This is a genomic window from Streptomyces sp. NPDC048277, assembly GCF_040652235.1.
In the GTDB taxonomy this organism is placed as follows: domain Bacteria; phylum Actinomycetota; class Actinomycetes; order Streptomycetales; family Streptomycetaceae; genus Streptomyces.
Genome location: NZ_JBEZLQ010000008.1, coordinates 1 through 57671 on the forward strand (window position 1 = coordinate 1; position 57671 = coordinate 57671).

42 protein-coding genes and 1 pseudogene (1 of these 43 running past the window's edge) are annotated in these 57671 nt (G+C 71.7%); 25 read left to right on the plus strand and 18 right to left on the minus strand.

The features are described 5' to 3' along the window. Positions 1 to 203, minus strand: a pseudogene (locus AB0D85_RS18890) (MarR family transcriptional regulator); the annotation flags it as partial. Positions 204 to 379: 176 nt separating this feature from the next. Between AB0D85_RS18890 and AB0D85_RS18895 the strand changes: the two are divergent. From AB0D85_RS18895 to AB0D85_RS18905, 3 genes are all read left to right on the plus strand, one after another. Further along, entirely contained in the window at positions 380 to 871 is a 492-nt protein-coding gene (locus tag AB0D85_RS18895; RefSeq protein ID WP_362321384.1) for an SsgA family sporulation/cell division regulator, read from the plus strand. A gap of 227 nt (positions 872 to 1098) precedes the next feature. Next, positions 1099 to 2682, plus strand: a complete 1584-nt coding sequence (locus AB0D85_RS18900) for an AAA family ATPase (protein ID WP_362321386.1) — start codon at positions 1099 to 1101, stop codon at positions 2680 to 2682. Then, positions 2640 to 3839, plus strand: coding sequence for a helix-turn-helix transcriptional regulator (locus AB0D85_RS18905; RefSeq protein WP_362321388.1), 1200 nt, complete (start codon positions 2640 to 2642; stop codon positions 3837 to 3839). Before AB0D85_RS18900 ends, AB0D85_RS18905 begins: the two co-directional genes overlap by 43 nt. Before the next feature lie 28 nt (positions 3840 to 3867). On the opposite strand, the gene AB0D85_RS18910 is transcribed toward AB0D85_RS18905, so the two are convergent. The 7 genes from AB0D85_RS18910 to AB0D85_RS18940 all read right to left on the minus strand — a co-directional run bounded on the left by AB0D85_RS18910 (position 3868) and on the right by AB0D85_RS18940 (position 12047). Next, entirely contained in the window at positions 3868 to 5109 is a 1242-nt protein-coding gene (locus AB0D85_RS18910) for a cytochrome P450 (RefSeq protein WP_362321390.1), read from the minus strand. Beyond that, positions 5106 to 6170 carry a fatty acid desaturase gene (locus tag AB0D85_RS18915; protein ID WP_362321392.1) on the minus strand — a complete coding sequence of 355 codons (1065 nt, stop codon included), beginning with the start codon at positions 6168 to 6170 and terminating at the stop codon, positions 5106 to 5108. Before AB0D85_RS18915 ends, AB0D85_RS18910 begins: the two co-directional genes overlap by 4 nt. A gap of 25 nt (positions 6171 to 6195) precedes the next feature. After that, positions 6196 to 6492: an acyl carrier protein gene (locus AB0D85_RS18920; RefSeq protein WP_362321394.1), complete on the minus strand. Its 297-nt coding sequence runs from the start codon at positions 6490 to 6492 to the stop codon at positions 6196 to 6198. Further along, complete coding sequence (locus AB0D85_RS18925; RefSeq protein WP_362321396.1) at positions 6479 to 7423, minus strand: fatty acid desaturase; 945 nt, start codon at positions 7421 to 7423, stop codon at positions 6479 to 6481. The genes AB0D85_RS18920 and AB0D85_RS18925 overlap by 14 nt, the downstream gene beginning before the upstream one ends. Before the next feature lie 18 nt (positions 7424 to 7441). Beyond that, positions 7442 to 8344, minus strand: coding sequence for a fatty acid desaturase (locus AB0D85_RS18930; protein WP_362321399.1), 903 nt, complete (start codon positions 8342 to 8344; stop codon positions 7442 to 7444). After that, positions 8334 to 10085: a fatty acyl-AMP ligase gene (locus AB0D85_RS18935; protein ID WP_362321401.1), complete on the minus strand. Its 1752-nt coding sequence runs from the start codon at positions 10083 to 10085 to the stop codon at positions 8334 to 8336. The genes AB0D85_RS18930 and AB0D85_RS18935 overlap by 11 nt, the downstream gene beginning before the upstream one ends. 420 nt (positions 10086 to 10505) lie before the next feature. Further along, on the minus strand, positions 10506 to 12047 hold the full coding sequence (locus AB0D85_RS18940; protein WP_362321403.1) for a hypothetical protein: 1542 nt from the start codon (positions 12045 to 12047) through the stop codon (positions 10506 to 10508). A 156-nt stretch (positions 12048 to 12203) separates the two neighbouring features. On the opposite strand from AB0D85_RS18940, the gene AB0D85_RS18945 reads away from it, so the two are divergent. The 3 genes from AB0D85_RS18945 to AB0D85_RS18955 all read left to right on the plus strand — a co-directional run bounded on the left by AB0D85_RS18945 (position 12204) and on the right by AB0D85_RS18955 (position 22418). Further along, positions 12204 to 17525 (plus strand): putative T7SS-secreted protein, encoded by a 5322-nt coding sequence (locus tag AB0D85_RS18945; protein ID WP_362321405.1) that lies wholly within the window; start codon positions 12204 to 12206, stop codon positions 17523 to 17525. Between the two features lie 106 nt (positions 17526 to 17631). Next, a complete protein-coding gene (locus tag AB0D85_RS18950) occupies positions 17632 to 17928 on the plus strand; it encodes a WXG100 family type VII secretion target (RefSeq protein ID WP_362321407.1) in 297 nt (98 codons plus the stop codon). A gap of 104 nt (positions 17929 to 18032) precedes the next feature. Next, positions 18033 to 22418, plus strand: a complete 4386-nt coding sequence (locus AB0D85_RS18955; RefSeq protein WP_362321409.1) for an FtsK/SpoIIIE domain-containing protein — start codon at positions 18033 to 18035, stop codon at positions 22416 to 22418. A 166-nt stretch (positions 22419 to 22584) separates the two neighbouring features. Here the strand turns inward: AB0D85_RS18955 and AB0D85_RS18960 are convergent, their stop codons facing one another. From AB0D85_RS18960 to AB0D85_RS18970, 3 genes are all read right to left on the minus strand, one after another. After that, the gene (locus AB0D85_RS18960; RefSeq protein ID WP_362321411.1) at positions 22585 to 23202 is read right to left on the minus strand and encodes a hypothetical protein; all 618 of its coding nucleotides are present in this window, start codon (positions 23200 to 23202) and stop codon (positions 22585 to 22587) included. A gap of 45 nt (positions 23203 to 23247) precedes the next feature. Continuing rightward, positions 23248 to 23532 (minus strand): hypothetical protein, encoded by a 285-nt coding sequence (locus tag AB0D85_RS18965; RefSeq protein ID WP_362321413.1) that lies wholly within the window; start codon positions 23530 to 23532, stop codon positions 23248 to 23250. 188 nt (positions 23533 to 23720) lie between these two features. Next, positions 23721 to 24182, minus strand: coding sequence for a hypothetical protein (locus tag AB0D85_RS18970; protein WP_362321415.1), 462 nt, complete (start codon positions 24180 to 24182; stop codon positions 23721 to 23723). Positions 24183 to 24354: 172 nt separating this feature from the next. Between AB0D85_RS18970 and AB0D85_RS18975 the strand changes: the two genes are divergently transcribed. From AB0D85_RS18975 to AB0D85_RS18990, 4 genes are all read left to right on the plus strand, one after another. Continuing rightward, entirely contained in the window at positions 24355 to 25284 is a 930-nt protein-coding gene (locus tag AB0D85_RS18975; protein ID WP_362321417.1) for a CHRD domain-containing protein, read from the plus strand. 105 nt (positions 25285 to 25389) lie between these two features. Continuing rightward, entirely contained in the window at positions 25390 to 26391 is a 1002-nt protein-coding gene (locus tag AB0D85_RS18980; RefSeq protein ID WP_362321419.1) for a DUF1996 domain-containing protein, read from the plus strand. A 117-nt stretch (positions 26392 to 26508) separates the two neighbouring features. Further along, entirely contained in the window at positions 26509 to 27081 is a 573-nt protein-coding gene (locus AB0D85_RS18985; RefSeq protein ID WP_362321421.1) for a sigma-70 family RNA polymerase sigma factor, read from the plus strand. Next, the gene (locus AB0D85_RS18990) at positions 27078 to 27794 is read left to right on the plus strand and encodes a zf-HC2 domain-containing protein (protein ID WP_362321423.1); all 717 of its coding nucleotides are present in this window, start codon (positions 27078 to 27080) and stop codon (positions 27792 to 27794) included. The genes AB0D85_RS18985 and AB0D85_RS18990 overlap by 4 nt, the downstream gene beginning before the upstream one ends. 141 nt (positions 27795 to 27935) lie before the next feature. On the opposite strand, the gene AB0D85_RS18995 is transcribed toward AB0D85_RS18990, so the two are convergent. Beyond that, complete coding sequence (locus AB0D85_RS18995; protein WP_362321425.1) at positions 27936 to 29279, minus strand: glycosyltransferase; 1344 nt, start codon at positions 29277 to 29279, stop codon at positions 27936 to 27938. Between the two features lie 549 nt (positions 29280 to 29828). Here AB0D85_RS18995 and AB0D85_RS19000 point away from each other — a divergent pair. The 4 genes from AB0D85_RS19000 (at position 29829) to AB0D85_RS19015 (ending at position 36746) form a co-directional block, all read left to right on the plus strand. Beyond that, positions 29829 to 31694: a fatty acyl-AMP ligase gene (locus AB0D85_RS19000; protein ID WP_362321427.1), complete on the plus strand. Its 1866-nt coding sequence runs from the start codon at positions 29829 to 29831 to the stop codon at positions 31692 to 31694. Then, positions 31691 to 35173, plus strand: coding sequence for an alpha/beta fold hydrolase (locus AB0D85_RS19005; protein WP_362321429.1), 3483 nt, complete (start codon positions 31691 to 31693; stop codon positions 35171 to 35173). The genes AB0D85_RS19000 and AB0D85_RS19005 overlap by 4 nt, the downstream gene beginning before the upstream one ends. Then, positions 35170 to 36393, plus strand: coding sequence for a cytochrome P450 (locus tag AB0D85_RS19010; protein ID WP_362321431.1), 1224 nt, complete (start codon positions 35170 to 35172; stop codon positions 36391 to 36393). The genes AB0D85_RS19005 and AB0D85_RS19010 overlap by 4 nt, the downstream gene beginning before the upstream one ends. 128 nt (positions 36394 to 36521) lie before the next feature. Continuing rightward, positions 36522 to 36746, plus strand: coding sequence for a hypothetical protein (locus AB0D85_RS19015; RefSeq protein WP_362321433.1), 225 nt, complete (start codon positions 36522 to 36524; stop codon positions 36744 to 36746). Positions 36747 to 36894: 148 nt separating this feature from the next. Here AB0D85_RS19015 and AB0D85_RS19020 read toward each other — a convergent pair whose 3' ends face one another. Next, positions 36895 to 37503 carry a TetR/AcrR family transcriptional regulator gene (locus AB0D85_RS19020; protein ID WP_362321435.1) on the minus strand — a complete coding sequence of 203 codons (609 nt, stop codon included), beginning with the start codon at positions 37501 to 37503 and terminating at the stop codon, positions 36895 to 36897. 156 nt (positions 37504 to 37659) lie between these two features. Here AB0D85_RS19020 and AB0D85_RS19025 point away from each other — a divergent pair, with 156 nt between their 5' ends. The 4 genes from AB0D85_RS19025 (at position 37660) to AB0D85_RS19040 (ending at position 42800) form a co-directional block, all read left to right on the plus strand. Continuing rightward, positions 37660 to 38163, plus strand: coding sequence for a cupin domain-containing protein (locus AB0D85_RS19025; protein ID WP_362321437.1), 504 nt, complete (start codon positions 37660 to 37662; stop codon positions 38161 to 38163). 80 nt (positions 38164 to 38243) lie between these two features. Further along, on the plus strand, positions 38244 to 39053 hold the full coding sequence (locus tag AB0D85_RS19030) for an alpha/beta hydrolase (RefSeq protein WP_362321439.1): 810 nt from the start codon (positions 38244 to 38246) through the stop codon (positions 39051 to 39053). A 14-nt stretch (positions 39054 to 39067) separates the two neighbouring features. Continuing rightward, positions 39068 to 40522 carry an MFS transporter gene (locus tag AB0D85_RS19035; RefSeq protein ID WP_362321441.1) on the plus strand — a complete coding sequence of 485 codons (1455 nt, stop codon included), beginning with the start codon at positions 39068 to 39070 and terminating at the stop codon, positions 40520 to 40522. Positions 40523 to 40583: 61 nt separating this feature from the next. Then, positions 40584 to 42800: a PQQ-binding-like beta-propeller repeat protein gene (locus AB0D85_RS19040; protein WP_362321443.1), complete on the plus strand. Its 2217-nt coding sequence runs from the start codon at positions 40584 to 40586 to the stop codon at positions 42798 to 42800. Positions 42801 to 42809: 9 nt separating this feature from the next. Here the strand turns inward: AB0D85_RS19040 and AB0D85_RS19045 are convergent, their stop codons facing one another. Together AB0D85_RS19045 and AB0D85_RS19050 are read right to left on the minus strand one after the other, a co-directional pair. Further along, positions 42810 to 43994 carry an acyl-CoA dehydrogenase family protein gene (locus AB0D85_RS19045; RefSeq protein ID WP_362321445.1) on the minus strand — a complete coding sequence of 395 codons (1185 nt, stop codon included), beginning with the start codon at positions 43992 to 43994 and terminating at the stop codon, positions 42810 to 42812. 128 nt (positions 43995 to 44122) lie between these two features. Then, entirely contained in the window at positions 44123 to 44641 is a 519-nt protein-coding gene (locus AB0D85_RS19050) for an adenylate kinase (protein WP_362321447.1), read from the minus strand. A 213-nt stretch (positions 44642 to 44854) separates the two neighbouring features. On the opposite strand from AB0D85_RS19050, the gene AB0D85_RS19055 reads away from it, so the two are divergent. From AB0D85_RS19055 to AB0D85_RS19075, 5 genes are all read left to right on the plus strand, one after another. After that, positions 44855 to 45787 carry a cyclase family protein gene (locus tag AB0D85_RS19055; RefSeq protein ID WP_362321450.1) on the plus strand — a complete coding sequence of 311 codons (933 nt, stop codon included), beginning with the start codon at positions 44855 to 44857 and terminating at the stop codon, positions 45785 to 45787. 134 nt (positions 45788 to 45921) lie between these two features. Beyond that, positions 45922 to 48936, plus strand: coding sequence for a SpoIIE family protein phosphatase (locus AB0D85_RS19060; protein ID WP_362321452.1), 3015 nt, complete (start codon positions 45922 to 45924; stop codon positions 48934 to 48936). Positions 48937 to 49035: 99 nt separating this feature from the next. After that, positions 49036 to 50529: a sugar ABC transporter ATP-binding protein gene (locus AB0D85_RS19065; protein WP_362321454.1), complete on the plus strand. Its 1494-nt coding sequence runs from the start codon at positions 49036 to 49038 to the stop codon at positions 50527 to 50529. Further along, positions 50526 to 51554 (plus strand): ABC transporter permease, encoded by a 1029-nt coding sequence (locus AB0D85_RS19070; protein ID WP_362321456.1) that lies wholly within the window; start codon positions 50526 to 50528, stop codon positions 51552 to 51554. The genes AB0D85_RS19065 and AB0D85_RS19070 overlap by 4 nt, the downstream gene beginning before the upstream one ends. Positions 51555 to 51712: 158 nt before the next feature. Further along, positions 51713 to 52819: a substrate-binding domain-containing protein gene (locus AB0D85_RS19075; protein WP_362321975.1), complete on the plus strand. Its 1107-nt coding sequence runs from the start codon at positions 51713 to 51715 to the stop codon at positions 52817 to 52819. Between the two features lie 9 nt (positions 52820 to 52828). Here the strand turns inward: AB0D85_RS19075 and AB0D85_RS19080 are convergent, their stop codons facing one another. The 3 genes from AB0D85_RS19080 to AB0D85_RS19090 all read right to left on the minus strand — a co-directional run bounded on the left by AB0D85_RS19080 (position 52829) and on the right by AB0D85_RS19090 (position 54769). After that, positions 52829 to 53194 carry a metalloregulator ArsR/SmtB family transcription factor gene (locus AB0D85_RS19080; RefSeq protein ID WP_362321458.1) on the minus strand — a complete coding sequence of 122 codons (366 nt, stop codon included), beginning with the start codon at positions 53192 to 53194 and terminating at the stop codon, positions 52829 to 52831. Between the two features lie 196 nt (positions 53195 to 53390). Then, positions 53391 to 53765 carry a hypothetical protein gene (locus AB0D85_RS19085; protein WP_362321460.1) on the minus strand — a complete coding sequence of 125 codons (375 nt, stop codon included), beginning with the start codon at positions 53763 to 53765 and terminating at the stop codon, positions 53391 to 53393. 218 nt (positions 53766 to 53983) lie between these two features. Next, complete coding sequence (locus AB0D85_RS19090; RefSeq protein ID WP_362321462.1) at positions 53984 to 54769, minus strand: DUF1932 domain-containing protein; 786 nt, start codon at positions 54767 to 54769, stop codon at positions 53984 to 53986. 447 nt (positions 54770 to 55216) lie between these two features. Between AB0D85_RS19090 and AB0D85_RS19095 the strand changes: the two genes are divergently transcribed. Together AB0D85_RS19095 and AB0D85_RS19100 are read left to right on the plus strand one after the other, a co-directional pair. Continuing rightward, positions 55217 to 56368, plus strand: a complete 1152-nt coding sequence (locus tag AB0D85_RS19095) for a DUF3500 domain-containing protein (protein ID WP_362321464.1) — start codon at positions 55217 to 55219, stop codon at positions 56366 to 56368. Next, a protein-coding gene (locus AB0D85_RS19100; RefSeq protein WP_362321466.1) for a HupE/UreJ family protein crosses the window boundary here: on the plus strand, positions 56365 to 57671 show its 5' portion. Its footprint extends 64 nt past the window's final position; 1307 of the gene's 1371 nt are visible here — the first part of the coding sequence; its start codon is at positions 56365 to 56367; the stop codon falls past the right edge of the window. The genes AB0D85_RS19095 and AB0D85_RS19100 overlap by 4 nt, the downstream gene beginning before the upstream one ends.

A 57671-nucleotide genomic window follows, 5' to 3' on the forward strand; every position in this document is an offset into this window, starting at 1 on the left:
CCCCGGTCCACCAGCACCAGCAACACCGCGAAATGCCGCAACTCGATCCCCAACGGACGCAGCGCCTCCGCCATCACCGCAGCCGCACGCCAATGTGCCCGCCGCAGCAGCAGGGCGAGGGCGAAGGGTGAGGCGTCTCCGGGGCGGTCGGTCGCGCGCGAAGCGGGGGAGGGGGGTGTTCCGTGAGGGGTATGGGTGGTCACGGGGTCACATTACAGCCATATGTGCATTCGATACGGTTTCACTTGAAACCGAATGGGTGCGCTCCGGCCCGGCTCGTCCGCTCGTAGTCACTTGACTGATGCATCAGGTCTCGGCCGGTCCCAGGCTCGTAGGAGCCCGTTCCACCGGAGCGGGTGAAGACGAGAGAGGACGAATCATGGGTGGGAAGGTCTTCGGCACCGATGATGAGCCCGAGTGTGCTCACGAAGATCGCAGACGCATACAGGAGCGAGGCGCCCGGCCCGCGCCGGTCACCTGCCGGACGGTCGTGGCTCTTCTCGACGAGGAGTCGCCCGTGCCGGTCGTCACAGATCTCCGATACGACGCCGCGGATCCGTATTCGGTATTCCTCGTATTCAACGTGGGTACTGATGCGGTCATCGAGTGGGAATTCGGGCGCGAACTGCTGGCTTCCGGCCGGTGGCGGCTCAGTGGGCTCGGTGACGTTCAGATCTGGCCTGCCGAAATCCGCGGTCATGGGTTGGTGTACATGTCGTTCCGGTCGGGCTGCGAGATGTTCGTCATAGCCGCATCGGCGGTGGTGATCGAGGAATTCCTGACATCCGCCTTCGAGGCTGTGCCGCTCGGAGAGGAAAGAAGTTTTCTGGGCACCGAGAGCTTCGTCGGCCGGTTGCCGGACGAGACATGACGCTTTGAGAGCGCCCGCCTTCCGGCGGCGCGACCGTCGAGGCCCACCGACAGGAGTCGTCGCACCCGACGCGTAGCATGGCGGGCGGAACGACCCCTCGACGGAGAGAAGCTTCACGTGCCGCGTCCGATGCCTGCCGTGCCGATGAGTGGACCTCCGGCCCTGCCCGAGCATCCTGCGGCCATGGTCGACGGAATCCCGCAGACGGCGGGATCTGCGCGCGTCCGATGATCGGGCGGGACAGGGAGCTGGCCACCCTGCGTGGGCTGCTGGCAGAGACTGGGGCCGGGCACGGCAGCGCGGTGCTGGTCCACGGCGCCGCCGGCGTCGGTAAGTCGGCTCTGCTGCGCAGGGCCGGGACCGACGCGGCCGAAAGCGGCTTCAAGGTGCTGCGTACGTCCGGGGTGGAACCCGAGCAGTGGTTGCCGTTCGCCGCACTGCAACTGCTGCTGCAACCGGTCGCCCACGGCATCGACGACCTGCCCGCTCATCACCGGTCGGCGCTGAATGGCGCGTTCGGCGTCAGGGACACCGAGCCCGAGATGTACCGGGTCGGGCTGGCCGTGCTCGAACTGCTCGCCGACGCCGCCAGTCACCAGCCGCTTCTGCTGCTGGTCGACGACGTGCAGTGGATCGATTCGTGCAGCCGGGACGTGCTCAAGTTCGTTGCCCGGCGCACCCGCGACCTGACCATACAGATCATCGCCGCCGCCCGGATCCAGTACTCCGAATCGCACGTCCTCCTGGACCTCCCCCTGGAACCGCTCGGGCCGCCGGCCGCCGCCGAACTGCTCGACGCCGGCGCACCCGACCTGCCGGCGCCGTTGCGCGCGCTCATCCTGGAGCGTGCCGCGGGCTATCCGCTGGCCCTGGTGGAACTGCCCAAGGCGGTGCAGGGCATGACCGCGCAGATGGACGACCTGCCCCTGACCCAGCGCCTGGAGGACGCGTTCTCCGCGCGTACCGACGCGGTGAGCCGGGAGTGCCGCACCTTGCTGCTGGTCCTGGCCGTGGAGCCGGCCGCGCCCCTGAACCTGCTGCTGGACGTGTCGAGTCGCCTCCTCGGCTCGGCGGTCTCCGTCGACGCGGTGCAGGAGGCGGTCGACGCGGATCTGGTCACCCTGGTCGGCTACACCCCCGAGTTCCGTCATCCGCTGATGCGCACGGCGATCTACACCCACGCCACGCTCGCCGATCGCCTGGCCGCCCACCGTGCCCTCGCAGCCGTGATGGACGACACCCCCGAGCGCCAACTCGCCCACGAGGCGGCGGCCACGATCGGGCCGGACGAGGAACTGGCCGCCCGGCTCGAGCAGTTCGCCGACGCGTCGCAGGCCCGAGGGAAGGTGGCGGCAGCCGTCCCGGCGCTGCGCCAGGCGGCCGACCTCGTCCTCGACGCGCGGCGCCGAACCGGCATCCTGGTTCGGGCGGCCGAGCTGTCCAGCGAGATCAACGACCGCGCAGGTGTCCAGGCGCTACTGGACCGCACCGACATGAGCGCCCTGGGCCGGGTGGAGCGGGCGCGCCTCATGGTGGTGTCCGACAACTGCGCCTTCGAATCGGGCGACCCGCAGCGACGGATCCAGGACATGGTCAGCGCGGCGGCCGGAGCGTTCGACGTGGGAGCCGCAGACGTCGCGGAGAACCTGCTGTGGCGCGCCGCCGCACGATGCTTCTTCCAGGACGGCGACGCGCAGGTGCGTGCTCGGGCCGCCGCGGAACTCGACCGATGGAATCCCGATCCGGATGCCCCCCCCACGTCCTGGCGGTGCGGGCGTACACCGAGCCGTACCGGCACGGGGCCGACGTGATCGCGCGGCTCGACGGAGTCGGGGCACACCGCCAGGACGGCCGGATCCTGCATTTTCTGGGCAGTGGCGCAATGGTCGTCGGCGACATGAGTCGCGCCGCCCGCCACCTCGCGCCGGCGGCTGCGGCATGGCGGTCGCAGGGTCGGCTCGGACTGCTCGCCCGTTCGCTGGCCGCCAGCTGGCCGCAGGTGTACCTCGGCCGGCTTGAGCGAGCTCGCGAGGAGTCCGCCGAGGGGCTCGGCCTGGCCGAGGAGAGCGGGGAATGGATCGTCTGGCTGGGGCTGAAGGCCACGGCCGGCCTGGTGGCCGCGCTGCGCGGAGAAACCGAGCAGGCGGCGCGGACGGTCCGCGAGCTCCGCAGTCACCGCCTGTTCGCGGGGATGCCGTTCGTCACCGTGATGGCGCAGCAGACCGACGGCCTGCTCGCGCTGTTCGACGGCCGCGCGACGGAGGCCTACGACGTTCTCGCCCGCGCGTTCGATCCCGTTGACCCGCACTACCACTCGGTGAGCCGCTGGCTGCTCGCTCCGGACCTGGCGGACGCCGCAGTTGCCGCGGGCACCGTGCGGGAGGCCCGGGAACTGCTGGCAGACCTCCCGGAGCCGGCCGGACGGCTGCCCTCGGAGATGATGGTGGTGGCGCACGCCTACACCGACGCGGTGCTGGCTCCGGACGACACGGCGGAGGAGCGCTGTGCGGCGGCCCTCACCGCGTTGCCGGCCGACTGGACGCTGTCGCGTGCCCGGCTGCGGCTGCACCACGGCCGCTGGTTGCGCCGCCAACGCCGCAACGTGGACGCCCGGCACCCGCTTCGGCTCGCCCGCGACGAGTTCGACCGGGTCGGCGCGCAGCCCTGGGCCGAGATGGCCCGCGAGCAACTGCGTGCCACCGGTGAGTCGAGCGGCCGCCGGCAGGCGAACACCGGCGAGCAACTGTCCGCCCAGGAGACGCAGATAGCCGTACTGGCGTCACAGGGGCTGAGCAACCGGGAGATCGGCCAGCGCCTGTTCATCTCGCACCGGACCGTCGGAGCGCACCTGTACCGCATCTATCCGCGCCTCGGCATCACCGGCCGGGGCAGGCTCGCCGCCGCACTGGCCGCACTTCACGACGAACAGACCACGTCCGACGTCTCCGGCGGCAGCGGCCCGGAGTGACCTCCGGGCGTGTTGGTCTTTCGCTCCCTCAGGTACCGAGCGTCACGTCCATGCGGGCGAAGCCGCGTGTCACCAGCTGATCCCGGTAGGCGGGCGGGCCCGCGAGGGCCATGCGGGGAAAGCGCCACAGCAGGACGGGCACGGCGACCTCGACCTGCATTCTGGCGAAGGCGGCGCCCAGGCAGTAGTGCGGGCCCAGTCCGAAGGAGAGCGGCCGGTTGTCCTTCCGGGTGGTGTCGAAGACCGCCGGGTCGGTGAACCGGCGGGGGTCGCGGTTGGCGGCGGCCAGGACCAGCAGTGCCCTGCTGCCTGCGGCGACGCGGTGACCGTAGAAGTCGATGTCCGTCTCGGCGGCCCGCGTCAGCACGTGATTCGGTGGATCGAACCGCAGGGTCTCGGTGATGAAGGCGGAGACGAGGTCGTCATCGCCGGTCATGCCACGGCCCTCGGCGGGACGGCTCAGCGCGAGCCGCACCGTGGTGCCGATCAGGTCGCTGGGACTCTGCACGCCGGCGATCAGGAACATCACCAGACTGGCGACGAGTTCCTCCTCGCTGAGTGCGCCGCCGGCGTCCCGGTCCCGCACCATCGCGCTGATCAGGTCGTCGCCCGGCCGCCGGCGGCGCTCCCGGACGAGCTCGCCGAGACAGTCGACCAGTACGTCCATCCCCGCGTCGGCGGGCCGTAGTTCGTCGCGGTCGAAGACGGGCTCGAACGCCGTCGTGGTCGCGGTGATGGCGCCGCGCAGCGCCGACTGGTCCGACTCCGGGATGCCGAGCAGCTCTCCGGTGACGGATATCGGCACGCGGACGGCGAAGGTCTCCACCAGGTCGAGCGGGCCCCCGTCGTCGAGGGCGGCGAGACGGTCCGCCCACCGCTCGGCCCACTTCGCCGCCAGCCGCCGCCGTCCGGCGACCTCGCGGGGTGCGTAGGCCCAGCCCGCGAAGCGTCGCATGCGTTCGTGGTCGGGGGAGTTGCTGAACATCATGATCTTGGTGAAGCACTGCCAGGACGAGTGGTCGATCATGCCGGTCGCCCGGTGCACATCGGCGTCGGTGACCAGGAAACGGGGGTCGCGCAGCGCGGTGCAGACCTCGTCGTAACCGAGTACGAGCGTTCCGGAGGGACCCAGCGGGATCACCGGCCCGAGGTCCCACAAGGCGTCGTACAGGGGGTACGGGTTGTGCTTCCCGGCCGGGGTGAACAGCTCCGAGAGGGCCTCGGCCGGACCCATGGCCGGCCCGGTCCGCTGGTGAGGGGTCGCGGTCACGACGTCGCCTCCGTCTGCTTCTTCGCCGCCCGGAAGCCGGTGTAGAAGCCCGCCTCCGTGTCGTACAGGTGCAGGCCGCGCAGGATCCGCCACAGTTGGCCGAGCGTCAGCCGCTCCTCCCGGACCATTCCCGGATGGGCCTCCTTCAGGGCGAGTTGTGCCTTGGGGAGGTGGTAGAACGGGATCGCCGGGGCCACGTGGTGCGCGGTGTGGGTGGAGATGTTGTGGGTCAGGAACGCCAACGCCCTCGGATACGCGTAGTCCGTGGTCAGCAGCAGCCTGCCGGCGTTGCGTGTCCAGTACTGCGAGGTCAGGAAGGGGACGTCGCCCGCGCTGTGGTGCATGAGCGTGGTGGCGCTGAACCACAGGTGGGTCATCAGCCAGGGCAGGACGAAGTAGTACAGCAGGCCCCGTACGCCGGTGAACACCACGAGCGACGACAGGCCGACGACGGCGACGGGTCCGGTGAAGGCGATGGACCGCCACACGTCGTGGCGCATCGACCGCTTGGGGAAGTAGCCCGGCCTGAACCCCGACACGAACCAGTACCGCACGGTGCCTCCCCAGAAGGCCCAGGTGCGGGTGCCCGCGTAGACGGCTCTGCCGAGAGGGGACAGGCGTTGGTAGGCGGCCGGGGGCAACGGCCGCCAGTCGGTGTCGAGTTCGAGGTTGTTGGTGTGCGAGTGATGCAGATTGTGCACATGCCGCCAGGAGTGGTACGGGTACAGCAGCGGGAGCAGGGCGAAGCTTCCGGCGACCGTGTTGAGCCGTCGGGACCGGGAGAACGAGCCGTGCCCGCAGTCGTGCGCGATGCAGTGCATGCCCCAGCCGCCGAGGCCGGCCACGAACCACAGCGGGATGTCGAGCAGCCAGGAGGGGGAGAACGCGACTCCGGCGATCGCCCCCGCGTAGAGGGCGAGGCTCACGGTGAGCCCGAGCACTCCGCGGGCCGTGCGCGGGGTGAAGTACTCGCGCGGGATCGACTGCGTCAGGTGCCGCCCCTCCAGCGCCCGCGACTTGTCCAGGAACTCCTCGAAGCGCCGGTCCGGGCTGGTCGGCATGCCCCTCATCGCCATGTCCGCGCCCTCACTCGCCGCTCTCCTCGGCGAGCCGCTCACCGAGATGGGCGGCCACGGCGTCGATGGACCCGTACTCGTACAACAGGGCGGGCGACAGCCGGAGTTCGACGAACTTCTCCAGCTTTCCGCACATCTGGATCCCGGTGCGGGAGTCGAGTCCGTAGTCCTCGAAGGACCGGCTCGTGTCGACCGTGGAGGCGTCCACGGACAGCTTGTCCACCATGTAGTCGACCATCCACGCGCGGATGGCCTCCTCGGTGACGGGGCCGTCGGACGTGAGCTGGTTCTTGTTACGGCGAAACACAGTTGGGCTCCTGTCGTTTCCGGGCGATGCGTGCGGCTGAGGGTTCGTGCAGGTTCCACACGACGTGCAGCCTGCCGAGGACGGTCAGGACCCAGCCGCTGAGGTCGGGCTCCCACCAGCGGACGGCGTGGCGGTAGGACCCGGGAAAGGCGTGGTGGTTGTTCTGGAGGCCCTCGCCGAAGGTCAGGACGGCGACCCACCAGTTGTTGGTGCTCCTGTCCCCGTTGTCGAACGGCCTGCTGCCGAAGGCGTGGCAGAGGGATCCGACGCACCACGCGGCCTGGTTGGCGACGAAGATCCGGGCGAGACCGCCGAAGACGAGACCGGAGAACGCGGACAGGAGGGTGTGCCCGACGGCGAAACCGATCGCGGCCGGGAGGACCAGCCCGGTCAACACCCATGTCGGGTAGAGGCGGTGATGCAGGATCAGACGGCGCTCACGCAGGATGTCCGGCGCGTAGACGGACCACTTCGAGGACTCCTCGCTGAGCATCCACGGCATGTGCGCGTACCACAGGCCGCGCACACGGGCCGTGAATTCCGTGCCGTGCAGGTTCGGCGAGTGCGGGTCGCCCTCCCGGTCGGCGAACTTGTGATGCCGCCGGTGGGTCGCCACCCAGAACAGCAGTGGGCCCTGCGCGGCCATGGAACCGGCGGCCATCAGGACGTCCTGGAACCACGGCGAGGTCTTGAAGGCCTTGTGGGCGAGGTACCGGTGCAGCCCGATGGTGACTCCGCCCAGGTGCACGCAGTAGAACACGCCGAACAGGACCACGTCCGTGACCGTGAACTGTCCGGTCACCAGCAGGTATACGGCCGCGACGGTGCCGATGAGCGGCAGGATCATGGTGGTCAGCGCGGAGAACCTCTTGATCCGCAGGCTTCTGGGGTCGAGCCGGACGATGCCCGCCGGGGCACTGGGAGCCGACATGGTTCGCTCTTCCTCCTCTCAGGTTTCGCGGGCCGCGGTCGTCCGCGGGGGATAGCGCACCTCGGACACCAGTCCCGCCCGGTCCAGGAGACCGATGACCCCGCCGGTGAGGTCGAGCTGCCAGAAGCGGTGCCGGTTGTGCGCCAGCGACGGCTGGGAGTGGTGGTTGTTGTGCCAGGACCCGCCCACCGAGACCGGCGCGAGCACGGCGATGTTCTGGCTGGAGTCCCGGGTGTCGTACGGGCGTCGGCCCAGCGTGTGTCCCAACGAGTTGACGGTCCACGTCACATGGTCGAGGACGAACATGCGGGCGAACCCGCCCCACAGCAGTCCGCCGAGCGCGTCCACCGGCCGGCCGGTCACCGCCCAGCCCACCGCTGCCGGCAGGGCCAGCCCCAGGGCGATCCACCAGACGTAGTGGCGATCGATGGTGCAGACATGGCGACTGCGCAGGAGGTCGGGGACGAACCTGGCCCAGCCCTCCCGCCGCACGCTGAACAACCAGCCCACATGGCCGTGCCACAGGCCGCGCGGGACCGCCAGCCGTCCCTCGCCCCGCGGGCGCGGCGAGTGCGGATCGCCGTCCCGGTCGGCGAACGCGTGGTGTTTGCGGTGTACCGACACCCAGAACAGGATCGGCCCCTGCGCCGCCATGCTGCCCGCGACGCCCCACAGGAAGGTCAGCACCGGGCCGGCCGAGAACGAGCGGTGGGCGAAGAACCGGTGCAGCCCGCCTTCCACGCCCAGCGAGGTGACGGCGTACATACCGGCGAACAGCGCGAAGTGCAGCCAGGACCAGCCGTGTTGGACGGTGAAGACGATCGCGGCCACGAAACCGGCCGTGGATCCGCCGACCGTGGCGCAGGCGAGCACGAGCGCGGAGCGGTCCCTCGGCGGCGCGGCCGTGGCTTCAGCGTTCATGGCTCGGCTCCATGGTGGGATCGTGAGGCACGAGAGCGCTGCCCAGGGTGCCCTCCAGATACGCCTCCCGCGCGGTCGCCCGACGGATCTTCCCGCTGGTGGTCAGGGGGATGGTGCCGACCCGCACGAGGTGCACACCGGTCGGCCGGACGCCGTGTTCGGCGGCCACCGCCGCGAGCAGAGTGCCGCGCAGGGCGTCGAGTTCGGCCCGGGTGCGGCGGCTGTGCCGCACCTCGGCGACCACCACGACCTGGTCCCCGGACGTGCCCCCGAGCCCGAGGACGACGGACCGGTGCACGGACGGGTGGGCGCGGTCGACCGTGCGCTCGATGTCCTGCGGGTAGAGGTTCCGCCCGGCCACGACGAGCAGACCGCTCATCCGACCGGTGACGAACAGTTCGCCGTCGCGCTGATAGCCGAGGTCGCCGGTCCGCAGATACGTGCGCGGACCGGCCCGGCCGGCGGGCGTCGCACCGAACGTCGAGCCGGTCAGTCCGGGCTTGCGGTGATAGCCGGCGGCGACACCCGGCCCGTGCACCCAGATCTCCCCGACCTCGCCGTCGGCCAGCACCCGGCCGGAGTCCGGATCGACGACCAGCAGCTCATGGCCCTTTGGCGGGCCCCCGCAACCGACGACGGGCACGGTGTCGCCCTCCGTACGCACCGCCCGGCCGTGCGACAGTTTTTCCCGGTCCACCCACTCGACATTGACGGCCGTCCCGGGCGCCTTGGCCGTCACGAGCAGTGTGGCCTCGGCGAGCCCGTAACACGGGATCAGTGTGTTCTCCCGGTAGCCCAGGGGCGCGAACCGCTCCCGGAAGGCGTTCAGGCTGTCGGGGACGATCGGCTCGGAACCGCAGAAGACGTGCCGGAGCGACGACAGGTCCACACCGGCCAGGTCCTCCTCGTCCACCGTGTCCGCGCACAACTGGAAGGCGAAGTTCGGCGCGACGGTGATGGTCACCCGGTGCTCGGTGATCGCCCGGAGCCAGCGGGCGGGCTGCTGGACGAAGTGCTCCGGCGTCATCATCAGCAGCGGCCAGCCGCCGTGCAGCGCCAGCATGACGGTCCCGATGAGACCCATGTCGTGATACGGCGGCAACCAGCTCAACCCGATGCGATCGTCCTCCGCGCCGATGTGCCGGCCGATGGCGAGGCAGTTGCTCATCAGGTTGGCGTGGCTCAGCTCCACGCCCTTCGGATCGCCCGTCGAACCGGACGAGTACTGGATCAGCGCCGTGGCCGCCGGTCGTACCGGATCGTCCGGCGGCGTCGAGGGCTGCCTGCCGTCCGCCTTCGAGAGGGGTTCTTCATCCAGCGGGATCAGCCGCGGCATCATGGCGCCGTCGGTCGCCGCGTCGGCGAATCGCCGCTCATGGCGGGAGTCCGCCAGGATCGCGCCGGGCGCGCAGTCGGCCAGGACCGACCTCAGCCGGGTCACGGCCCGCCGGTTGGTCGGAGGAAAGGCCGGCACAGCCGTCGCACCGGCCTGGAGGATGCCCAACAGCCCCGCCACGAACCGCAGTCCGGGCTGACCGGCCAGCACCACACGGTCGCCCTGGTGCCCCGCGGACCGCAACCGTGCCGCGACAGCGTCGGAGTGACGCTTCAGATCACGGTAGGTCCACGATTCGACGCGGTCGCTCGTCCCGTCGGCCAGAAAGCGGAACGCCGGGCGGTGCGGCGTCGATCGCGCCCGGACGTCGAGGACGCCGGTGAGCGTCGCATCCGGCCGGGACATGTACAGAGCGATGTCTGCGGACGCTCGGTCCCGCTGACGTGTGGCGACCTCGTGCTCCACCGAACACCTTCCCAGAGCCGCCGAGTCGGGCGCTCCCACTCATCGAGTCGATCTCATGGAGTTCGAGGACAGCGGTCGGCGGGGCTGGGACGCACACTGTAACGTCCGCAACTTCCGCTTGACCACAGGGACAAAGCGGATCGGACCGGCCAACTGGACTCAGGACAGCGGCCGTACGCCCGCGAGAGAGAGGGGTCCGCCCCGGCCGCCGGGGAGGAGGCCGGCCGGCTGCCGGGGCGGAGCTGAGGGGCCCGGATTTCGATGTGGCGGGGCGGTGGTGACTCCGCCGCGGCGGTTCGGATCCGGGCCGGTGTGCCTGCCGCGGTCGTCGGATGCGGGCCGGTGTGCCTGCCGGGGTCGTCAGATGCGGCCGGTGCCGGCGCCCGCCAGGGTCTGCGTGGGAACGACCACCTTCAGGCCCAGCACACCCAGGTCGACGCTGCCGTCGGACTCGGCGTACCAGCGCCAGTGCGCCCCGGGGACGTCGCCGACCGTGAGCACGATCCAGCCGCCGCCCTCGGGCGCGGTCAGGTCCGCGAGCGTCCGCGCCTCCTCGGCGGTCGGCGGGTCCAGGAGGACGACGAACCCGGTGACCTCACCCGTGCGGGCCGCGCCCCGTACCAGACCGACACCCAACTCCTCGGCGGTGTTGAGGACTTCGTCGGGAGCGCGGCCCTTCACATCGGTCACCGAGCGGACCCGCACCAGACCGTTGAGACCCGGCAGGGAGCTCGCGCTCGGGTCCACCGACACCACGACCGTGCGCTGCTGGGGGAGTTCCAGCAGGCCCCGGACCAGCGCCGCGACGGTGTCCTGGGCGACCGCCAGGTCACCGCAGACGCTCAGCGCGCCGTTGATCTGCCCGAGGTCGACCATGACCTGCGCGTCCCGCTCGCCCACCCCGACCCGGGCCAGATGCGGCATGGCCAGGCCCGGGTCCGCCGAGAACTCGCCCTCGACGACCGAGGGCAGGCCCGTGCGCTCCCAGCGCGTCGGGGCGAGCGCGGTCCACGGCGCCGGGGCCCGGCCCGCGCCGGAGACCGAGGCGAGCAGTTTGGTGGGCTCCGCCAGGACGCTGTAGACCCGTACCGGGCGGGCCGTCTCCGACGTGGTCACCGGCACGATCTCGCGCAGCGCCTGACGGACCATCACCGGCGTACGGGTGTCCGCCGCCAGCCGCCTGGCGAGCACGCCCCGCCGGCGCCGCCGCAGGGCCAGCGCCATGCCCCGCGGCAGCCGGGGGCGCAGGACCCGGCCCGCCCGGGCCGCACCGGTGCCGGTGGCACGCGCGGCCCGGCCCAGCGGGCGCCGCGCGACGATCACCACGGTCAGCGCGGTGACCCCGGCGATCCCGCCGATCAGCGCCGGCAGCGGGACCCGGCCGCTCACCGCGGCGAACGGTCCGCTCGCCTTCGCGGCCGTCGTGGGGGCCGCCGTGCTCGGGGTGGCCGCCGGCGCGCTCTGTCCGGCGCCCGCGGCCGTCGCCTGCGGCAGGAGGCCGACCTGGACGCCGGAGCCGGCCGCGTCCTCGGGGAGGATCAGTGCGAAGCCGGGCACCAGCTGGTCCGGGCTGACGAACACCGAACCGTCCGGCAGCAGGCGCCCGCTGTTGAGCACCAGGATCTCCTCGAACCGGTTGCCGTCGCCGAGGGTGCGCTGGGCGATGTCGAACAGGGTGTCGGTCTTGCCGCCGTTCTCCTTCGGCGACCTGACGATGTAGAACTTCGTCACATCGTCGGCCAGCAGCACGTGCCCGGGCCGCTGCGGGACCGCCGCGTGGGCGGGCGCGGGCAGTGCCATCCAGGTGACGAGCGCGAGCGAGCAGACCGCCATCGCCTGTGCCGTCCTGCGCCGCATGTCCGTCCGCCGGACCCGGTTCGTCGCCGCGGGTGCGTCTCGCATCTTTCTCGTCCTCCTCCGTCAGGGCCGTCGACGCGGCTGGGAGCGCGTCGGCCGTCACACGGGTGGCGCCGCCGGTCGGTTCAAACTCTCTGAACCGTTCCGTGAGTTCGGCCGTGCACTGGGCGCCGAACGAACGAGAAGCGGGGAGGCGTGGAGATGGCACGACGGCACATCACGGGCTGGGAGGTCCTGGGGTTCACGAGCGACCCCACCCCCGGTGATCCGGAGGCGATCCGGACGCTGGCCAGGACGTACCAGGACCTCGGTGACGGAGCGGGCGAGGCCGTCGACCTGCTGCGCGGCGACGGGGCGATCCGGCAGGGCAAGGGCAAGGCGATGGACGCCCTCCGGGAGAAGATAAACAAGGATCTGCCGGGCATGCTGGAGAAGACCCGGGACTCCTTCCGGCACGCCGCCGAGGCCTACACCACGTACGCCGACACCCTGACGAACGCCCAGGACATGCTGGACCGGGCGATCGACGAGGGCCAGGAGGTGGCCGCGACCGCGAAGACGGACGTACCGGCGCTGGCCGCGGACGCCACCCCGGACCAGGTCGACGCCCACAACACCCAGCAGGGCCAGGTCGACGACGCCAAGAACCGGCTGTCGGCCGCCGAGGGGCTGGGGCGGGACGCGGAACGGCTGCGCGAGGACGGTTCGCGCAGGGCCTCCGTCATCCTGGACGAGGCGGCGAACGACGCGATCCCGGAGCGCGGCTTCTTCAAGAAGATCGGTGACTTCCTCGCGGACAACCCGTTCATCGAGATCATCGCGGGCATCATCGTCGGGATCGTCGCCGTCTTCTTCCCGTTCGTGGGCGTGCTGCTGGGCGCGGCCCTGCTGGGCATCTCACTGATCCGGATGGCCTCGCAGGGCAAGTTCGACGTGGGCGACATCATCATCGGCGTGCTCACGCTGGTGCCCGGCGGTGTGCTGCTGGGCGCGCTCGGCAAGATCGGCGGGGTGGTCACCAAACTGGCCGAGCTCGCCCCGGTGCTGGCCAAGCTGGGCAAGGGCGCCGGCACGATCTCGGGCGCCCTGACGAAGATCATCCAGAACTCGACGTTCTTCCGTAAGATCATCAGCCCGCTGGGCAAGGGGCTGGTGGGGCTCAGCGCCAACCCGGGGCTCGCAACCCTCGGCAAGGTCGCGGTCGACGTGGGCACCGAGTTCACGCTCGGGTTCGCGGCGGCCGGCATCACGGCCGCGGCCGACGGCAAGAAGTTCGACCTCGGGCCCGCCGCGATCGGCGCGCTGATCGGGGCAGCCTCGGGCGGTGCGCTCTCGCTGTTCGGCGGGACCAAGTTCGCCAACCGGTTCAAGGACGCCCTCACCACCAAGGGCAAGTTCAAGAGCAACATCGACAAGGCGTTCTCGGTGGAGAGCCTCGGCATCACCAACGGCAAGTTCAAGGCGACCGACATCTTCCATGTGAACGGCAAGGAACTGCCGCAGAAGTCCGGCTTCCACGGCATCAACGGCTCGACCACCTCGGACCCGTCCACCGGTGTGCTGAAGACCAAAGCGGGCACGCCGGACGGCACCAAGACCGAGGTGAAGATCGACCCCGGTTCGCCCAAGCCCGACCCGGTGCACTCCGAACTCCCCTTCGCCGGCGACCACACACCGCCGCCGCCCGTCACCAAGACCACCACTCCCGACGGCTTCACCTCGGAGACCAAGAACGGCGCGAACACCATCAAGTCACCGGCCGGGGACAAGGTCACCTCGAACGGTACGACGACGAAGATCGACACGCCCGTGCCCGGCAGCGGCGCGAGCCCCGTCCACACCGAGCTGAAGCCGAACGGCGACTTCACGACCTCCGGCTCCTTCGGCAGCGTCGACCACACGAACGGCGTCACCACGATCAGCTCGCCCGGCGCCGACGGCCAGGGCTCGACACCGCAGTTCACCCTGAACGGCCACGAGATCTCCACGCCCGGCGGCGTCGGCGTCACCGACCGCCCCGACTTCGGCGCGGTGCACGCGCCCGGACTCTCGGTGGACAACCAGAACGGCATCCACTCGGTGTTCAACACACCGCACCCGGACGGCGGCGCAGCCCCGGTCGTCACCCACAACCCGGCCGACGGCGGCATCAACGTCAACGTCGGCAACACGACGTTCACCGCGGACGCCGGCCACCTCGACCACGGAGTGTCGTTCCCCGACGGCTCGCACGCCTCGGTCGACGCCGGCGGCACCCTCCACGTCGACAACGGCGGCCCGGGCGGACAGGGCGTCACGGTCCCTCCCGCGCACACCAACCTGCCGGTCACCGTCACCGACGGCCCCACCACGACCCACCTGGCGCCGGGCGGCGGCGCGACCGTCAACGCGCCCGGGCACACCACCACTTTGGACAACACCGGCTTCACCGTGCACACCGGGGGCGCCAACCCCGACACCGTGCAGTTCCACGGCAACACCGGCACCCTCGACGTGACCCCGGGCGGCGGCGGACACCCGCCGGTCACCGTGCACTCGAACGGCGACATCGCCGTCGGCGGGATCAGGACCGACCACACCATCGGCGGCGGCAGCGCGACCAACGGCACGCACACGGTGAACTTCGAACCGGCCGGCGTCACCTTCAAGGGCGCGGACGGCAACGGGTTCGGCGTCGGCCGCAACGGCGGGTTCAACGTCGACGGCATCCACCACACCCCCGGCGAGGGCATCACCGCGGGCGGCACCACGGTGCGCCCCGACGGCTCCGCGGTCGTCCAGCACAACGGCCAGGAGTTCAACGTCGGCGCGAACGGCCGGATCACCACCCACCCGACCGGCGGCCACCCCGGTGTCGAGGGCGCCCCGCAGCCCACCCCCGGCAACCCCGTCACCCTCGGCAACACCACCGTCGGCGTGGACGGCAACGGCGGGCACACCGTCACCGTCACCGGCCACAACGGTGCCACGGTCTCGGTGCACAACGGCACCACGACCCTCAACCACGGCCCCGTACAGGTCAGTCACGGACCGAACGGCATCACCGGCACCACCGGCGGCGCCCACCCGATCCAGATCAGCCACGGCCCCGACGGCATCTCCACCGTCACCCACGGCGGCGCCACGGTCAGCACCGGCGCCGGTGCCCCGACCACCGTCGGCCCGCACGGCACCGGCCACCCGGCCCCCGTCACCGTCACCCCGTCCGGGAACGGCCACCCCACCCAGGTCACCACCGCCGACGGCAGCACCTCCACGCTCACGAAGAACGGCGCCCACACCGACGTGGGCGGCAACAACGCGGCCAACGGCACCGTCGACCCGAACGGCACGATCACCACCTCGGCCCCGGCCGGCGACCACACCACCGTCGACCACGGGCCCAACGGCGCGCTCGCCACCGACAACGGCAGCGGCTTCGCCGTCAACGACGCGGGCACCGTCACCAACGGCAACGTCACCGTCCACCCGGACGCCGACGGCTCCGCCACCATCGCCGACCTCGGCAACAACGGGGACCAGGCGACGCTGACCCCGCACGGGATCGACACCCAGGGCATCACGACCACGGTCAACGGCGACGGCGACGTCGTCTTCACCCACCAGCCGGACGGCGGCGGGCCGGTGCCCAGCACCGCCACCGTCAGCCCCGACGGGGGCCTCACCGTCCAGGGCCCCGACGGCTCCATCGCCAACCTGCCGCCGGGCGCCGTCCCGCACCCGGACGGCGGCGTCATCTCGAACCCGGTCAAGACGACCGTCGTCAACGAGCACGGCAATGTCGTCACCTCGGACGGGACGACCATCACCCACTCCGACGGCGGCTTCACCACCACCGTCGGCAACGGCCCGAACGGCCCCACCACCACCGTCCACGACGGCTCCGGTGTCGGGCACAGCGTCGACGGCAACGGCCGGGCCACCGTCCACAACTCGCCCTCCGGCGCCGAGATCACCGGTACCAACACCCAGGTCACGGTCCACACCCCGCAGCAGGAGGGCCCGGGCCTGTTCGGCCACCACCTGGAAGCGACGGGCGGTGAGAACACCCTGTCCAACGGCCCCGACGGTCCCACCATCACCACCCACGGCGCCGACCCGGTCGCCGAGCCCGGCAGCGTCGTCACGCACAACACCGCCCCGGGCCACGAGGGCGAGTTCACCACCACCTACGGACCGGCCCAGGGCACCTTCGGTCCCGGCGGCGTCCACAGCCTCGGCCCCTCCGGAACCCACCTGGACCCCCACACCAACCTGCCCATCGACACCGCGGGCCGCCCCATCGGCAACGGCCCCGGCCAGACCCCGATCAGCACCATCCACGGCGACGGCGCCAGCGGCGTCACCGTCACCACGCCCGGGGGCGGCCCGACCGTGTCCCACGAGGGCTTCCTCGGCGGCAAGACCACCGTCGACACCGGAAACGTCACGGTCACCAAGACCCCCGGCAACCAGGAGAACGCCGGCACCGCGGCCCAGAAGTCCGGCATCGTCGACGGACCGGCCAACCCCCTGACCGACACACCCCCGCACGGCCCCGAGACCTTCACCGTGGGCGGCAACAACGGCGGCCCCAGCGTGGACGTCCCGGTCGGCAGCGGCGGCAGGTCCACCGTGCACGGCGGCGACTTCGACGTGAAGTCGAAGGGCGACGGCACCTTCGAGGTCTCCGTACCCGGCGGCGGCAACGGCCCGGACGACTCGGTCACCATCGGCAAGGACGGCACGCTGACCGGGGCCGACGTCAACGTACAGGGGCTGAACCCGGGCGAGCAGGGACCGGTGCAGCCCCCGCACGCCACGCTCGGCAACGGCACGACGGTCTACGCCCCGCACGCCCCCGGCGCGGCCCCCACCGTCCACGGACCGGGCGGCACGACCACCACGTTCGGCAACGGCACCGCCACCACCCACCACCCCGACAGCGGTACGACCATCACCCAGCACCCGGGCGGCAACGCCACCTTCTCCAGCACGGCGGGCGGCGACACCACCACGGTCGACGTCAAGAACGGCGGGGTGGACGGCACCGTCACCAAGCCCGACGGCAGCACCTTCGGCGTCGACGTCGGCGACAGCGGCGCCGCCAAGGTCAAGGACGGCAACGGCGACACCGTCACCCACGTCGACGCGGCCGGCTCGGTCAACGAACAGCACTCACCTGTCCACGAGTACTACTCGTACACCAGCAGCCCCGTCCCCGTCACCGACACCCGCGAGTACCTCTACGAGGGCTTCACCAGCGTCCTCAAGGGCGTCTTCAACCAGGGCGTCAGCGCCGCGTACCAGATCGGCGTCAACCACGCCAACCCGCTCACCACGCTGGAGAACGCGGGCATCCGGATCGGCAACGGCATCGGCAACTCGCTCGCCAACAAACAACTGGAGAACACCTACGTCTTCAAGACCAAGGGCCCGGAGACGGCAATCTCCAGCATCCCCACAAAGGTGCTCGGCGGACTCAACAACAACGCCGACGTCGACTTCGCACATTCCAACGACGAAAAGCCCATCACCCTCTGAACCACTCCGGCGCCCGGCACGTGTGTAGGGCGCCGCATCAAGAGGCCCCATCAAGAGGCCGCATCAAGACACCGCGAAATTCCGAAACAGAAACGGGAGAATTCCGATGGCCGACTACATCGTCAACGACGAGAAGACCTCCGCCTCCGCCGCCAGCACCATGAACGAGTACGACACGGCCGTGGCCCAGCTGGAGAAGATCAAGCGGGACCTCGACGCGCTGACCGAGGACGGGTACAACACCCCGGCCGCCAAGACCAAGTTCAAGCCCTTCGTCGAGGACTTCTCCAAGGGCTACCGCTCGGTCGTCGAGGGCCTGACGGGCATCTCGAAGTACGTCGACGGCGTCGGCAAGGGCTTCAACCAGCTCGACTCCGACATGGGCAACAGCCTCTCCAAGTAGGGCCCGCACCAAGCACCGCAACGCCGGCCGGGCCGGACCCGCGCGAGGTCCCGCCCGGCCGCCCGTCGCCATCCCCCCCCCGTGTGCACCGAGGAGCACCGACCATGCGTCTGACCGTCACCGCCGTCGACCCGCAGCAGGGACAGACCGCGGACATCATGATCGAGGCCGACCCGTCGGTTCCGGTCGGCGAGCTCGCCGAGGAGCTCGGCCGGCGGCTGCGCGGCGGTGCCCCCGACGCGCCCCCGGTCCTTTTCCACAGCGGCACCCCGCTGCCGTACGACCAGCCGGTGGGCACCACCGGGATGCGCGCGGGCAGTCTGCTGTCGCTGGACACTCCGGTGGCGGTGCCCGGCCGGGAGCCGGACGGCGTCGCGGAGGTGCGCGCGGTCGGCGGTGCCGACGCCGGTGCCGTCTTCCGGCTGCCGCCCGGTGACTACGAGATCGGCGCCGCCGACGCCTGCCGGATCCGGCTCACCGCGGACGGCCTCGCCAAGACCGCCGCCCATCTCAAGATCTCCGCCGACGGCACCGCGACCGTGCGCTCAGCCGCCGGGGAGCGGGTGCTCCTCGACGACACCGCCGTGGCCGACTGGACCGGCTGGCCGGTGGGCGGGGTCCTCAGGGCCGGGCCGACCCTGCTCGAACTGACTGCCCCCACCTTCCCCGACGCGGCCCTCGTCCCCTCCGAGGACGGGACCGGCCTGGACTACAACCGGCCGCCCCGGCTGCTGCCCCCGCCGGTCCGCAACCGCTTCAAACTGCCGGTGCCGCCGAGCAAGCCCGCCCGGAATAAGCTCCAACTGCCGCTGATCTTCGCCCCGTTGGTGATGTCCGGCGTCTCTGTGCTGCTCCTCGGCAACCTTCGCTTCCTGATCTTCGGCCTGCTGTCCCCGGTGATCGCACTGGTCAGCCAGCTCTCCAACAAGAAGCGCGGCAAGGAGAACCACCAGGAGCAGCTGGCCGAGTACGCGCGGAAGAAGGCCGAGCTGGAGGTCGAGGTCGACGAGGCGGTGCTCGCCGAGCAGCGGGCCCGGCGCAGCGCCAGCCCCGACCCGGCCGCCGCGCTGCTGATCGCCGCCGGGCCCCGCCTCAGACTCTGGGAACGCCGCTGGCGCGACGACGACTTCCTGCTGCTGCGGCTCGGCGTCGCCGACCGCCCCGCCTACGTGGAGCTGGACGACCCCGCCGAGGCGGAGCACCGCCGCCGGATCAGCCGTACCACCCGGGCCGTACCCGTCACCGTGCCGCTGCGCGCGGCCGGGGTGCTGGGCCTCGCCGGCGGCGCCCACGCCGAGCCGCTGGTGCGCTGGCTGACCGCCCAGGCCGCGACCCTGCACAGCCCCACCGACCTGCGGATCTGCGTACTCGCGGGCAGTGGCGGCGAGGAGCGCTGGTCCTGGGTGCACTGGCTGCCGCACACCGCCCCGCTGGGCGAGGACACCCGCAGCATGGTCGGCGCGACCGCCGAGTCCACGGGCCGCCGGATCGCCGAGATCTGTGCGGTGATCGCCGCCCGGCAGGCCGCCGGGGAGCGCGCGGCACGCGGCGGCGCGGCCGGTGAGCCCGACGTCCTGGTCGTCCTGGACGGCGCCCGCAGGCTGCGCGCCCTGCCCGGTGTCATCCAGATCCTGCGCGAGGGCCCGGCCGTCGGCGTGTACGCGGTGTGCGTGGACGACGAGGCCCGGCTGCTGCCCGAGGAGTGCCAGGCCGTCGCCATCGCCGGCCCCGACGGACACCTGCGGGTCGAGCAGACCGGCTCCGACCCGGTCGACGGCGTCCTGATGGACGCGCCGAGCCGCGCCTGGTCCGTGGGCGTCGCCCGCGCCCTCGCCCCGCTGCGGGACGTCGGCGACGAGGCCGAGGAGAACCTGCTGCCCGCCTCCGTACGACTCCTTGACGTCCTCGGTCTCGAACCTCCCGTGCCGGACGCGATCGCCGCCCGCTGGGTGCTCGGCGGCCGCAGCACCCGGGCGGTCCTGGGCGCCGGCGTCGACGGGGCGTTCTCCGTCGACCTAGCCGCCGACGGACCGCACGGACTGATCGCCGGCACCACCGGCTCCGGCAAGTCCGAGCTGCTGCAGACCCTGGTCGCCAGCCTGGCGGTCGCCAACCGGCCCGACGAACTGAACTTCGTGCTCATCGACTACAAGGGCGGCAGCGCCTTCGCCGAGTGCGAGGACCTGCCACACACCGTCGGCATGGTCACCGACCTCGACACCCACCTGGTGGAGCGCGCCCTGGTCTCCCTCGGCGCCGAACTCAGGCGCCGCGAGCACATCCTGGCCCAAGCAGCCGCCAAGGACATCGACGACCACACCGACAAGCGCACCCGCCGACCCGAACTCGCCCCGCTGCCCCGACTGGTGCTGGTCATCGACGAGTTCGCCTCCATGGTCCGCGAACTGCCCGACTTCGTCTCCGGGTTGGTCAACATCGCCCAGCGGGGCCGCTCCCTCGGCATCCACCTGATGCTCGCCACCCAGCGGCCCTCGGGCGCGGTCACCGCCGACATCCGGGCCAACACCAACCTGCGGATCGCCCTGCGCACCACCGACACCTCCGAGAGCCGGGACATCATCGACGCCCCCGACTCCGGCCAGCTCTCGCCCCGCACCCCCGGCCGCGCCTACGCCCGCCTCGGACACGCGGCGCTGCTGCCCTTCCAGACCGGCCGGATCGGCGGCCGCCGCCTCGACCCGACGGCCACCGACGAGGAGTACCGGGCACCGGTCCTGACCGAACTCCACTGGGAGGAACTCGGCGACCCGCTGCCCCGCCCGGCCGAGAGCGAGCGCGCCGTCCAGCCGGTCACCGACCTGTCCGTGCTGGTCGAGGCGGTGCGCGGGGCGGCGGACCAGCTCGCCGTACCGCCCGCCCGCCGCCCCTGGCTGCCCCCGCTGCCCGAAGCGCTGACCCTCGCCGACCTCACCGGTCCCGGGGCCGCTCCCGTCGAACCCGGCCACCTCGCGCCCGTCGCCTACGGTCTGGTCGACATCCCCGCCGAGCAGGCCCAGCGTGAACTCCTCTTCGACCTCGACCGGATGGGCCATCTGCACATCATCGGCTCGCCACGCAGCGGCCGTTCGCAGACCCTGCGTACCCTGGCCGCCGCCCTGGCCGGCGCGCACGGCACCGCCGACGTCCACCTCTACGGCCTGGACTGCGGAAACGGCGCCTTGCAGGCCCTCACCGGGCTGCCTCACTGCGGCGCGGTGGTGGACCGGGGCGAGGCCGAGCGGGTCGTACGACTGGTGAACCGGCTGACCGGCGAGGTCGGCCGGCGGCGCGCGCTGCTCGGCCGCCAGGGCGTCGCGGACCTCACCGAACTGCGCCGCATCCTGCCCGCCCACGAGCGGCCCCCGCATCTCCTGCTGCTGGTCGACCGGTTCGAGGCGTTCGAGCGGGACTACGCGGCCTACGACCAGGGCAGCGTGATGGACGCGATGACCCTGCTGATGCGCGAGGGCGCCAGCGTCGGCGTGCACCTCGTGCTGGCCGGTGACCGGGTGCTGAGCCAGAGCCGGTTCTCCTCCACCACCGAGGACAAGCTGGTGCTGCGGCTCAACGACCGGGGCGACTACTCGATGGTCGGCATCAGCGCCCGTTCGGTCCCCGAGGACCTCCCGGCGGGCCGGGCGATCCAGCCCAGGGACACCACCAACGCGCAGATCGCGCTCGTCGACGGCACCGACCCGAGCGGTGCGGGACAGGCCCGTGCGCTGACCGCGCTGGCCGAGCGGACTCGTGGACGGGACGCCGGAGTACCGGACGAGAAGCGGCCGTTCCGAGTCGACGTACTGCCCGACCGGCTGGGCTTCGCCGAGGCACTGGAGCGCCGGCCGAAGAACGTCTCCCCGCTGTGGGCCATGGTCGGCGTCGGCGGCGACGAGCTCTCCGCCCAGGGCACCGACCTCGCCACGGTCCCGTCCTTCGTCATCGGCGGACCGCCGCGCTCGGGGCGCAGTACCGTGCTCCTCACCATGGCCCGCTCGCTGCTCGACCTGGGCACCAAGCTCGTGGTGATCACGCCCCGCACCTCACCGCTGCGGGGACTCGCCCGCCACCCCGGCGTGGTCGAGGTCTTCACGGACACCGACGTCGAGGTGGCGGCCTTCCGCGCGGCCCTCGGCGGGGTGGACTCGCCGGCCGGCGCGATCCTGGTCGACGACGCCGAGCTGATGATCGACTCGGAGATCGACAACGACCTGGCCGCCCTCGCCCGCGGCAGCGCGGGCGACGGCTGGGGACTGATCGTGGCGGGCAACAACGAGGTGCTGCTCGGCGGCCTGCACGGCTGGCAGGCCATCGTCCGCCGCAACCGCTGCGGAGCGCTGCTCGCCCCGCGCACGGCGAGCGACGGCGAACTGGTCGGCGCCCGCGTCCCGCGCGGCATCCTCGGCGAGGACAGCGAACCGGGCCGAGCCCACCTCCAACTCGGCGACGGCCGCTTCCTGACAGTCCGAGTACCAGAAACAAGCGCCCAGTAAAGCGCCCCGCAAGGGGCGCGGGGAACTGCGCGACCAGCCACGACGAAGCCGCGGAAGACCGACGGCAGGTCGTGGCTGTTCGCTGTTGTTCGCCCATGACCAGCACGAAAATTCGCCCCCCGGCCGAACCGGCCAGGGGGCGAACCAGCTCAACGCCGGCGCCCATTCAACGTGCGGCAACCACCGGCGCCTGATCGCCGAAGGCAAACGTGCCGGTGATGGCGTCGAACAGGTCGTACAGCTGGTCGGCCACCGGGAGGTTCGGGCTGAAGCAGGTGATGATCAGCACCCGCCTGCTGTCCGGCACCGGCACCACCGTGTGCATCACCACCAGCTTGTACGACACCCCGTCGGTGATCTCGCTCTCCTCGATGCCGACGAGCCGGCCGACCGGCCCGGTGCCCGGCAGCGTCTCCGTCGTGAAGGTCCGGGCCGTGCCCTCGCCCTTGCGGTCCCCGGAGGCGGAGAACTGCTTGGCCAGCCCGTGCGCGGAGAAGTCCTCGCCCGGCGGCGGGGTGATGCTGAAGATCATCAGACCGGCCATGAGCAGGCCGTCCTCGTACATCGTCGTGGTGCCCGCGGCATAGACGGCACCGCGCCGGCGGGCGCCCTCCATGATCCGGCGGGCGTTGCGGAACGCCTGGTTGACGGCGTCCCGGGTCGGCTTGTCCGGGGTCTGCCGCAGCATCTCGGCACGGCGCTCGGCCAGCGTGTCACCGCCGAGGTCGTACTCCATCCAGTTCTCCGGGATGGCGATCCCGAAGGTCTGCGATCCGGTGGTCATCGGAGCGTGCTCCTTCGCTCGTACGGCCGTCGCCGTCGGTCGGGGCTAGTTCTTCTTGTCGGGGTCGAGCGCCGCGGCCTGCTGGTCGTCGGCGTCCTTGAACGCCTTGACGATCGCTTCGCAGGCGTCCTTGAGGTCCTTGCTGTTCCGCTTCAGCTGGGTCCGACCGTCGCCCCACTTCCTGTCGAAGTCGGAGCCGGCGTCCACCAGGGGCCGGCCCACGTCGGAGGCGTTGAACCCGGTCGGCTTGGTCTCGATGAGGTCCATCACCCGGCCCAGCAACTGGCCGAGGCGCTCCACCTCGTCTCCGGGCATCTCGATCTCGGCCATGGGCTCCTCCCTGGACGGTTCGGGGGTCGGCGGGCGTGTCCTGCCTCGCCCCAGGAACGCCTCCCGGGCCGGGGCGGTTCAACGGACCGGCAGAGAAAGACGGTTCAACGGTTCGGGGCGGAAAGCACGGACGGCACGCGAGCCGCCCATCGGGGCTCGCGTGCCGTCCACCGCTCGTGCGGGTGCGTTCAGGTGCCGTTCCGCACGAGCTTGCCGTCCGCCCCGACCGCGAACCACTCCCCGTCCAGGCCCTGCCCGTTGACGTCACCGGGCGCCGCGTCGCCGACGTAGTAGTAGAGCGGCCAGCCGCCGTACGTCGTCTGCACCGCGCCGCCCGACTTCCTGGCCTCCTGGATCAGGGCCGGCCGGGCGCCCCTGCCGGCGGAGGCCTTGGCGCTGCCGGTCAACGCGGGCCACACCGCGATGCACTTGGCGTCGCAGTTGCTCGCGCCGTCCTTGTCCTTGGTGAAGGCGTACAGGGTCCGGCCCTCGCCGTCGACCAGGATCGAGCCCAGACCGGATTCCTTGACGGCGACGGCCTCGGCCGTGCCGCCGGCCCCCTTCGCCTTGCCGCCGGTGTCCTTTCCGCCGCCGCAGGCAGCCAGTGCCAGAGCCAGCGGAATCGCGATCAGAGCCGTCCGTGCGCGCATTGTGGTGACCTCTCTCAGCGGTGAATTCGAGGGGGTCGTGTCCCCGCGTCCCACACGTGCCGAGGGCCTTTCGGGTTCAGTTCCCCGATTCGGTCCCCGGAATTGAACCGCCCGTCGCGTCCGGCCGTGATTCGGGCATCACATCGGACCGAATCTCGGACGGAGAAAAGAAATGCGCAAGCTGTCCCTCTCTGCGGCGGCGGCCGTGCTCGTCGCCGGTCTGTGCGCCGCGTCCCCGGCCCTGGCCCACGACGGACACGGCTCCGGCGCCCAGGCCGCGACCGCCGCCGTGTCGCCGACCGAGCCCGCCGTCTCCCTCATCGCCCAGCTCTCCGGCGACCAGGAGGTCCCCGTCAAGGGCGGACCCGCGGTGGGGGATCCCGACGGCAGGGCGGTGGCGCTGGTCAAGGTGAAGGGCGACCGCATCACCTTCGCGCTCTCCTGGAACGGCATCGACCGGCCGACCCTCGGCCACATCCACCAGGGCGCAGCCGGCACCAACGGAGACGTGAAGGTCGGGCTGTTCACCACGGACATGCCGTCCACCGTGCAGTCCGCCGCCGGCCAGACCCAGGTGACCGACGCCACGCTCGCCCGCCAACTGCGCACGGACCCCGGCGACTTCTACGTCAACCTGCACACCAAGGAGTTCCCGGGCGGCGCCGTGCGGGGCCAGCTGCGAACGCTGGCCAAGCCGGTCAACCCGCTCAGCATCATCCGCGGCGGCAAGCTGCGCGCGCTCGCCGACGGCAGCCAGGAGGTGCCCACCGCCGACCCGAAGCGGGTCGGCGACCCGGACGGTCACGCCGTCACGTTCCTGTACCCCGAGAACGGCCGGGTCGGCTACTCCCTGGCCTGGGTCAACATCGGCGCCCCGCTGGCCGGTCACATCCACCAGGGCACGACGGGTCACAACGGCGATGTGAAGATCCCGCTCTTCGTCACCCCGGTCCCGCAGAACATCTTCGCCATCTCCGGCACCGCCGCCGTCCAGGACCCCTCGGTGCTGACGCAGATCAAGAGGAACCCGACCGGCTTCTACTCCAACCTGCACACCACCGAGTTCCCCGACGGAGCGGTCCGCGGCCAGCTCTTCAACTGACTCGTCGTTCAACAGCAGTTGACGGCGGGGCGAACGCGGGTACAGATTCCGTCATGCTTCAAGACTGAACTTGATTGGTCTGGACAACCCTGCGACGCTGCTTGCGTGTGGACTCGACTCTTCCGTTCAAGAGCCCGTCTCGTCCGTATCCTCCTGCCCGCCGCCGTCGGTGTGTCGGCCGTGCTGGGCGCCGGTCTCATCGCCACCGGCAAACCGGCCGTGGCGCAGACCGCGCCCGCCGCCGACCGCTACACCGGCATCGCCTCGGTGCCCCGGAGCGCGCTCCCCGCCATCGAACCGGACGCCTCCACCGGCACCTGGAGCGAGGACTGCGGCCGTAACGAGAACGGCCATCGCAACGCCGACAACCTCGTGGTCTCGCCCGGGGGCAGGGGCTCGGCCCACCACATCCACGACTACGTGGGCAATGTGGCGACCACCTACCTGTCGAGCAACTCGGAACTGGCCGCGGCCCGCACCACCTGCGTCGGCGGCGACCGCTCCACGTACTACTGGCCCGTGCTGCGCCGGCTCGACCGCATGGGCACCGACGTCCACGCCGTGGGCGGCGGCCTGGACGACAACATGGGGCAGATCCTGACGCCGTCCTCGGTGGTGATCGAGTTCCGCGGCAACCCGGTGAGCAAGGTCGTCGCCATGCCCCGGTTCCTGCGTCTGGTCACCGGCGACCCGGTCGCGCTCTACACGGACGGCGCCAACATCCGTGCCCAGTGGGGGTGTTCGGGTTTCCGGGACCGCTTCACCACGGACTACACGCTGTGCCCGCGGGGCAGCGGTCCCACCCGCACCCTGGACTTCCCCAGTTGCTGGGACGGGCTGTCCACCGACAGTCCCGACCACCGCACCCATGTGGTGTTCCCCACGGCCGACGGGGTGTGCCCGCACGCCACCTTCGCCATCCCGCAGCTGCGCGTCACCCTCGCCTACACCGTGCCGCCCGGCGTCCCGTACGCCGTGGACTCCTTCCCGGAGGAGAAACGTGATCCGCGTACCGACCACGGCATGTTCATCGACGTCATGACCGACCGTCAGATGTCCCAGCTGGTCGGCTGCCTCAACGACGGACGGCACTGCCGCGCGTCCTGACCGGCGGCGACGACGTCCACGGGAAATTTTTCGTACCCAGATCGGGTCAGGATCGAACCACCTCCGGCTGCCATCCGTGTTGTGCGCGTCAGCCCAGGAGAGGACGGGAGAAAGTGGATGGCGGCGCTGTGGTCCCGCACGCGGGACAAACAGAGAACGACCGACGAGGTGCTCATCCGCTCCTTGTACGAGGAACACGGCGGAGCCCTGCTCGCCTACGCCAAGCGGCTCACGAATGACCACGCCGCCGCGGAGGACGTGGTCCAGGAGACCCTGATCCGGGCCTGGAAGAACCAGGAGACCCTGGTCAACGGCAAGGGCTCGGTCCGTGGCTGGCTGCTCACCGTGGCCCGCAACATCATCATGGACCGGTACCGGGCCAAGGCCGCGCGGCCGACGGAGGTCGCCGAGTCGGTGGGCACCACCCCGGTGGAGAAGGACCACGCGGAAGGCGTGGTGGACTCGATGCTCGTCATGGAGGCCCTCGACCGGCTCTCCCCGGACCACCGGGACGTGCTCAACGAGATCTACTTCCAGGGTCGTAGTGTCGCCGAGGCCGCCGAGTCTCTCGGAATACCTCCCGGGACCGTCAAATCGCGATCACACTATGCCTTGAAACAACTGCGGGACCTGTACAGAGACGAACCCGGGACAGCGAAGCTCGTCGCGTTGAAGGAGGTGGCGGCATGAGCATCAAGGAACACGACAGCGCACTGCTCGGCGCCTACGTCCTCGGCACGCTCGATGAGCGCGAGGTGCGGGCCGTCGACGAACATGTGGCGTCGTGCGACAGATGCCGCGAGGAACTGGACGGATTGCGGGAGATGGAAGCGGCGCTCGGCGAGGTGCCGCCGGAGGCGTTCCTCGACGGTCCGCCGGAGGGCGGCGATCTGCTGCTCCAGCGCACGCTCCGGCAGGCACGCAACGAACGGGACGGCGAGATCCGCCGGCACCGCACGGTCCTGGCCGCGGTGGCCGCCGTGGCGGCTGCCGCCGTCCTGGGCGGCGGTGTGCTGATCGGCAAGAACATGGGCGGCACCACCGGCGAGGTCGCCGACCCGCCGCAGTCCTCGATCTCGGCGCCCGCCACCCCGCCGCCCGTCGGCACCAAGGTCGCCTCCGGCACCAGCGCCGCGACCGGCAGCCGGATGACGGTCCGGGTCACCCCGGCCGCCTCCTGGGTGCGGGTGAACGCCTCGGTGGCCGGTATCCCGGTCGGCGAGCACTGCCGTCTCATCGTGGAGTCCAAGGACGGCAGCCGCGAGATCGCCGGCAGCTGGGTCGTCGCGGACCAGAACAAGGGCGCCAACCTCGACGGTTCGGCGGCCGTGGCGATCGACGACGTGTCCAGGATCGTGGTGGAGAACGACCAGGGCAAGGAGTACGTCTCCCTCAAGCTCTGACCGCACGTCACAGCACGACGTGACCACGACCGGCTCCGGCCGCGCAGCCCGCCTGCGCGGCCGGCTTTCGTGCTCCGCACCCCTGGGAACCCCGCCGCCGGCCGCGCCCCGCCGCACGGTTGCCGCGCCCACGCGGCGATGTCAGCACGCCTGAACCGTGCGACGAGGCCCACCCGTCGGCGCCAGTACCCGCGGCTCGCGACCGCGGTGGGCGCACGCGAGCGCCAGGTCGGCGGCGCGGGCCACCCCGTCGCCCTCCGCGCGGACCGCCCGGCCGAGGTCCCGTGCGGCCTTCACCGGCGCGGCTTCCTGCAACCGGCGCAGCGCGTCGCGCAGACCGTCCGGGTCCAGGCCGTGCAGCGGCAGATGCAGCCCCACGCCCCGCCGTCGCACCAGTTCGCCCCACATCGGCTGGTCGAGCGTCACGGCGGCCACCAGGGCGGGTATGCCCGCCCGGATCACCGACCCGGTGGTCCCGGAGCCGCCGTGGTGCACGGCGAGCCGGCAACGGGGGAGCAGCGCGCTGTGGTCGGCGCTGTCCACCACCCGGATCCGGGCCGGGTCACCGACGGCGTCGGCGGGCAGTCCGGCCCATCCGGCGGTCACCACCGCACGCAGCCCCAGTTCCCCGGTGGCCCGCTCGATGGTGGCGAGGACGCGGGCCGGATCGCCCACCGGCATGCTGCCGAAGCCGAAGTAGGCGGGTGCCTCCCCCGCGTCCAGCCAGCTCTCCAGGCCGGGGTCCAGGCCGTGTTCCACGGCCAGCGCCCGGTCCTGCCCCGCCATCTCCAGCCATCCCGCGAACGGCCGGTACGAGGGCCACTCGACGCCGGGCACCAGAAGCCTGCTGTAGCCCTGGATCTCCAGGGCGCCGAGCATCCGGGCGCGCAGCGGGGTGGACAGATCCGTCGGGGCCAGCCCGAAGGCCTCGCGCAGCTTGTTGACGCCCTCGCGGCGCACCTGCCAGGACGCACGCTCGTAGTCCACGTGCGTCTGCCAGTTGGCGCCGGGCACGTCGGACACCTCGCTGGTCACGAACGGGTTCGGCACCGCGTGGTTGGGCCGCACCGGGAACAGGTGCAGCAGGGCCAGCGGGATCCGGCGGGCCTCGGCAATCAGTGCCGCCAGGTCCTCGGTCAGGGAACCGGAGACGATCAGGTCGGCGCCCTCGCAGGTCCGGTACAGGGTGCGGGCGATGTCGGCGGTGTGGGCCGCCATCACCGTGCGCAGCCCGGCGAGGAACTCCGCGCTGTCGCCGGAGGTCACCCAGCTCCGGTTCGGGGTCGGGCGGGACAGGAACTCCCGCCAGTCCACCGGCAGTTGCTCCAGCGGCAGACCGGCGGCGCGCACCATGGCGGCGAAGCCGGCCGGAACGGCGAGCACGGGCGCGTGGCCGCGCCGGACGAGTTCCCGGCCGAGCGCGACCAGCGGCTGGACGTCACCGCGGGTTCCGTGGGTCATCAGGACGATACGCAGAGCCTTCATGTCGTGGTCACCTTCCGAGCGTGCTTCCGTACGCCTCTCCGTGGCTGCTTCCGTGTGCCGGAACATGACGGCAACACGGGGCGCGGCCCGCCGCGGTTCGGCCCCGGGGCAGTGGGAGGAACCACACCGGGCCACGGGAACCGGGGTCGCGTGCGGCGCGTCCGGAGCCGGCACAAACCTCCGCCGGGTGAATCGTCACCCGCTGTTTACTCGTGCCGAATCAACGGCGAAAGAAAAGTCCTGAAAATTAACAGTCGTATACGAGAGAAGTCGTCCGGTGTCGCCCGAGGGGGTGTTCGGCTGCACTTCGGAGAACTCGTCTCCTTTCTTGGGGGACTCACAGGAAAGGGCGGACCGAATGTCCATGGAGGGTGCACCCAATGTCCGGATTGCCGATGAAAAACCAGTTCAAAGCGGTGGAGTCGGTCGTTCCGGTCGCCGTTGACAATGGACTGGACCACCCGTAGCTTCTTGAGCGTGCAACAACGTCTGGCTGACCTCTCGCCGGCGTGATCAGTCTTTTGGTGTTCCCCTTTACAGGACGGCCCAATGACGTTTGTCACCGCACAGCGCAATTCACTTCTCTCCGCCCTGCGGGATCTCTATGAAAAGGATCCGGACAGGATTCTGTTCACCTTTGTCGACGACAATGGACAGGATGCCGAGACGCTCCGCGCCGGGGAGCTCGCCGAGGCGGTCGACGGCGTGGCCCGCTCCCTGCCCCGGTGGGGGCTGGCCCCCGGCAACCGCGCGGTGCTGGTCTACCCACCCTCGCTCGACTTCGTGAAGGCCTTCATGGGCTGCCTGGCGGCCGGCGTGCTGCCGGTGCCGGTCTACCCGCCGAACCCGTTCCGGCTCACCCGGGACCTGGCCGGCTTCAACGCGATCGTCGAGAGCTCCGGCGCCAGGGCCGCCCTCACCAACGGCCTCTTCGACCGCACCCGCCGGGCCGCCTCGGCCGGCCGGCTGCTCGGCCGCTCCGAGCACCACTGGCCCCGCATCCCCTGGTACCGGACCGACCGCCGCCCCGGCCGCGGGGGCCGGGCCGGCTGCGATCCCGACGCCTGGTACCGGCCCGCCGAACCGGCCGAGACCGCGTTCCTGCAGTACACCTCCGGCTCCACCGGCACACCCAAGGGCGTCATGGTCACCCACGGCAACCTCATCCACGAGATCGCCGCCAACGTGGTCGACCTGCGCCTGAACGACGACACCAGAGGCGTGTTCTGGCTCCCGCAGTACCACGACATGGGCCTGATCAACGTCATCCTCAGCACCGCCGTCGGCAACTCGACGACCCACATCCTGTCGCCGCTCACCTTCCTGCAACGGCCCTCGATCTGGCTCGACGTCATGTCCCGGGTCCGGGCCACCATCACCTCGGCGCCCAACTTCGCCTACGACCTGGCGGTCCGCAAGACCACCCCCGAGATGCGCGCGGGCTGGGACCTCTCCGCCCTGGAGATGGCCGTCACCGCCGCCGAACCGATCCGCACCCGCACGATCCGCACCTTCCTCGACGCGTTCGCCGTCACCAGGGTCCGCCCCGACGTCTTCTACGGCGCCTACGGCCTCGCGGAGAACACCGCGAGCGTCACCAACCGAGGCCAGGGCGTACTGCGGCTGGACAAGCGGGCGCTGGCGCAGGGAGACGTCGTACCCGTCGAGGAGGGCGCCCCCGGCCTCGGCCGCCACGTCGAGTTCCACGGCTGCGGCTTCTCCAGCAAGCCGGGGGACCGCATCCGCATCGTCGACCCGGAGACCGGCACCCCGTGCCCGCCCGCGCGGGTCGGCGAGATCTGGGTGCGCTCGTCCACCACCGCCGCCGGCTACTGGGACCACCCCGAGGCGACCAGCGAGCTCTTCCACGCCACCGTCACCGGCGACGACGACCCGACCGAGTACCTGCGCACCGGCGACCTCGGCTTCCTGCACGAGGGCCAGCTCTTCATGACCGGCCGCATCAAGGACCTGATCATCATCCGGGGCCGCAACGTCTACCCCTCCGACATCGAGGACAGCGTCCGGGAGTGCCACCGGGACATACGGCCCGGCGGCATCGTGGCCTTCGCCCTCGGACCGGACGACACCTTCCCCGGGGACGTGCAGGGCGACGACGACACCGAACGCCTGGTCGTCCTCGCCGAGACCGGCCGCAAGCGGATGGACGCCGACCTCGCCGCCGAGATCTGCGCAAGCGTCCGCAAGTTCGTCTACGCCGACCACCACCTGTCCTGCCACACCGTCGTCCTCGGCCGGCCCGGCCTGGTCCGCAAGACCACCAGCGGCAAGGTACGGCGCCGGGTGTCCAAGGCGGCCCTGCTCAGCGGCGAGATCGACCGCGAGCCCGGCACCCTCCTGGTGTCGGTGCAGAGCAACGAGACCTCCAGCCAGTTCACCGAGGGACCCTCATGAACCCCGACAACGGCCTGATCCTCGCGACCGGCCCCCGCGACCCGCGGATGTACGACGTCGACGACGACTTCCGGCGCGTCCTGATCGAGATGTCCGCGCTCACCGTGGCCTCCGACACCCGCCGGGACCGCTTCTTCCACGCCACCTCCACCGCGGCCCGCGGCACCCTCACCCTGCTCGACGCCCCCCGACTGCCCGCCCACGGCTTCCTGCGCCCCGGCCGCCGCTTCCCCGTCCTCGCCCGCTACAGCAACTCCGTGGGCACCGACGACGTCAAGCCCACCGTCCGCGGCCTCACCCTCCGTCTGCTGGCCGACGAGACGGGCGACACCGGACTGTTCGACCTCACCTTCAACACCGGCCCCACCTTCTTCGCCTCCACCGCCGAGACCTTCCGCCGCAGCTTCGGCACCCCCGAGGAACGGGCTGGCATCATCGCCGAGAAGCCCGAGGTCCGGACCGTCATCTGGAACAACATCAGGATCGCGGGCTCCTACGCCACCTACGACTTCTACTCCCAGGTACCGCAGGGATTCGTCGCCGCCGACGGCCGCCAGTGGCTCATCCGCTTCCGTGTCCACCCCGCCGGCGAACCGCTGGTGCGGGGCGACTTCGACCACGGCGACCTGTGGTGGCCGCCGGACGCGCCGCACGAGATACCCCGACCGCCCGGCGACACCCGCGAACCCGGCTTCCTGCGCGAGGAGTTGCGCACCCGACTGCGCACCACCGGAGTCCGCAGCGTCCTCCAGGCCCAGCTCCACCCCCTGGACGGCACCCAGGTCACCACCGCGACCGCCCTCGACCCGGCCCGCCCCTGGCCCGAGGACAGCTGCCCCTGGTTCGACCTCGGCGACCTGCGCCTGGACACCCTCGCCGACGACGGGACGGTCAACCGGACCGCCTTCGACCCCGGCCTCGCCCCGCCCGACCTCGGCATCGCCCTCGCCCGCTCGCCGTACACCACCGCCTCCCTCAACCACCTGCGGGCGCTGATCTACCAGGCCGCCTCCCACGCCCGCCTCGGTGAACGCCAACCAGCCGAACTGACACGGCTGTTGACACCGATCCGCCGGAGCGGCAGGCCGCGCACGGACAAGCGCCGGGTCGTCGTCATCGGCGCCGGGCCGAGCGGACTGACCGTCGCCCGCGAACTGGAGCGGGCCGGGCACCGGGTCACCGTCCTGGAGGCCCGGGAGTCGGTGGCCGGCAAGTGCGAGAGCGTGGAGATCGACGGCCGCGCCTACGACCTCGGCGGCCACATCTGCACCAGCCAGTACGAACGGGTCGCCGAACTGGCCACCGAACTGGGCGTGGCGACCGAGCAGACGACGCCGTACCGGATCCTCGACGTCGAGTGGGGCACCACGGCCTCGCAGGACACCTCCTTCTTCCGCACCGACGCCTTCCGCCGCTACCAGGCCCTGCGCGAGCGGGAGTTCCCGCACATCGGCGAACCGGGACTCGCACACTCCGCCAAGGCGCTCGCCGCCCCCGTGCGGGAGTGGCTCGCGGAACACGGCCTGGAGTCCATGGCCGCGTCCTTCGGCACCGGCTGCACGGCCGCCGGCTACGGCTACCCGGACGACGACGTGCCCGCGCTGTACTTCGTCAAGTACGCCGAGATGAGCGGGCTGTTGGGGAACAAGCCCGAACTCCTCGGCCACCCGGGCGCGTTCACCGTCAAGGGCGGCTTCGCCACCCTGTGGCGCCGGGCCGCCGAGGAACTGCGGGACCTGCGGCTCGGGGTGCGGGTCGAGGCGGTCGAGCGGCACGCGGGCGGCGTACGGGTGCGCACGGACACGGAGTCGATCGAGGCCGACGACCTGGTGCTCGCCGTCGCGCTGGACCGGCTGCTGCCCGTCCTGGACGCCACCGAGGAGGAACGCGCCCTCGCCGCCCGCATCAGGAGCAACGCCTATCACACGACCGTCGCCACCGCCGCCGGCCTGCCGGGCTCCGCCTTCCACTTCCTCGAACAGCACAACGACAGCCGTACCGCCACCGGCCACTGCGTCGCCTACCACCACCGCTACCCGGACAGCGACGTCCACACCTTCTACTCCTACGGCGACCCCGAGGACGTTCCCGAGCGGCTGCGGGAGGACATCGCGGCCCTCGGCGGCCGGCTCAAGGAGGTGCACCTGCACCGGGCGTGGGCGTTCATGCCGTACTTCGGCAGCGAGGACCTGCGCGCCGGTGTCCTGGACCGCTTCGAGGCGATGCAGGGCCGCCACCACACCTACTACGCGGGCGGTCTGCCCTCCTTCGAACTGGTCGAGTGCGTGGTCGCCCAGGCCCAGGAGCTGGCCCGCCGGCACTTCGCGGCCCCGGCCCGCACCACGGCCGCCGCCCCGGCGCAGCAGGCGTCCACGTCCGCCGCCGGACCCACCGCCTCCGCCGTACGCGACTGGCTGGTCACCCACATCGCCGCCGAACTGCGGCTGCCGGAAACCGAGTTGGACACCTCCCGGCCGCTGGAGGAGTACGCCCTGGAGTCGCTGTCCGTCGCGGCCCTGCAGGCGCGGCTCTCCGACTGGCTGGGATACCGCATCCCCCACACCCTGTTCCTGGAGGTGCCCACCATCGACGCGGCAGCCCGCTTCCTCGCGGAACCCGAGACCCCCGTCACCGACCGCCCCACCCCGGCACCCAGCCACCTGCTCCCGCTGAACTCGCCCCGCCCGTTCTTCTGCGCCGGAGGCGTCGGCGGATCAGCCCTCTACCTGACCGCGCTCGCCCGCGCGCTCGGCGACGCCCGCGCCTGTCACGCCTTCGAGGTCCCGGGCCTGGACGGCAGGGAGGAGCCCCTCGACGACCTGGAGGACCTCGCGGCCCTCTTCGCCGACGAGATCCAGCGCGTCCAGCCACACGGACCGTACCTCCTCGGCGGCCACTCCTTGGGCGGGATGATCGCCTACGAGGCGGCACGGCAGCTGCGTGAACGCGGCGAGCCGGTCCACCGGGTCGTCCTGTACGACACCTACGTACCGCTGCCCGGCCTGGGCGCGCCCGCCGACGACGATCCCCGGGCCGTGGAGGAACTCCTGGCGCTGCGGCACATGGTCTGCCTGGCGCTGGACGCCTGCAGTTGCGGCATCGACCGGTCCAGGCCCCTCGACGAGCAGGGCGAGCAGATCGCCCGCGCGCTCGGGGCCCGCGACCCGGAGTCGTACGAGACCCACCTCGTCAATCTGGTGGCCACCTACCAGGCGGGCCTGCGGGCCTTCGCCCTCTACGAACCGCTGCCCTCGGACCTGTCCGTGGTCCTGGTCAAGCCCGAGGCCGGGTTCGCGCCGCTGGCCCGCGAGGACCACCGCGTCCCGATGCACTTCGACGCGCCGAACGGCTGGGACACCGTCGACTTGGGCGACCTGTCCGTCATCCCCGTCACCGGCAACCACTTCACCCTCTTCATGCGGCCGCACCTGAAGGCTGTCGCCGAGGCCACCCGGATCAGCCTGGAGCGTGCCGGATGACCGGTACTCAGTCACCCACCGTCCCGCACTACGACCCCACCGACCCCGCCGTCCAGGCCGACCCCTACCCGCTGTACCGCACGCTCCGCGAGACCGACCCTCTCCACTGGAACCCGCCTGGCTTCTTCCTCCTCACGCGGTACGCGGACGTGCACGCACTGCTGCGCGATCCCCGGCTCGGGGCGGACAACGGGGCGGACAACGGGGGCGACACCGCCTCCGACGGCGACGGCGAGACGCACACCGAGCGCATGGCGGGCGGCGACACCCCGTCCATGATCCTCATGGACCCGCCCGGCCACACCCGGCTGCGCGCTCTCGTGAACAAGGTGTTCACCCCGCGCTCCATCGCGTATCTGCACGAGCGGATCGAGCGGATCGTCGACCGGCTGCTGGACAACTGGGGGACAGGGGAGGGGGACTTCGTCGAGGACTTCGCGTACCCGCTGCCCCTGGAGGTCATCTGCGAGATGCTCGGGGTGCCCGAGGCCGACCGTGCCGACGTCCGCGACTGGTCGGAGGACATGGCCCACCTCGTCGATCCCGTCGTCACACCCGAGACGGTGGCCCGGGGGTTGCGCGGCCGACGGCGGATCGTGGCGTACTTCCGGGACCTGGTCGCCGAGCGCCGGCGATTGCCGGGCGAGGACATCCTCAGCGGGCTGATCCGCGCCGGGACCGAGGGCGACCGGCTCACCTCCGACGAACTCCTCTCCACCGCCGCCCTGTTGGTGGTCGCCGGGCACGAGACCACCGCCAACATGATCGCCAACGGCATGCTCGCGCTGCTGCGCCACCCCGACCAACTGGCGCTGCTGCGCTCGTCCGGGCCGTCTCTCGTGCCCTCGGCGGTCGAGGAGATGCTGCGCTACGACGGCCCCGCCCAGGCCGTGGGACGGCGCGCGCTGACCGGCCTCGACCTGCACGGGGTGCGCGTGCCGCGCGGCGCCCGGCTCGTGCTGAGCCTCGGCGCGGCCAACCGGGACCCGGAGCGGTTCCCGGACCCGGACCGGTTCGACATCGCCCGCCGTGACAACCGGCACCTGGCGCTGAGCGGCGGCGCGCACTTCTGCGTCGGCGCACCGCTCGCCCGGATGGAGGCGGCGGTCGCCTTCACGGCGCTGCTACGACGGCACCCGCACCCCGAACTCGCCGCGGAGCCGCGGTGGCGGGAGCGGACGGGCCTGCGCGGCCTGCGTGAACTGCGCGTCCGGGTCTGAGCACTCCCCAGACACCGAGTCAGACCCGGAAGGCATGCCATGTCCCCCGACCACCGTGCTGCCCACGGCACTCGCCGCCGCCGCGCCGGGGACAAGCCCCACCGCCCCATCGGGTGCCGCCCCCCACCATGGTCCCGCCGGACCCGATCCCCGTCGACGCGCCGCCGCGGACAAGCCTCACCACTGTCCCGCCGGGCTCCTCCTCCGATGCCCTGCCCCGATCCGCCCTCGTCTGGCTGCCGGGCACGCTGAGCGACCTCTACGCCCTGCCCCCGGGAATCGGCGCCCGCGAGCGACTGGTCCGGATCGCGGTGCAGGACCACATCGCCCGCCGTGCCAGGATCCACCCCTAGGCCGTCATCCTGAGCCCTGACCTCACCGCCGGCCGGCCCGCGACGACGTACACGGTCGCCGTGCGCGAGACGGGCGACGAGATCGAGATTCGGGACGCCACCCCTCGGGAGTGAGCGCGCCCGGCCGCGCAAGGGTGCTGCCGAGCCGCTACGCGAGGGCGCGAACCGCGGCCTGCGTCAAGGTCGTTGCGGTGCGTACCGCGCTGGCGACGGCGTCTTCCGGGGCGAGCCCGCACAGGTCGGTGAGCGTGAAGAGCGCCTCCGCGCTGACGACCACGGCGAGGTCCCGCTTGAGCTGGGCGAACGCGTCCGGATCGGTCGCCCCCAGCGTGCCCTCCAGGGGAGTGAGCGCGTGGTCGATCAGGCCGAAGCGGATCCCGGGGCGCTCGGACACCGCCGCGGGCCGGGTGATGGTGGCCGAGATCATCGCGCGTACCGATCCCTGGCGGGCGAGTATGCCGCGCAGCAGGAACTCGCAGGCGAAGGCGGTGCGTTCGACGGGATCGGTGGAGTCCGCGACCGGCGCGAGCGCTTCGGCGGGGGACGGCCAGGCACCTGCCAGGGCCTCGCTGATCAGCGAGGGCAGGTCGGGGAAGTACCGGTAGGCGGTGGCCTCGGAGACCAGCGCCGCACGGGCGATCAGGGGCATGGTCACCTCGCCGCCCGTGCCGATGAGGTCGCGCGCGGCCGCCACGATCGCCGTACGCGTGCGCTTCTTCTGGTTGGTGCGGCCGGTGTCGGTCTGCGTCGTCGCCATCGGTAGGTCCTCGCTCCCCTCTGTGTCCGGGGACAGCTTATCACTGTGAGCCCTCTTCGTAAGAGTTCACTTGCATAACGAGAGTGGACTGCCTAGTCTCGTCCCCGAGAGCTCGTGAGAGCGAACTCTCACGAACGCGAAGGAGGCAGTGCAGCGATGAGCGACACGAACGACACGAACGGCATCAGCGGGAAGACGGACGTGAACAACGTTTCCGTCGTCGGCCCCGACGGCGGCGAGACGATCCGCCTCGGCCCGACGCGGATGCGCATCCTCGAGGACGGCAGCACCACCGGCCACCGCATCGGCATCGGCGAGATCACCGTCGCCCCGCACACCCAGGGCCCGCCCCAGCACCGCCACGCCCAGCACGACGAGGGCTTCTACGTCGTCTCCGGCACCGTGCACTTCACCGTCGGCGACACCACCCACGTCGCCCCGGCCGGATCGCTCGCCATGATCCCGCCCGGCGCCCCGCACACCTTCGCCAATCCCGGGGACGAACCGGCGGTGATCCTCAACACCTTCACGCCCGACCTGTATGTGCAGTACTTCCGCGACCTGCGGGACATGATCGCCGGCGGCCAGGAGCTGACACCGGAGTCGACGGTCAAGGTGATGAGCCACTACGCCACGGTCCCCGCCACCGACTTCGCGTGAGGACCGCCGCCATCGCGTCGCCCCCACCGCACAGAGACCCCCGACCCCCGTCCAGCACGGCCCGCTTGAGGAGAACCCCCATGACCGGCACCACCCACACCGTCTCCCTCGACGAGGGCGACCTCGACCTCACCGTCGACCGCCACGGCGACCAGGGGCGCCCCTTCCTGCTCCTGCACGGCGGTGGCGGCCCCCAGACCGTCGCCCCGTTCGCCGCACTCCTCTCCGCGCAGCGGCCGGCGAGGGTCTTCGCCCCCGTCCACCCCGGCTTCGGCGGCACCGCCCGCCCCGACTGGCTGACCGACGTCACCACTCTCGCCCAGGCCTACATACGGCTGCTCGACGTGCTCGGCCTGGAGGACGTCGCGGTCGTCGGCAACTCCATCGGGGGCTGGATCACCGCCGAGATCGCCGCGCTCGGCAGCGACCGGATCAGCAGCGTCACCCTCGTCAACGCGGTCGGAATCGACGTCCCCGGCCACCCCGTCGCCGACACCTTCCCGCTGACGCCCGTCGAGCTGTCCCGGCTCTCCTTCCACGACCCCTCGAAGTTCCGCTTCGACCCGGGCGCGCTCTCCGACGAGCAGCGCGCGGTCATGGCCGGCAACCGCGCCGCCCTGCGGATCTACTCGGGCTCCGACGACATGGCCGACCCCACCCTGCGCGAGCGCCTGGCCAAGGCGACGGTGCCCGCCCTCGTCGCCTGGGGCGAGAGCGACCAGGTCGTCGACGCCGACTACGGACGGGCCTACGCGGCGGCCATCCCCGGCGCCCGCTTCGAGCTGCTGCCCGGCACCGGCCACATGCCCCAGGTCGAGACCCCCGAACAACTCCTCCCCGTGGTCTGGGACTTCGCGGACACCCACACCGTCAACCGGCCCACCGACTGATCGGGGACGTCCTCGTGGCCGAACCCGGCCTTCGGCGAAGGCAGTCGATCGTCCTGAGCGTGTGCTGCCTGAGCGTACTGCTGGTCAGTCTCGACACCACCGTCCTCAACGTCGCGCTGCCCACCATGCAGCGGGACCTCGGCTCCTCGGTCTCCGGCCTGCAGTGGACCCTCGACGCCTACACCCTCGTGCTCGCCTCGCTCCTGACGCCGGCCGGCTCCACCGCCGACCGCGTCGGGCGGCGGCGGGTCTTCCGGCTCGGGCTTGTCCTGTTCACCGCCGGGTCGGCACTGTGCGGCCTGGCGCCGACCCTCGGGTGGCTGGTCGCCTTCCGGACGGTGCAGGCACTGGGCGGCTGCATGCTCACACCGGTCGCCATGGCCATCCTCACCAACACCTTCACCCGGCCCCGCGAGCGAGCGCGCGCGATCGGCGTGTGGGGCGGGGTCGTCGGCATCAGCATGGCGGCCGGGCCGATCCTCGGCGGCACGCTGGTGGAGTCGGCGGGCTGGCGGTCGGTGTTCTGGCTGAACGTCCCGATCGGACTGGCCACGCTGCTCCTCGCCACCCTGTACATCCCGGAGTCCCGGGCGCCCCGCCCCCGGCGCGCCGACCCGGTCGGCCAACTCCTGGTCGTCACCTTCCTCGGCACCCTGACCTACGCCGTCATCGAGGCGCCCGGCCACGGCTGGACCGCACCGCCGATCGTGGCCTGCCTGATCGTCGCGGCGGGCGCGCTGGCCGGCCTCGTACCGTACGAGAACCACCGCACCGAACCGCTCATCGACCCCCGTCTCTTCCGTAACGCGTCCTTCAGCGGGGCCACCGCCACCGCGGTCCTCGCCTTCGCCGCACTCGGCGGTTTCCTGTTCGCCAACACCCTCTATCTGCAACGGGTGCTGGGCCTGAGCGCCGTGGACACCGGCCTGCGGCTGCTCCCGATGGCGGTGCTTTCCCTGGTGTGCCCGCCGGTGTCGGGACGGATCGTCGGCAGCCGCGGGCCGCGCCTCCCGCTGCTGATCGCCGGTGCGGGCATCACCGCCAGCGGACTGCTGGCCGTGCTCGTCACCCGCTCTGCCCACCCTTCCCCCGCGCTTCTCTCCCTGACGTACGCGCTGTTCGGCCTCGGCTTCGGCTTCGTCAACGCGCCGATCACCGACACGGCGGTCGCCGGTCTGCCGCGTGCCCAGGCCGGGCTGGCCGCCGCCATCGCCGCCACCAGCCGGCAGGCCGGCACCTCGCTCGGCATCGCGGTGACCGGCGCCGCGATCGCGGCCGGGGCACGCCCGGCAGCCTGGTGGATCATCGCCGTCTGCGGCCTGGCCATCCTGGCCCTGACCACGGTGACCACGACCCGCCGGACACACGACGGTGGCGGAGGAGCCGACAGGGCGCATACGTCCCGGCGTCCACCTGGCGACGACCGACAGGCGGCACCGCCTCGACCAGGTCCCCGGGCGGGGCACTAGCCTGAGGCTCCTGTCGGCGAACCGGGCGGCAGCGCAGGGCACTTGCGGAGGTTGGCAGCTGATGACGACGAACCCCGAGAAGCCGTACTCTCCCGGGTTCATAGGCGGGTACGCGCTTCTCGGCCGGCTCGGCAGCGGTGGCATGGGCGTCGTCCACCTCGGGCGTTCGGCCTCGGGCCGGCAGGTCGCGGTGAAGGTCGTACACGCCCAGTACGCCCAGGACGAGGAGTTCCGCGTCCGCTTCCGGCAGGAGATCGCGGCAGCCCGTCGAGTGAGCGGGGCGTTCACCGCCCCGGTCGTCGATGCCGATCCCGATGCCGAACAGCCCTGGATGGCGACGCTGTACGTGCCGGGCCGTACGCTGGCCGACCTCGTGGCGAAGGAAGGGCCGCTGGCCGGGCGGGACCTGCGGGCGCTGGCGCTGGGGCTCGTCGAAGCGCTTCGGGACATCCACCAGGCGGGTGTGGTGCACCGGGACCTCAAGCCCGGCAACGTCCTGATGGCCGACGACGGCCCCCGCGTCATCGACTTCGGCATCTCGCGCGCCGCCGACCACCAGGCCCTCACCGTGACCGGACGGTTGATGGGCACCCCGCCCTTCATGTCACCCGAGCAGTTCTCGGCACCCCGCGACGTCACCGCGGCCTCCGACGTGTTCTCGCTGGGGTCCTTGCTGGTCTACGCGGCCACCGGGAACGGCCCGTTCGACCACGACAGCCCCTACATGACGGGCTATCAGATCGTGCACGAGCCTCCCGCACTGGATCGGGTCGCCCCGCCGCTGCGCGACATAGCCGAGCGCTGCCTGGACAAGGACCCCTCCGCGCGGCCCGGCCTCGACGAACTGCAGCGCCTGCTGCAGGCCCTGCCGGACACTCCGTCCGCACTCGCATCCGCATCCGTACCCGCGGCCGGACCGTATCCGGCCGTACCCCAGGCGACAACCGTCCGGCCCGGGCCTGGCGGCGCACGCCGCGGTGACGGCGGGGCGACGAGCGCGGTCGGCCGGGTACGCCGTTCCCGCAGGCCGGCCGCGGCCGTCGGAACAGCCCTGGTCCTCGCCGTCGGCGGGGTGTCGGCGTACCACTTCACGTCCGAGGCGAAGACCACCGGGGGCAGGTCCCCGGCCGGCACCTCCGCCTCGCCCGACCCGGTGCTGCCCGCGGGCTGGCGGCCGTGGCGGACGAACCTCACCCGGAGCGTCAAGAACGATTCCACGGTGGTCAACGTGGACACCGTGGACTCCGGCTGTGTGTCGTCCGGAGCGTCCCTGTACTGCGCGGGAACGGGTTTCACCGTCGCGCGGGTCGCCGCGGCGACCGGACGTGTCATCTGGCGTTTCGGGAGCACCTCCCAGGCCGCCGAACGACCCCTCGGGATCAGGGACGGACTCGTCTACGTCCATGTGCAGCCCAACGAGGACTCCGTGTACAGCACCCAGCAGCTGGTCGCCGTGGACACCGCCACCGGCAGCCGCGTCTGGACCCGAACGATCGACGCGGGACACCCCGCCGCCCTCTTCGACGACGGTCTTCTCACGATGTCCGACGGCGGCAAGGAGTTCGTCGCACTCGACGCCGCCACCGGAAAGGACCTGTGGCGCGCACCCGCGAAGTCCACGCAGGGCACCGCCTGCGGCCCGGCCGCCTACGGCGGCATCCCGTACGGCCTGTGCACCAATGCCGACGACCCCACCAAGGCCGAGGTCGGCTTTGTGCGCCTCGCTCCGTCCGACGGCACGGCACGGGAGTTCAAGTCGCTGCCGCTCACCGGCCAGCCGCTCGGCGCCGCCACCGACGGCCGGCCCGTCTTCGCGGTGCGCCGGAGCCTGGACAGCGAATCGGACAACGGGCGCGACGAGTCCTACACCTCCCTGCTGCGGGCCGACACGACCAGCGGCTCCCTGACGAAGGTCGCCCTGGACGGCGGTGTACGAGGCATGCCCGCCCTGGTCGGCGACACCGTGTACTTCGTCCGCCCCGACGGCACGGTCACCGCGATCAGGGCCGCCGACGGCAAGCGGCTGTGGCAGGTGAGGACACAGATCGAGAACCTGTCGGCACCGGTCCGGTCGGCCACGTACGACTGCCTCTACCTCGTCAACCGCTACGGCCGGCTCCTCTCCCTCGACCGCGAGAGCGGTGCCACCCGGTGGACGTCCGACGGCCTGAACGATCCGGGGTCCTCGGCGGAGCAGCGGCTGCCGAGCGTGCTGCTGGTGAACGACGCGATCGTGGCCGTGGCAGGGGACTACGCCTTCTCCGTACGACCCCGGTGACCCCCTCGGCTAGAGGAACGGTGTTCCGCCGTCCAGCCCCGACAGCACCCTGCCGTACAGCTCCAGGTTGGCGGCGGGGTTGACGAACGAGTGCAGGCTCAGGGCGTTCAGGTCCCGTACGATCCGCTGGACCGGCACCTCCCGGTGCAGGGACGAGGCACCCGAGGCGGACCCGATCAGGTCGGCGGCCTCCTTGCACAACCGCGTCAGATACCCGCACTGCGCCCTGATCCGGGCCCGTTCCTCCGTCGTGTACGGCTCTCCGGCGGCCGCCCTGGACTCGATCAGCCCCACGAAGTCGGCGATGAGCAGTTCCGCGGAGGAGACCTTCATCGCGGCCTCGGCGAACTGGAGATGCGTCACCGGGGCCTCGTGCTGGTGCTCGTAGAAGGTGTACGTGATGCCCCGCCGATGGATGCGCTCCCCGAACTCCGCCAGAGCCGCCCGTGCCAGACCGAGGGCGTTCGCGGCCGTCCAGGCGCAGAACAGCAGCAGCACCGGCATCCGGTAGAAGGGGTCGGCGCTGTTGCGCCGCGACGGAGACTCGCCCGCCAGCAAGGGCCCCACCGGCAGGACGCGATGGGCGGGCACATGGACGTCCTGGGCGACGACGGTGTTGCTGCCGCTCCCGGCCAGACCGGAGACGTTCCAGTCGTCCAGCACCTTGAGATCGGTCATGGGGATCGCCAGCCACAGCAGCTCCGGCGGGCCTTCACCGGTGTCGGCCGGCGCGGTCAGCAGATGCCAGTCGGCGTCCTGACAGCCGGTCGCGAAGGGGGAGTTGCCGCTCACCACATAACCGCCGTCCGCCGGAACGGCTTTCGCGGTCGGGATGAGAGTGCCACCGACCCGTACATCGGGACGGGTGAAGATCTCGTCCTGAGCCCGGTCGGGGAACAGGGCCGCGATGTACGCGCACCCGGCCTGGATCAGCGCCATGAACCCGGCCGACCCGCACGCGGCGGAGACCTCGCTCAGCGCGTCGACCTGGTTCCGTAACGAGGTCTGGTAACCCCCGTAGTGGCGGGGGACGTTCATACGGTGGATCCCGGCGCCCGTGAGAGCCTCGACGACCTCGCCGGTCACCCGCCGTTGCTGCTCCGCCCGCAGGGCGTGCGAGCGGATGAGCGGCTGGAGTTCGCGTACGCGTGCGACGAGGTCGGTGTCCGAACGGGGTACTGACGAACCGGCCAAGGGGCGACCTCCGGTCTCGGGCCACGGCAGAACCCTCACCGTCGCGCCGATCCCGCCGACTGTCAACGCCGCGTCAGATCACCGGGGTTACGCCTTGTGTGTCGTGCCGCGCCCCGCAATGCGCCGGGTCAGACGGATGCCAGCCAGGCCGTTGTGTCGTCGGGGCGGCCGAAGCGGAGGGTGTCGAGAGGGGCGAAGCGGGGATCGCGGACACGGCGTTCGATCTCGCGGCGACGGGGCCCGTGCTGGGACCAGGCCCACCAGGCCGGGTGTTCCCGGCTCAGCCAGCCCGTCCAGGTCTCCCTGTTGCCGCCGAAGAGGACCTCGCGTGTGACGGTGCGCCGGACGGACCGGCGCAGTACGCGGGGCATGATGACGCGTCTGGGATAGTCCAGCCAGATCACGGTGTCGGCCCGGTCCCACAGCAGGTCACGGACCTCCGGATAACCGAGAGAGTCGACGATCCAGCGAGGCCCGGCGGTGAGCCTCGACACGTCCTCGGTCAGTTCGCTGTTGACGGCCCAGCCGGGTCCGTTGAAGTACAGCGCGTCCATCTCAAGGTAGGGGAGGCCGAGTTGGCTGCTCAAGGCCTGGGCGAGCGTGGATTTGCCCGCACCGGTGACACCCACCACCAAGATCCGCTCCACGGCCGCACCTTATCGCTGGAAGGAGAGCGGGTCGGCGTCCTGGGTCAGGTCGCCCAGATGGGCCATGAACGCGATGTCGATGCCGTCACCAGGGGCCACTGTCATGTCCCTGTACAGCGAGTGGGGTCCCGGTGGCCCGTGGACCGGAGTGGCCGGGGTGTCCCCGGGGTGCCAGCCTGGAGTTCCGGCGGGCCGTGGAGGGGAGGGGAGCGGATGACCTCTGGCATCTCCGGCCCGGTCGTCTCCCGGCAGGAGTTCGACGAGCTGTTCGTGTCGCTGCGCACCTGGGGGCGCTGGCAGGCGGCGGATCGCGGGGCCTTCAACCGGGTGACCGCCGAGCACGCGCGGCGGGCCGCCGCCCTGGTGCGGTCCGGGACGGTCGTGCCGACGGCCCTGCCCTGGAACACCCGCTCCGGCCCGGACAACCTAAGGCCCGCCCTGCACCACATGACCGACCTCGGCGACGTGGAGAGCCCGGAACCGGCCACGCACAAGGACTTCATCGCCGCCGACTTCCACGGCAAGGGCATCTCCCACCTCGACGCGCTCAGTCACGTGGCCTACCGGGGCGAGCTGTACGACGGCCGCCGCGCCCGCGATCACATCGACGCGGGCGGTGCCCGTTTCGGAGCGGTGTCGGTGCTCGGCCCGCTCGTCACGACGGGCGTGCTGCTCGACGTGCCCGCCGTCCTCGGTGTCGACTGGCTGGAGCCGGGGCGGGCGGTACGCGCGGCGGACGTGCTCGCGGTCGAACAGGCGCTCGGTGTGACCATCGGTGAGGGCGATGCCGTGCTGCTGCGCTCCGGGCATGCCCGGCGCCGGCGGGAGCTCGGCGCCTGGGACTCGGGGGCGTCGAGCGCGGGGCTGCACGTGGACGCCGTACCCCTGCTGGCCGAACGGGGCATCGCGTTGCTCGGCGGGGACGGTGACAGCGACGTACGGCCCTCACCCGTGCCCGGGGTGCACTCGCCGGTGCACGCGCTGGCCGTGGCCGCGATGGGGGTGCCGCTGCTGGACAACCTCGACCTGGAGGCGCTGTCCGCCGCGGCGGCCGAGGCCGGCCGGTACACGTTCATGCTGGTCGTGGCGCCCCTCGACATCCCGGGCGGCACGGGATCGCCCGTCAATCCCGTGGCGGTGCTGTGACGGCCGGTCCGGTCCCGGCGGCCGGATGTCAAGGGGCTGGCCGGCCCATGACTCTCGTCGGCAATGTCCGTATTCTCGTGTATGTCGGAATTCTTTACGGAAAGATGATTGTTCGACTGTGAGTGAGGCAAGGTGTGATTCGGTCGGGCGGGCAACTGGTGCCGGTGAGGCGTCCGGAGGGTGGCTCGGGACCCGTTCGTTTCCGTGAACGGTTCCTGCAGGGTGAGCCGGTCGAGAGCGGCGTACGGGCGCCGATCATGGGCTCGTGGCTGCGCTGCCGGTCCCTCGGTATCTCGCCGGACGGGTCCGACCTGCCCTTCCGGGACGACTTCGACCCCGGCGGACGGATCGTGCGGGCCGCGCTGCCGGTGCTCGACAGGCTTCAGGCCCGGTTCTCGGGCAGCCAGATGAACATCTCCCTCGCCGACGCCAACGGCATCGTCCTGCTGCGCCGCTTCGGCGACCCGTCGTTGATCCGCAGCCTTCCCGCGATCCAGGTGGAGCCGGGCTTCGTCTTCGCCGAGCGGTTCGCCGGCACCAACGGAATCGGGCTCGCCCTCGCCGAGCGCAGCCTCGTCCGGGTCTTCGGCGCCGAGCACTTCGCGGAGCGCGCCCAGGGCAACGCCTGCATCGCGGCGCCCGTCCGTGACCCGCTCAGCGGGCGCATGGAGGGTGTGCTGTGCTTCGGCTACCAGCGCAGTGCCGAGGACCCGGCCTTCGGTGATGTCATCCGCCGGGCCGTACAGGCCGTGGAGCGCCGGCTGCTCCGGCAGAGTTCCGCACGCGAGCACGTCCTGCTGCGGGCCTACGAGTCCGCGGCGGGCCTCGGCTCCGCCCTCTCCGTGGACGAACAGACCCTGGATCTCCGCCCCGACGACCGGGCCATCCTTCTGGAGAAGGCCGCCGAGCTGATCTCCCACGCACGGCAGGCCGCCGCGGGCGTGTCCTTGTCCGACGGCCGCCGTGTCACGCTCGTCAGCCGCCCGGTGACCAGTGCCTCGGGGGTGCAGGGCCTCGCGGTCGAAATGCTGCTGCCGGGGCTGGCGGCGGGGGCGTCCCTGATCGTCTCGCGGCAGCAGGCGCTGCTGGGCGGGGCCCTCGGAGCGCCGGCCGCGACAGCCGGGCCCGGATCGGCGGGCTGCGCGGCGGAGGGGGGCCCGCTCGTCTTCTCCATGGACCGTGCGACCGGTGCCGGACAGCCCGCCGAAGGGGCGCCCGACCTCCTCGTGGGCGGCACCGCGGCATCGACGCCGCGAGCTGGGCCCGCCGCCGACACCAGTACCCGTGCCGGTGCCGATGCCGGCACCGATGCCGATGTCCGCGCCGAGATCGGTGCCGATACCCGTGCGGTGCCGGCCCCCGCGACCGACGCCCCGACGCAAGCGGCGACGTCCCCCTTCGGCCCCGGAACCCCCGCCGCCCCCGGCACCCCCGACGCGCCCCGCCGTCTCGTCCTCTTCGGTGAGCCCCAGGTGGGCGCCTACGCCCTGGCCGCGCGGCGCAGGCTCGAGCTGCTGTCCGAGGCCAGTGCCAGGATCGGTACCACGCTCGATGTCCGCCGTACCGCCGAGGAACTGGCGCAGACGGCCGTGCCCAGGCTGGCCGACTTCGTGACCGTCGATCTGCCCGATGCCGTGCTGCGCGGCGAGGAGGCCGACGACCCGCTGAGCGACCTGCGCCGGACGGTGGTGCACGGTGTCCGCGAAGGGCTGCCGTTCACCCCGGTCGGCAAACGGATCGACTTCGGTCCCACCACCCCGCAGCTGCGCTGTCTCACCAACGGCCGGGCGGAGCTGGAGCCGGATCTGCAGGTCGCCGCGGGCTGGCTCGCGCAGGATCCCGAGCACACCGAGCAGCTGCTGGCCCATGTGCACTCGCTGATCGCCGTACCGCTGGTGGCCCGGGGCGTCGTCCTGGGCATCGCCAGCTTCTACCGCGCCCAGGGCTCCGCCCCGTTCGGCGACGACGACCGTTCGCTCGCCCAGGAGCTGGCCGCCCGTGCCGCCCTCTCCATCGACAACGCCCGCCGGTACACCCACGAGCGCTCGATGGTCCTGGCCCTCCAGCGCAGACTGCTGCCGCACCGGCTGCCCGACCAGGACGCCGTGGAGATCGCCCACCGGTATCTGCCCGCCGAGTCGGACGTGGGCGGTGACTGGTACGACGTCATCCCCCTCTCCGGCGCCCGGATCGGGCTGCTCGTCGGCGATGTCGTGGGACACGGGATGCTCTCCGCCGCCACCATGGGCCGGCTGCGCACCGCCGCCCGCAGCTTCGCCGAGCTGGACTTCCCGCCGGACGAGGTGCTCAGCCACCTGGACAACCTGGTCGGCCGCCTCGACCGCGACGACCCCGACGGCGAGGGTTCCGGCATCATCGGCGCGACCTGCCTCTACGTCATCTACGACCCGACCGCGCAGCGCTGCGTCATGGCCCGCGCCGGCCACCCGCCGCCCGCGCTGGTCCGCCCCGATGGCAGCGTCTCCTACCCGGACCTGCCCGCCGGACCCCCGCTCGGCCTGGGCGGGCTGCCCTTCGACTCCGTGGAGGTCGACCTGCCGGAGGGCAGCCAGATGGTCCTCTACACCGACGGACTCATCGAGGACCGCCACCGCGACGTGGACGCCGTACTCGAACAGCTGCGCGACGCCCTGGCCGACCGGCCGGAGCGCAGCCCCGAGGAGACCTGCCAGGCGATCCTGGACAGCGTGGCGCCCGCCCACCCGTGCGACGACATCGCCCTGCTCGTCGTCCGCACCCACGCCCTGGCCCCCGACCGGATCGCCACCTGGGAACTGCCCGCCGACCCGGCCCTGGTCGCCGAGATCCGCGCCGCCGCCCTTGCCAAGCTCACCGAATGGGGCCTCGACGAGACCGCGTTCGCCATGGAGCTGATCCTGAGCGAGCTGGTCACCAACGCCATCCGGCACGGCACCGGCCCCGTCCGGGTGCGGCTGCTGCACCACCGCACCCTGATCTGCGAGGTCTCCGACACCAGCAACACCGCCCCGCACCTGCGCCGGGCGGCCAGTACCGACGAGGGCGGCCGGGGCCTGTTCCTGGTGGCCCAGCTCTCCCGGGCCTGGGGCACCCGGCATCTGCCCGAGGGCAAGGTCATCTGGGCCGAATGCGGACTCGACGGCGTGTGAGGGGCGCCCGGACGCCCCATATCGTATGGATTGATGTAATTTTCTTGCGTGTGTGACGCTCCCGGCCAGGATGCGGCTCCCCCCTCCGCGGCGGAACCCGTGGTCAGCATCCGCGGGCTCGTCAAACGGTTCGGCGGGACCGTCGCACTGGGCGGCGTCGACCTCGACGTGCACGCAGGCAGCGTGCTCGCCCTCCTCGGGCCCAACGGTGCCGGAAAGTCCACGCTCATCAAGGTGCTGGCCGGCGTCCACCGCGCCGACGCCGGGCGGATCACCGTCACCGGGCACCCGCTCGGCAGCCACGCGGCCACCCGGGCGATGTCCTTCATCCACCAGGACCTGGGGCTCGTGGACTGGATGACGGTCGCCGAGAACATCGCCCTGAGCGCCGGGTACACCCGCCGCGCCCGCCTGATCTCCTGGCGCCGCACCCGTGAGCGCTGCGCCGACGCCCTGCGGACCGTCGCCGCACATCTCGACCCCGACGGGCCGGTCGCCCGGCTGGCCCCCGCCGAGCGCTCCCTGGTCGCCATCGCCCGGGCACTCGCGGTCGACGCGCGGCTCATCGTCCTCGACGAACCCACCGCCCGGCTCCCGGCCGTCGACTGCGCCCGGCTCTTCCGCGTCCTGCACGACCTGCGCGACCGCGGGCACGCGATCCTCTACGTCAGCCACCGCCTCGACGAGGTCCACCAGGTCGCCGACACCTTCGCCGTCCTGCGCGACGGCCGGCTCGTCAGCCGCGGCCCCCTCGCCGGGCACAGCCCCGCCCGTCTCGTCCACGACATCGTCGGCGAGCAGCCCCTCGGCCGCCGCCCAGCCGCCCAGACCCCCGCCGGGGCACCGGCCGTCCTCACCCTCGACGGCCTGCGCACCACCGGCACCGGCCCGGTGAGCCTGACCCTGCGGGCAGGCGAGGCCCTCGGTCTCGTCGGCCTCTCCGGCGCCGGACACGTGGAACTGGGCCGCGCCCTCGCCGGCGCCCTGCCCGTCCTCGGCGGCACCGTCACGCTCGGCGGCCGGCCCTACCGCCCCCGCACGGTCGCCGACGCCGTCGCCCGCGGCGTCGGCCTGGTCCCCGGCGACCGGCTCAGGGAGGGCTGCCTTCCCCAGCTGACCGTGCGCGAGAACCTCCTCGCCAACCCCCGCGCCGACGGCGTCCCGGCCCTGCACCCGATCCGCCCGCGCCGGGAACGGGCCGAGGCCGCCGAGCTGATCGACAGGCTCGCCGTGCGCCCGCGCGACCCCGAGGCGCCCGTCGCCACCCTCTCCGGCGGAAACCAGCAGAAGGTCATGATCGGCCGCTGGCTGCGCGCGGACCCCCGGCTGCTGATCCTGGAGGAGCCCACCGCGAGCGTCGACATCGGCGCCAAGGGCGCGATCCACCGCCTGCTCGACGAGGCCCTCGCCCAGGGCCTCGCGGTCCTGCTCGTCTCCACCGACTTCGAGGAGGTCGCGGACGTGTGCCGGCGCGCCGTCGTCCTCGTGCGGGGTTGGGTGACGGCCGAGCTGAGCGGCAGCGCCCTCACGGCCGCGGAACTCACCCGGGCGGCGTCGGCCGTGCCCCCGTCCGGAACCGGTGGCGGGCGATGACCGGCCGCGCGCCCCGGCCGGGCGGCCACCTGATCGGCTCCTACGGGCTGCTGGCCCTCACCCTCCTCCTCGTCCTGGTCTTCTCGCTCGTACTGCCCCGCACCTTCCCCACGCTCGACAACGTCGACTCGATCCTGTCCACCCAGTCGATCCCGGCCGTCCTCGCGCTCGCCGCCATGGTCCCCATCGTCACCGGCGCCTTCGACCTCTCCCTCGGCTACGGCCTCGGCCTCGCCCACGTCATGGTGCTGAAGCTGATCGTCGACGAGGGCTGGCCCTGGCCGCTCGCGTGCCTCGCCGTGGTCGTGGGCGGAGGCATCGCCGGGGTCCTCAACGGGGTCGTCGTGGAGTTCGGGCGGATCGACTCCTTCATCGCCACCCTCGGCACCGGCAGCATGATGTACGCGATCACCGGCTGGGTCACCGGCGGCGGCCGGATCGTCCCCGGCCCGCAAGGCCTCCCGGCCGCCTTCACCGACCTCTACGACGCGAGGTTCCTCGGCCTGCCGGTCCCCGCCTTCTACGTCCTCGCGCTCGCCGCCGTCCTCTGGCTCGTCCTGGAGCGGCTGCCGCTCGGCCGGTATCTGTACGTCGTCGGCTCCAACCGGAGCGCGGCCGAACTGGTCGGCATCCGCACCCACACCTGCACGGTGTACGCGTTCACCGCGGCGGGGCTCCTCGTCGGCCTGGCGGGGGTGCTGCTCGCCGCCCAGCAGCAGCTCGGCAACCCCAGCGTCGGTCTCGACTACCTGCTGCCCGCTTTCGTCGGCGCCCTCCTCGGCTCCACGGCGATCAGACCCGGCCGCCCCAACGTCCTCGGCACGGTCGTCGCCGTCGCCGTCCTCGCCGTGGGCCTCACCGGCATCGGCCAGCTGGGCGCCGACTTCTGGACCGTCCCCCTCTTCTACGGCGGCACCCTCCTGCTCGCCGTGGGCCTGGCGGGCTACGCCTCCCGGCGCCGCCTGCGCACCGGCACAGGCCCGCCGCCCGACCCGCCGAAGCCGGCGGAGGGGAGCGCCGCATGACCCGCCGAAGCCGGCGGCGGGGCGCCGCATGACCCTTCGCCCACGGTGTTGTCCACGAGGAGCACCCCTCCTGCCCTCCGCGAGGAGATCCTGTGCACGGCGTCCGCACCGCCCGCCCCGGTGTCCGGCCGGGCCGGTCCGCCCGTCGTACCGTCGCCCTGCTGGCGACCGTGGCCGTGCTCGCCGGCTGTGAACGCGGCTCCTCGCGGGGCGGGCCGGGGGAGTCGACCACCGGCCCGAGCGGCTGCCCCGCCGTCTACGACACCGCCCGCGCCGCCGTCCGGCACGCGGAACGCACCGACGTGCCCTGGACAGGACCGACCACCGGCCCGCGCGCGGTGCCGGGCAAGTCCCTCGTGTACGTGGCCCAGACCATGACCAACCCCGGTGTCGCCGGTGCCGCGCAGGGCATGCGGCAGGCCGCGCGGATCGTCGGCTGGAACGTCCGCGTGATCGACGGCGGCGGCACCCCGGCCGGCATCCAGGCCGCGATGGGCCAGGCCGTCGCGCTCAAGCCCTCCGGCATCGTCATCGGCGGCTTCGACCCCAACTCCACCTCGCAGCAGGTCTCCCGGGCCGTCGCCCAGAACATCCCGCTGGTGGGCTGGCACGCGGTCGCCGTACCGGGCCCCAGCCGACGGCCCCCGCTCTTCAGCAACGTCACCACGTACGTCCAGGACGTGGCCCGGATCAGCGCTCAATGGATCATCGGGCACTCGCGCGGCAGGGCCGGCGCGGTGGTCTTCACCGATGCCTCGATCCCGTTCGCCCGGACGAAGTCCGAGCTGATCAGGAAGGAGCTCGCCACCTGCCGGGGGGTGCGCGTCCTGGCGTACGAGAACATCCCGATCCCGGACGCCGGCAACCGCACCCCACGCGAGGTCGCCTCGCTGCTGTCCCGCTTCGGTGCCCGCTGGACCCACTCCGTCGCCATCAACGACCTCTACTTCGCCGACGCCGCGCCCGCCTTCCGCGCGGCCGGTGCACCGGGCTCGGGGCCGCCGTACAACATCGGCGCGGGCGACGGCGATCCGTCCGCCTTCCAGCGCATCAACAGCCGGCAGTACCAGTCCGCCACCGTCCCCGAGCCGCTGACCCAGCAGGGCTGGCAGCTCGTCGACGAGTTCAACCGCGCCTTCGCCGGCAGCCCGGCCAGCGGATACGCGGCACCCGTCCATGTCTCCACCGCCGGCAACACCGGCGGCGCCACCACCTGGGACCCGTCGGGCTACCGGGAGGCGTACCGGAAGATCTGGGGTGGGTGACCCCCTGCTTCAGCCGCGGCTGTTCGTGGACACCGGCGGGACGGACGCGTCGGCCTGCCGGAGTTCGGCGAGCAGGACGTTCTGCCCGTCGAGCAGTTCGGTCAGGATACGGCGGGCCGCGCGCAGCAGTTCGGCGACGTCGCCGCCGGCCAGCGCGTAGCTGACGGTGGACCCCTCCCGGATGGACACCACGATGCCGGACCGGCGCAGCACGGCCAGTTGCTGCGACAGGCTGGACGGCTCGATCTCGATGTCGGCGAGCAGATCCCGGACGGGGACGGGGCCGTGCTGGAGCAGCTCGAGGACCCTGATCCGTACGGGGTGCCCGAGCATGCGGAAGAAGTCCGCCTTGGCCTGGTAGAGGGGGACTTGCATGACCGCTCGCTCTCTGCCGGGTGGGGTGGGTCGCCGGGGTGCGGCGGCGCCCTCGCGGCACCGCCGCACTGGCCCTGTACAGCCGATCCTTGCCGCCCGGGGCCGCGCGCAGGCATGACTTGGGATCATGCTGATGTGGTGACTTGAAGAAGTTTTCACATCGTGGGCGCACGAAACCCCGGGCTCGGGAACGTCGCTAGACCTCGAGCTGTTCCTCGACCCGCTTCAGCTGGTGACGGGCCATGGCGAGGTTCGAGCGCTGCTTGTCGAGCACCAGATAGAGGAACAGGCCGTTCCCGCTGCGGCCGGTGATCAGGCGGATGAGGTGGTACTGCTTCTCGAGGGTGATCAGGATGTCCTCGATCCGGCCCTTGAGGCCCAGTTCCTCCATCGTGCGCACCTTGGCGCGGATGACATCCGTGTTCCCGGCCGCGGCGACCGTCAGATTGAGGTCCTTGCTGCCGCCCAGCGTCCCCAGCGCCATGCCGCTGGTGTAGTCGACGACCGCGGCTCCCAGCGCCCCCTCGACCCCGGCCATCATTTCCTTCAGCGACACTTCCACGCTCGCCATAGCGGCGCCTCCCCTTTGCCTGTGGGTTGCGACGGGCCGGCGGTCGCCGTCCCGTCCGATGCATGGACCGTAGGTCGGGGGGAGTCACGCCGGGACGGCGTCTCTGGGTCTGACGGATGATGGCCGAAGAACCGCGGAATCAGTTCGTTTGTGCGACGGAAACTGGTGCGAGAGAGGCCGAAGTTGACACTGCGCCCCCTGCCGGGGGCGGGGAGGTCCTACGGCCGTGACAGCCGCCGCAGTACGTCCCGGCTCGCCGTGGCGATCAGCGGGGGTACGGCGAGATCGTCGAGCATGTCCGCGGCGGCCTGCATCTCGGCGGCGCGGCGTACGGCGTGCCGGTGGCTGCCGTCGACGAGCCGGTCCAGCGTCGCCGCGTCCGCACGCGTCAACTCGTCGGCGATGTGCTGCCGCAGCCACGCCTCGCAGTCGGCCGCCCGCGCCGCTTCGAGCGCCTCGACGACGGCCGCCGCCACCCCCTTGTAGAAGACGCTGCGCAGCAGCTTGCGTTCGGCGGCCAGACCGGCCGGTCCGTCGAGTACGTCCACCGTCGCGCCGAGTGCCTGAAGCAGCTCGGCGTAGCGCCCGGCCGCCGCGCCCGAGGCGAGCATCGGCGTCCGCAGGCCTCTGCCGGGCACCGACGCCATCAGGGACACGTCGACGAAGCCGACGCCCGCCTCCGCCGCGACCTCGCCGAGACGCCGTTTCACCGTGGGGGACGCGGTGTTGAGGTCGGCCCACAGACAGCCCGGAGCGGTCCCCGCGAGGCCGGCGCGCAGGGCGTCCAGGGCGGCCGACGCGCTGTTGACGCTCAGCACGAGCGCGCTGCCCCGGGCCGCCTCCGCCTCGCTGCCGGTGCCGACGACACCCGGCGGCGCCGCGACCACCGGGTCGTAGCCGCGCACGCACACACCGAGGGCGACCAGATCGGCCGCGATGGCGCCGCCCGCCTCGCCCAGTCCGAGTACGGCGACGTGCAGGTCTTCCCCGGCGGTGGAGCCCACAGATGCCTCCCGGTTCGCGCGAATCATGCGTGTTCAGAGGCCATCACGGCAGGGCCGGATCGGCAACAATATCGTTGTCGATTCAGCCGTCCGCCGCGCGCCCACTTTTTCGGCCAGGTCGGCCGAATTCGATGCCTGTTCCGGTCCATTGCGGGGCGTGACGTCACGTCAGGTGCGAACCGGGTCAATCGTGTTCGGATAAAGAACCTGAAATTCTCGGGCGTCCGTCCACAGCAAGACATAGGCGCGTCCGAGTGCCACTCGATGTCATCCATAGCGGCGACTGGTCGAATTTATCTCGCCCAGACAACGGGCGGGGCGCTCCGGGAGACGCTCTTTCGTCGGATATCAGATCTCCGCCTGTCCGATCGGCGGGGATCCGCCGGCTGAATTGACGCGCGCGATTTCCGGAATTCCCGCGATACCTATTCCGAAGGGACCGGCAAGGTGCCAGAGAACAACGATCACCGCAGGGTGAAGAGCAAGTGGAAGCGCGCGGGCGTGGCCTTCGCGGCGGGAACGGCGCTGCTCTTCGGCGCGGTCTACGTCAACGCGAACGCCGCGACCGTCCAGAGCGACGCCTCGGCCGGCGGCGCTGCCAGTGCCGCTGCCAGTGCCGCCGCCGGCGACACGGCGACGACCACCGCGTCGTCCAGCGTGTCGGACGTGGTCGACGCGGCCAACACGTTCCTGGACACCCTGGACGACGACCAGCAGTCCTCGGTGCTCCTCGACTTCACCCAGGCGAACGCCACCGCCTGGTCCAACCTCCCGTGCGGCTCGACCTGCCGGGTCGGCATCGAGCTGAGCTCGCTCAGCGACGAACAGCTGACCGCCGCCAAGGCGGTGATCAAGGCGGCGACCGGCACCGGCACCGACACCGGCGACGACCAGATCACCCAGATCCTGGCCGCCGACGACTACCTCGGCAAGACCGCCACCGGCTACGGCAGCGGCAACTACTACCTGGCGTTCCTCGGCACCCCGAGCACCAGCGGCACCTGGCAGCTGCACTTCGGCGGCCACCACCTCGCGCTGAACCTCACCTACAAGGACGGCGAGGTCGAGGGCACCACGCCGTACTTCGTCGGGGTGGAGCCGACCAGCTGGACCGGCGACGACGGCACCTCGTACGCACCCCTGGACGGGATGCACGACGCGATGCTGAACATGCTCGCCGGCCTGAGCGACGACGAGCTGTCCGAGGCGAAGCTGTCCGAGTCCTTCAGCGACGTGCTGCTCGGCCCGGACGACGACGGCGGCTTCCCGACGACCAAGGAAGGCCTCCAGGTCGGCGAACTCACCGACGACCAGCGGCAACTGGTCCTCGACGCCATCGAACCGTGGGTCGACGCGGCGGACGACACGACCGCCGCCGACGTGCTCAGCACCTACAAGTCCGAGCTCGACGACACCTACATCTCCTACTCCGGCAGCACCGACCTGAGCGCCCAGGGCGACTACGTGCGCATCGACGGACCGGGTGTCTGGATCGAGTTCGTCTGCCAGGACGGCGTCGTCTACACCAACCAGGTGCACTACCACACCGTGTATCGCGACCACAGCACCGACTACGGAGGAGAGTTCACGTTCTCATGAGCCGCCGGCCGATCTCACTGACGCATGCGCTGCGCATGCTGACCGGGATCGCGGTGGCGGTGACGGCGGCGCTGCTCCTGGCAGCGCCGCCCGCTGCCGCGCATCCCATGCCGCACTCGGTGCTCCTGCTCGACGTGCACGAGACGTCGGTGGCCGCCGAACTGGAGCTGCCGGTCAGCGACTTCTCGCGGGCCAGCGGTATCGGCCTGGACGGCGACACCACGGCCCGGCAGCTCACGGCGCGGACCGCCGCGATCCGCACCTACCTGGCCGCCCATGTGCGTCCCACGACCACCCGGGGCACGGCCTGGACCGTCGCCCTCGGCGCCATGGCCCTGAGCCGGACCGAGCAGACCTCCACCGGCCCGTACCGTGAACTGACCGTCCAGGCCACGCTCACCCCGCCCGCCGGCGGGGACCCGCGCCGGTTCGTCCTCGACTACGACGCCATCGTCCACCAGGTCGTCACCCACACCGTCCTGGTCTCCGTACGACAGGACTGGGCCACCGGCAAAGTGGCCGACGAGGGCCAGGACAGCGCGACCCAGGTCGGTGTCATCCGCATCGACTCCCGGACGATGACCGTAGCCCCGCTCAGCGTCAACTTGGAGAGCGGAAGCATCTGGAGCGGGACGTACGCCATGTTCCGGCTCGGCGCCGGCCACATTCTCGAAGGCACCGATCACCTGTTGTTCCTGCTGATCCTGCTGCTGCCCGCGCCACTGCTGACGGCTGGAAAACGCTGGAGCGGGCTGACGAGCACGAAGACCGCTGTCGGCCGAATCGGCCGTACGACGCTCGCCTTCACCATCGGGCATTCCGTCGCACTCGCCGTGAGCGCCTTCGGCCGTCTCGACATTCCGGCCCAGCCGGTCGAGGCATTTATCGCCCTCAGTATTCTCGTCGGCGCCGTCCACGCCATTCGGCCGCTGTTTCCGGGGCGCGAGGCGGTCGTCGCCGGAGTCTTCGGTCTCGGGCACGGCCTGGCCTTCTCGCTGACTCTCGCCGAGATGCACCTTTCCACCACCCAATTGGCGCTCAGTCTCGCGGGGTTCAATTTCGGCATCGAATGCATGCAACTCGTCCTGGTCCTGCTCGCCCTGCCCAGCCTGATCTGCCTCACCCGCCTGCCCAGGCACGCGGCGGTGCGTACCGCCTGCGCGGCGCTGACCGCCGGTGCGGCCCTGGGCTGGCTGGTGGACCGCCTCGGCCTGCCCAACCCCGTCGCCCGTGCCGCGGACAGCGCGGGGACGCACACCTCCCAGCTGCTCCTGGTGCTGGTCACCACTGCGCTGCTCGCGAC

What these genes read in the sequence shown, in the direction of transcription:
- AB0D85_RS18895 (WP_362321384.1), top strand. Translation starts at nt 380, where the DNA reads ATGGGTGGGAAGGTCTTCGGCACCGATGATGAGCCCGAGTGTGCTCAC.
- AB0D85_RS18900 (WP_362321386.1), top strand. Translation starts at nt 1,099, where the DNA reads ATGATCGGGCGGGACAGGGAGCTGGCCACCCTGCGTGGGCTGCTGGCA.
- AB0D85_RS18915 (WP_362321392.1), bottom strand. Translation starts at nt 6,170, where the DNA reads ATGCCGACCAGCCCGGACCGGCGCTTCGAGGAGTTCCTGGACAAGTCG.
- AB0D85_RS18925 (WP_362321396.1), bottom strand. Translation starts at nt 7,423, where the DNA reads ATGTCGGCTCCCAGTGCCCCGGCGGGCATCGTCCGGCTCGACCCCAGA.
- AB0D85_RS18930 (WP_362321399.1), bottom strand. Translation starts at nt 8,344, where the DNA reads ATGAACGCTGAAGCCACGGCCGCGCCGCCGAGGGACCGCTCCGCGCTC.
- AB0D85_RS18935 (WP_362321401.1), bottom strand. Translation starts at nt 10,085, where the DNA reads ATGTCCCGGCCGGATGCGACGCTCACCGGCGTCCTCGACGTCCGGGCG.
- AB0D85_RS18940 (WP_362321403.1), bottom strand. Translation starts at nt 12,047, where the DNA reads ATGCGAGACGCACCCGCGGCGACGAACCGGGTCCGGCGGACGGACATG.
- AB0D85_RS18945 (WP_362321405.1), top strand. Translation starts at nt 12,204, where the DNA reads ATGGCACGACGGCACATCACGGGCTGGGAGGTCCTGGGGTTCACGAGC.
- AB0D85_RS18950 (WP_362321407.1), top strand. Translation starts at nt 17,632, where the DNA reads ATGGCCGACTACATCGTCAACGACGAGAAGACCTCCGCCTCCGCCGCC.
- AB0D85_RS18955 (WP_362321409.1), top strand. Translation starts at nt 18,033, where the DNA reads ATGCGTCTGACCGTCACCGCCGTCGACCCGCAGCAGGGACAGACCGCG.
- AB0D85_RS18960 (WP_362321411.1), bottom strand. Translation starts at nt 23,202, where the DNA reads ATGACCACCGGATCGCAGACCTTCGGGATCGCCATCCCGGAGAACTGG.
- AB0D85_RS18965 (WP_362321413.1), bottom strand. Translation starts at nt 23,532, where the DNA reads ATGGCCGAGATCGAGATGCCCGGAGACGAGGTGGAGCGCCTCGGCCAG.
- AB0D85_RS18970 (WP_362321415.1), bottom strand. Translation starts at nt 24,182, where the DNA reads ATGCGCGCACGGACGGCTCTGATCGCGATTCCGCTGGCTCTGGCACTG.
- AB0D85_RS18975 (WP_362321417.1), top strand. Translation starts at nt 24,355, where the DNA reads ATGCGCAAGCTGTCCCTCTCTGCGGCGGCGGCCGTGCTCGTCGCCGGT.
- AB0D85_RS18985 (WP_362321421.1), top strand. Translation starts at nt 26,509, where the DNA reads ATGGCGGCGCTGTGGTCCCGCACGCGGGACAAACAGAGAACGACCGAC.
- AB0D85_RS18990 (WP_362321423.1), top strand. Translation starts at nt 27,078, where the DNA reads ATGAGCATCAAGGAACACGACAGCGCACTGCTCGGCGCCTACGTCCTC.
- AB0D85_RS18995 (WP_362321425.1), bottom strand. Translation starts at nt 29,279, where the DNA reads ATGAAGGCTCTGCGTATCGTCCTGATGACCCACGGAACCCGCGGTGAC.
- AB0D85_RS19000 (WP_362321427.1), top strand. Translation starts at nt 29,829, where the DNA reads ATGACGTTTGTCACCGCACAGCGCAATTCACTTCTCTCCGCCCTGCGG.
- AB0D85_RS19005 (WP_362321429.1), top strand. Translation starts at nt 31,691, where the DNA reads ATGAACCCCGACAACGGCCTGATCCTCGCGACCGGCCCCCGCGACCCG.
- AB0D85_RS19010 (WP_362321431.1), top strand. Translation starts at nt 35,170, where the DNA reads ATGACCGGTACTCAGTCACCCACCGTCCCGCACTACGACCCCACCGAC.
- AB0D85_RS19015 (WP_362321433.1), top strand. Translation starts at nt 36,522, where the DNA reads ATGGTCCCGCCGGACCCGATCCCCGTCGACGCGCCGCCGCGGACAAGC.
- AB0D85_RS19020 (WP_362321435.1), bottom strand. Translation starts at nt 37,503, where the DNA reads ATGGCGACGACGCAGACCGACACCGGCCGCACCAACCAGAAGAAGCGC.
- AB0D85_RS19025 (WP_362321437.1), top strand. Translation starts at nt 37,660, where the DNA reads ATGAGCGACACGAACGACACGAACGGCATCAGCGGGAAGACGGACGTG.
- AB0D85_RS19030 (WP_362321439.1), top strand. Translation starts at nt 38,244, where the DNA reads ATGACCGGCACCACCCACACCGTCTCCCTCGACGAGGGCGACCTCGAC.
- AB0D85_RS19040 (WP_362321443.1), top strand. Translation starts at nt 40,584, where the DNA reads ATGACGACGAACCCCGAGAAGCCGTACTCTCCCGGGTTCATAGGCGGG.
- AB0D85_RS19055 (WP_362321450.1), top strand. Translation starts at nt 44,855, where the DNA reads ATGACCTCTGGCATCTCCGGCCCGGTCGTCTCCCGGCAGGAGTTCGAC.
- AB0D85_RS19070 (WP_362321456.1), top strand. Translation starts at nt 50,526, where the DNA reads ATGACCGGCCGCGCGCCCCGGCCGGGCGGCCACCTGATCGGCTCCTAC.
- AB0D85_RS19080 (WP_362321458.1), bottom strand. Translation starts at nt 53,194, where the DNA reads ATGCAAGTCCCCCTCTACCAGGCCAAGGCGGACTTCTTCCGCATGCTC.
- AB0D85_RS19085 (WP_362321460.1), bottom strand. Translation starts at nt 53,765, where the DNA reads ATGGCGAGCGTGGAAGTGTCGCTGAAGGAAATGATGGCCGGGGTCGAG.